Annotated in this window: 49 protein-coding genes and 3 pseudogenes (1 of these 52 running past the window's edge); 32 read left to right on the forward strand and 20 right to left on the reverse strand. The window is 72.0% G+C overall.

What is annotated here, in order from left to right; genetic code table 11:
• Positions 1-376: 376 nt before the first annotated feature.
• Entirely contained in the window at positions 377-1,138 is a 762-nt protein-coding gene (cobF, locus tag ACLJQZ_RS31840) for a precorrin-6A synthase (deacetylating) (protein WP_410623541.1), read from the reverse strand.
• Between the two features lie 77 nt (positions 1,139-1,215).
• Between cobF and ACLJQZ_RS31845 the strand changes: the two genes are divergently transcribed.
• The 3 genes from ACLJQZ_RS31845 (at position 1,216) to ACLJQZ_RS31855 (ending at position 3,908) form a co-directional block, all read left to right on the forward strand.
• The gene (locus ACLJQZ_RS31845) at positions 1,216-1,422 is read left to right on the forward strand and encodes a heavy-metal-associated domain-containing protein (RefSeq protein ID WP_410623542.1); all 207 of its coding nucleotides are present in this window, start codon (positions 1,216-1,218) and stop codon (positions 1,420-1,422) included.
• A 5-nt stretch (positions 1,423-1,427) separates the two neighbouring features.
• A complete protein-coding gene (locus ACLJQZ_RS31850) occupies positions 1,428-3,551 on the forward strand; it encodes a heavy metal translocating P-type ATPase (RefSeq protein WP_410623543.1) in 2,124 nt (707 codons plus the stop codon).
• A 75-nt stretch (positions 3,552-3,626) separates the two neighbouring features.
• Entirely contained in the window at positions 3,627-3,908 is a 282-nt protein-coding gene (locus ACLJQZ_RS31855) for a metal-sensitive transcriptional regulator (RefSeq protein WP_247055614.1), read from the forward strand.
• Between the two features lie 75 nt (positions 3,909-3,983).
• Here ACLJQZ_RS31855 and ACLJQZ_RS31860 read toward each other — a convergent pair whose 3' ends face one another.
• From ACLJQZ_RS31860 to ACLJQZ_RS31875, 4 genes and pseudogenes are all read right to left on the reverse strand, one after another.
• Positions 3,984-4,667, reverse strand: coding sequence for a CPBP family intramembrane glutamic endopeptidase (locus ACLJQZ_RS31860; RefSeq protein WP_410623544.1), 684 nt, complete (start codon positions 4,665-4,667; stop codon positions 3,984-3,986).
• A pseudogene (locus ACLJQZ_RS31865) lies at positions 4,664-5,430 on the reverse strand (ABC transporter substrate-binding protein); the annotation flags it as partial. The gene ACLJQZ_RS31860 and the pseudogene ACLJQZ_RS31865, both read right to left, overlap by 4 nt.
• 101 nt (positions 5,431-5,531) lie before the next feature.
• Entirely contained in the window at positions 5,532-6,461 is a 930-nt protein-coding gene (locus ACLJQZ_RS31870; protein ID WP_410623545.1) for a M protein, read from the reverse strand.
• A gap of 120 nt (positions 6,462-6,581) precedes the next feature.
• Positions 6,582-7,301, reverse strand: coding sequence for an MgtC/SapB family protein (locus ACLJQZ_RS31875; protein ID WP_410623546.1), 720 nt, complete (start codon positions 7,299-7,301; stop codon positions 6,582-6,584).
• A 111-nt stretch (positions 7,302-7,412) separates the two neighbouring features.
• On the opposite strand from ACLJQZ_RS31875, the gene ACLJQZ_RS31880 reads away from it, so the two are divergent.
• Positions 7,413-8,075: a maleylpyruvate isomerase N-terminal domain-containing protein gene (locus ACLJQZ_RS31880; protein WP_410623547.1), complete on the forward strand. Its 663-nt coding sequence runs from the start codon at positions 7,413-7,415 to the stop codon at positions 8,073-8,075.
• Between the two features lie 165 nt (positions 8,076-8,240).
• Here ACLJQZ_RS31880 and ACLJQZ_RS31885 read toward each other — a convergent pair whose 3' ends face one another.
• Complete coding sequence (locus ACLJQZ_RS31885; RefSeq protein ID WP_410623548.1) at positions 8,241-9,488, reverse strand: cytochrome P450 family protein; 1,248 nt, start codon at positions 9,486-9,488, stop codon at positions 8,241-8,243.
• A 178-nt stretch (positions 9,489-9,666) separates the two neighbouring features.
• Between ACLJQZ_RS31885 and ACLJQZ_RS31890 the strand changes: the two are divergent.
• A pseudogene (locus ACLJQZ_RS31890) lies at positions 9,667-9,999 on the forward strand (hypothetical protein); the annotation flags it as partial.
• Between the two features lie 453 nt (positions 10,000-10,452).
• Here the strand turns inward: ACLJQZ_RS31890 and ACLJQZ_RS31895 are convergent.
• The 3 genes from ACLJQZ_RS31895 to ACLJQZ_RS31905 form a co-directional block, all read right to left on the reverse strand.
• A complete protein-coding gene (locus ACLJQZ_RS31895) occupies positions 10,453-11,772 on the reverse strand; it encodes a copper resistance CopC/CopD family protein (RefSeq protein ID WP_410623549.1) in 1,320 nt (439 codons plus the stop codon).
• On the reverse strand, positions 11,769-12,344 hold the full coding sequence (locus tag ACLJQZ_RS31900) for a hypothetical protein (protein WP_410623550.1): 576 nt from the start codon (positions 12,342-12,344) through the stop codon (positions 11,769-11,771). Before ACLJQZ_RS31900 ends, ACLJQZ_RS31895 begins: the two co-directional genes overlap by 4 nt.
• 129 nt (positions 12,345-12,473) lie before the next feature.
• A complete protein-coding gene (locus tag ACLJQZ_RS31905) occupies positions 12,474-13,169 on the reverse strand; it encodes a winged helix-turn-helix transcriptional regulator (protein WP_410623551.1) in 696 nt (231 codons plus the stop codon).
• A 296-nt stretch (positions 13,170-13,465) separates the two neighbouring features.
• Between ACLJQZ_RS31905 and ACLJQZ_RS31910 the strand changes: the two genes are divergently transcribed.
• The 3 genes from ACLJQZ_RS31910 to ACLJQZ_RS31920 all read left to right on the forward strand — a co-directional run bounded on the left by ACLJQZ_RS31910 (position 13,466) and on the right by ACLJQZ_RS31920 (position 18,547).
• Complete coding sequence (locus tag ACLJQZ_RS31910; protein WP_410623552.1) at positions 13,466-15,787, forward strand: TOMM precursor leader peptide-binding protein; 2,322 nt, start codon at positions 13,466-13,468, stop codon at positions 15,785-15,787.
• Positions 15,788-15,835: 48 nt separating this feature from the next.
• Positions 15,836-17,281, forward strand: coding sequence for a SagB/ThcOx family dehydrogenase (locus ACLJQZ_RS31915; RefSeq protein ID WP_410623553.1), 1,446 nt, complete (start codon positions 15,836-15,838; stop codon positions 17,279-17,281).
• A 69-nt stretch (positions 17,282-17,350) separates the two neighbouring features.
• The gene (locus ACLJQZ_RS31920) at positions 17,351-18,547 is read left to right on the forward strand and encodes a sensor histidine kinase (protein WP_410623554.1); all 1,197 of its coding nucleotides are present in this window, start codon (positions 17,351-17,353) and stop codon (positions 18,545-18,547) included.
• Positions 18,548-18,578: 31 nt separating this feature from the next.
• Here the strand turns inward: ACLJQZ_RS31920 and ACLJQZ_RS31925 are convergent, their stop codons facing one another.
• Both ACLJQZ_RS31925 and ACLJQZ_RS31930 read right to left on the reverse strand, forming a co-directional pair.
• Positions 18,579-19,184 carry a DNA-binding response regulator gene (locus tag ACLJQZ_RS31925; RefSeq protein WP_410623555.1) on the reverse strand — a complete coding sequence of 202 codons (606 nt, stop codon included), beginning with the start codon at positions 19,182-19,184 and terminating at the stop codon, positions 18,579-18,581.
• 205 nt (positions 19,185-19,389) lie between these two features.
• Positions 19,390-20,139: a helix-turn-helix domain-containing protein gene (locus tag ACLJQZ_RS31930; RefSeq protein WP_410623556.1), complete on the reverse strand. Its 750-nt coding sequence runs from the start codon at positions 20,137-20,139 to the stop codon at positions 19,390-19,392.
• Positions 20,140-20,507: 368 nt separating this feature from the next.
• Here ACLJQZ_RS31930 and ACLJQZ_RS31935 point away from each other — a divergent pair, with 368 nt between their 5' ends.
• A complete protein-coding gene (locus ACLJQZ_RS31935; RefSeq protein WP_410623557.1) occupies positions 20,508-20,768 on the forward strand; it encodes a hypothetical protein in 261 nt (86 codons plus the stop codon).
• Between the two features lie 281 nt (positions 20,769-21,049).
• The gene (locus ACLJQZ_RS31940; RefSeq protein ID WP_410623558.1) at positions 21,050-21,655 is read left to right on the forward strand and encodes a DNA-binding response regulator; all 606 of its coding nucleotides are present in this window, start codon (positions 21,050-21,052) and stop codon (positions 21,653-21,655) included.
• 54 nt (positions 21,656-21,709) lie between these two features.
• Here ACLJQZ_RS31940 and ACLJQZ_RS31945 read toward each other — a convergent pair whose 3' ends face one another.
• Both ACLJQZ_RS31945 and ACLJQZ_RS31950 read right to left on the reverse strand, forming a co-directional pair.
• Positions 21,710-24,067, reverse strand: a complete 2,358-nt coding sequence (locus ACLJQZ_RS31945) for a sensor histidine kinase (RefSeq protein ID WP_410623559.1) — start codon at positions 24,065-24,067, stop codon at positions 21,710-21,712.
• 226 nt (positions 24,068-24,293) lie between these two features.
• A complete protein-coding gene (locus ACLJQZ_RS31950) occupies positions 24,294-24,800 on the reverse strand; it encodes a DUF899 family protein (RefSeq protein WP_410623560.1) in 507 nt (168 codons plus the stop codon).
• A 301-nt stretch (positions 24,801-25,101) separates the two neighbouring features.
• On the opposite strand from ACLJQZ_RS31950, the gene ACLJQZ_RS31955 reads away from it, so the two are divergent.
• Positions 25,102-25,722, forward strand: a complete 621-nt coding sequence (locus tag ACLJQZ_RS31955; protein ID WP_410623561.1) for an L-threonylcarbamoyladenylate synthase — start codon at positions 25,102-25,104, stop codon at positions 25,720-25,722.
• 39 nt (positions 25,723-25,761) lie between these two features.
• Here ACLJQZ_RS31955 and ACLJQZ_RS31960 read toward each other — a convergent pair whose 3' ends face one another.
• Positions 25,762-26,433, reverse strand: coding sequence for a maleylpyruvate isomerase family mycothiol-dependent enzyme (locus ACLJQZ_RS31960; RefSeq protein ID WP_410623562.1), 672 nt, complete (start codon positions 26,431-26,433; stop codon positions 25,762-25,764).
• Positions 26,434-26,599: 166 nt separating this feature from the next.
• On the opposite strand from ACLJQZ_RS31960, the gene ACLJQZ_RS31965 reads away from it, so the two are divergent.
• Positions 26,600-26,983: a YciI family protein gene (locus ACLJQZ_RS31965; protein ID WP_410623563.1), complete on the forward strand. Its 384-nt coding sequence runs from the start codon at positions 26,600-26,602 to the stop codon at positions 26,981-26,983.
• Positions 26,980-28,218 carry an RNA polymerase sigma factor gene (locus ACLJQZ_RS31970; protein WP_410623564.1) on the forward strand — a complete coding sequence of 413 codons (1,239 nt, stop codon included), beginning with the start codon at positions 26,980-26,982 and terminating at the stop codon, positions 28,216-28,218. Before ACLJQZ_RS31965 ends, ACLJQZ_RS31970 begins: the two co-directional genes overlap by 4 nt.
• Before the next feature lie 13 nt (positions 28,219-28,231).
• Here ACLJQZ_RS31970 and ACLJQZ_RS31975 read toward each other — a convergent pair whose 3' ends face one another.
• Both ACLJQZ_RS31975 and ACLJQZ_RS31980 read right to left on the reverse strand, forming a co-directional pair.
• Complete coding sequence (locus ACLJQZ_RS31975; protein ID WP_410623565.1) at positions 28,232-28,930, reverse strand: winged helix-turn-helix transcriptional regulator; 699 nt, start codon at positions 28,928-28,930, stop codon at positions 28,232-28,234.
• 64 nt (positions 28,931-28,994) lie between these two features.
• Positions 28,995-29,795, reverse strand: a complete 801-nt coding sequence (locus tag ACLJQZ_RS31980; protein ID WP_410623566.1) for an AfsR/SARP family transcriptional regulator — start codon at positions 29,793-29,795, stop codon at positions 28,995-28,997.
• Between the two features lie 564 nt (positions 29,796-30,359).
• Between ACLJQZ_RS31980 and ACLJQZ_RS31985 the strand changes: the two genes are divergently transcribed.
• From ACLJQZ_RS31985 to ACLJQZ_RS32040, 12 genes are all read left to right on the forward strand, one after another.
• Positions 30,360-31,187, forward strand: a complete 828-nt coding sequence (locus tag ACLJQZ_RS31985; RefSeq protein ID WP_410623567.1) for a helix-turn-helix transcriptional regulator — start codon at positions 30,360-30,362, stop codon at positions 31,185-31,187.
• Between the two features lie 29 nt (positions 31,188-31,216).
• A complete protein-coding gene (locus ACLJQZ_RS31990; protein ID WP_410623568.1) occupies positions 31,217-32,212 on the forward strand; it encodes a DUF1702 family protein in 996 nt (331 codons plus the stop codon).
• A gap of 82 nt (positions 32,213-32,294) precedes the next feature.
• A complete protein-coding gene (locus ACLJQZ_RS31995) occupies positions 32,295-33,305 on the forward strand; it encodes a DUF1702 family protein (protein WP_410623569.1) in 1,011 nt (336 codons plus the stop codon).
• Positions 33,302-35,275, forward strand: coding sequence for a CRTAC1 family protein (locus ACLJQZ_RS32000; RefSeq protein WP_410623570.1), 1,974 nt, complete (start codon positions 33,302-33,304; stop codon positions 35,273-35,275). Before ACLJQZ_RS31995 ends, ACLJQZ_RS32000 begins: the two co-directional genes overlap by 4 nt.
• 4 nt (positions 35,276-35,279) lie before the next feature.
• Positions 35,280-36,278, forward strand: a complete 999-nt coding sequence (locus ACLJQZ_RS32005; protein WP_410623571.1) for an enediyne biosynthesis protein — start codon at positions 35,280-35,282, stop codon at positions 36,276-36,278.
• A gap of 38 nt (positions 36,279-36,316) precedes the next feature.
• Positions 36,317-36,874 (forward strand): DUF5987 family protein, encoded by a 558-nt coding sequence (locus ACLJQZ_RS32010; protein ID WP_247055514.1) that lies wholly within the window; start codon positions 36,317-36,319, stop codon positions 36,872-36,874.
• Complete coding sequence (locus ACLJQZ_RS32015) at positions 36,871-38,523, forward strand: GMC family oxidoreductase N-terminal domain-containing protein (protein WP_410623572.1); 1,653 nt, start codon at positions 36,871-36,873, stop codon at positions 38,521-38,523. The genes ACLJQZ_RS32010 and ACLJQZ_RS32015 overlap by 4 nt, the downstream gene beginning before the upstream one ends.
• A gap of 25 nt (positions 38,524-38,548) precedes the next feature.
• Entirely contained in the window at positions 38,549-39,343 is a 795-nt protein-coding gene (locus ACLJQZ_RS32020; RefSeq protein WP_410623573.1) for a TIGR03084 family metal-binding protein, read from the forward strand.
• Positions 39,344-39,495: 152 nt separating this feature from the next.
• A complete protein-coding gene (locus ACLJQZ_RS32025; RefSeq protein ID WP_410623574.1) occupies positions 39,496-45,321 on the forward strand; it encodes an SDR family NAD(P)-dependent oxidoreductase in 5,826 nt (1,941 codons plus the stop codon).
• Positions 45,318-45,770: an acyl-CoA thioesterase gene (locus ACLJQZ_RS32030; protein ID WP_247055506.1), complete on the forward strand. Its 453-nt coding sequence runs from the start codon at positions 45,318-45,320 to the stop codon at positions 45,768-45,770. The genes ACLJQZ_RS32025 and ACLJQZ_RS32030 overlap by 4 nt, the downstream gene beginning before the upstream one ends.
• Positions 45,771-46,337 carry a flavin reductase family protein gene (locus ACLJQZ_RS32035; RefSeq protein WP_410623575.1) on the forward strand — a complete coding sequence of 189 codons (567 nt, stop codon included), beginning with the start codon at positions 45,771-45,773 and terminating at the stop codon, positions 46,335-46,337.
• Positions 46,338-46,389: 52 nt separating this feature from the next.
• Positions 46,390-46,572 (forward strand): DUF6222 family protein, encoded by a 183-nt coding sequence (locus ACLJQZ_RS32040; RefSeq protein WP_410623576.1) that lies wholly within the window; start codon positions 46,390-46,392, stop codon positions 46,570-46,572.
• A 447-nt stretch (positions 46,573-47,019) separates the two neighbouring features.
• On the opposite strand, the gene ACLJQZ_RS32045 is transcribed toward ACLJQZ_RS32040, so the two are convergent.
• The 4 genes from ACLJQZ_RS32045 to ACLJQZ_RS32060 are packed head-to-tail and all read right to left on the reverse strand — an operon-like array spanning position 47,020 to position 51,107.
• Positions 47,020-48,060, reverse strand: a complete 1,041-nt coding sequence (locus ACLJQZ_RS32045; protein WP_410623577.1) for a carboxymuconolactone decarboxylase family protein — start codon at positions 48,058-48,060, stop codon at positions 47,020-47,022.
• On the reverse strand, positions 48,057-49,259 hold the full coding sequence (locus ACLJQZ_RS32050) for a class I SAM-dependent methyltransferase (protein WP_410623578.1): 1,203 nt from the start codon (positions 49,257-49,259) through the stop codon (positions 48,057-48,059). Before ACLJQZ_RS32050 ends, ACLJQZ_RS32045 begins: the two co-directional genes overlap by 4 nt.
• A gap of 28 nt (positions 49,260-49,287) precedes the next feature.
• Positions 49,288-50,667, reverse strand: a complete 1,380-nt coding sequence (locus ACLJQZ_RS32055; protein WP_410623579.1) for a cytochrome P450 — start codon at positions 50,665-50,667, stop codon at positions 49,288-49,290.
• Positions 50,664-51,107: an SgcJ/EcaC family oxidoreductase gene (locus tag ACLJQZ_RS32060; RefSeq protein ID WP_326959218.1), complete on the reverse strand. Its 444-nt coding sequence runs from the start codon at positions 51,105-51,107 to the stop codon at positions 50,664-50,666. The genes ACLJQZ_RS32055 and ACLJQZ_RS32060 overlap by 4 nt, the downstream gene beginning before the upstream one ends.
• Before the next feature lie 285 nt (positions 51,108-51,392).
• Between ACLJQZ_RS32060 and ACLJQZ_RS32065 the strand changes: the two genes are divergently transcribed.
• The 7 genes and pseudogenes from ACLJQZ_RS32065 to ACLJQZ_RS32095 all read left to right on the forward strand — a co-directional run.
• Positions 51,393-51,725: a DUF6235 family protein gene (locus ACLJQZ_RS32065; RefSeq protein WP_410623580.1), complete on the forward strand. Its 333-nt coding sequence runs from the start codon at positions 51,393-51,395 to the stop codon at positions 51,723-51,725.
• A 219-nt stretch (positions 51,726-51,944) separates the two neighbouring features.
• The gene (locus ACLJQZ_RS32070; RefSeq protein ID WP_410623689.1) at positions 51,945-52,430 is read left to right on the forward strand and encodes a DUF6423 family protein; all 486 of its coding nucleotides are present in this window, start codon (positions 51,945-51,947) and stop codon (positions 52,428-52,430) included.
• A gap of 28 nt (positions 52,431-52,458) precedes the next feature.
• Positions 52,459-53,769, forward strand: coding sequence for an FAD-dependent oxidoreductase (locus ACLJQZ_RS32075; protein ID WP_410623581.1), 1,311 nt, complete (start codon positions 52,459-52,461; stop codon positions 53,767-53,769).
• Complete coding sequence (locus tag ACLJQZ_RS32080; protein ID WP_410623582.1) at positions 53,759-54,208, forward strand: DUF6187 family protein; 450 nt, start codon at positions 53,759-53,761, stop codon at positions 54,206-54,208. The genes ACLJQZ_RS32075 and ACLJQZ_RS32080 overlap by 11 nt, the downstream gene beginning before the upstream one ends.
• A complete protein-coding gene (locus ACLJQZ_RS32085; RefSeq protein WP_410623583.1) occupies positions 54,180-54,731 on the forward strand; it encodes a carboxymuconolactone decarboxylase family protein in 552 nt (183 codons plus the stop codon). Before ACLJQZ_RS32080 ends, ACLJQZ_RS32085 begins: the two co-directional genes overlap by 29 nt.
• Before the next feature lie 144 nt (positions 54,732-54,875).
• A complete protein-coding gene (gene aroF / locus ACLJQZ_RS32090) occupies positions 54,876-55,904 on the forward strand; it encodes a 3-deoxy-7-phosphoheptulonate synthase (protein ID WP_247055480.1) in 1,029 nt (342 codons plus the stop codon).
• A gap of 211 nt (positions 55,905-56,115) precedes the next feature.
• Positions 56,116-56,348, forward strand: a pseudogene (locus ACLJQZ_RS32095) (hypothetical protein) (its annotated part continues 91 nt past the right edge of the window); the annotation flags it as partial.

Raw genomic sequence — 56,348 nt, forward strand, 5'->3', positions numbered from 1 at the left:
CTCCCGCGCCGGCTTGGACTCACGCTTACGTGGACTCACAAGGTCCGATGTCATCACTCACAGTGCCCATCCCGCCGGACCTTGGCCCGGCGTGTCGGACCGGAAACACCGATCTTGGAACAGTCCCCGCACGGTGCGCGAGTTCCGGTCTCACGCGAGTCCCGGCCGGAATCACGCGAGATCCGGCCAGGATCACGCGGGATCCGTGCGCGATCACGTGAGTTGCGGCTCCGATCACCCCGAAACCCGAATCCTTTGCCAGTAAGCGTGATCCACGTGGTCGGACACGGTATTGACGTGATTGGCCGCGGAACTCCCGTGATCCGAGCCGGGACTTCCGTGATTGGAGGGGCGACTCGCGTACTGGGGCGGCGGGTTAGGGGGTGGGGCGGCGGAGGAGGTACGTGTCCATGATCCAGCCGTGGCGTTCTCGGGCCTTCGCGCGCGTCTCGCGGATTTCGGTTGCCAGGGCCGGCGTTAGGGGGCCTGAGATGAGGATTTCGTTTGGGGTGCCTACGTACGCGCCCCAATAGATCGTCAGGTCGAGTGATGTGTAGCGGTCGAATGTCGTGTGGGCGTCCAGGAGGACGAAGACGTCGTCGACGTCGGGTGGCCAGCCTGACGCCAAGAGGCGGCCTGTCGTGAGCTGGACCGCTCGGCCGATCTGGTTCATCGTCGTGCGGTGGCGGGCCACCAGCGCGGAGATGCTGCTGATGCCCGGGATCACCTCGTACTCGAACGTCACCCGGCCGCGGGCCAGCACCGTCTCGATCAGCGCGATCGTGCTGTCGTACAGCGACGGGTCGCCCCACACCAGGAAGGCGCCCGTCTGAGACGCGGCCAGTGAGGAGAGGATCACGCTCTCGTAGACCTCGGCGCGGGCCGCGTGCCAGTCGGCCACCGCCGCTCGGTAGTCCGCCGGCTTGCGGTCGCGGGGTGGGTCCGCGACCAGCACCACGCGGTACGGGCGCGTCACGTACCTGTCGAGGATCTGCTCGCGCAGCCGGACCAGGTCGGCCTTCTCCTCGCCCTTGTCCAGCACGAAGAACACGTCGACGCGGTTGAGGCGATCCACCGCCTGCACCGTCAGCTGCTCCGGGTCTCCGGCGCCGATCCCGATCGCGTAGATCTTCCGCATCCCGCGAGTCTGCCGGGGCCGGTGGAACACCCCTACCCCCGATGGGTATAAAGGAGGGAGAACGAAAGGAGCCGTCGATGACCGAAGCGACGTACACCGTCGAGGGCATGACCTGCGGACACTGCGCCACCTCCGTGCGCGAAGAGGTCTCCGAGCTCGCCGGGGTCAACGGCGTCGACGTCGACGCCGAGAGCGGGCGCGTCACCGTGACCAGCGACACCCCGCTGACGACCGACGCCGTCGCGGCCGCGGTCACCGAGGCCGGCTACCGCCTGGTGGCCTGAGCGCCATGACGACTGCGCAGTCCGAACGCGTCGAGCTCGCCATCGGCGGGATGACCTGCGCCTCCTGCGCGTCTCGCGTCGAGCGCAAGCTCAACAAGCTCGGCGGCGTAACGGCGACGGTCAACTACGCCACCGAGAAAGCCCAGGTCAGCTACCCCAGCGGCCTCTCGGTCGGCGAGCTCGTCGGGGTCGTCGAGGCCGCCGGGTACTCGGCCCGAGTACCGGAGGCCGACGCGGCCGACGACTCGACGCCGCTGCGCAAACGTTTGCTGCTCTCCGCCGCGCTCACCGTCCCGGTGCTCGCGCTCGCGATGGTGCCCGCCTGGCAGTTCGACTACTGGCAGTGGGTCTCACTGATCCTCGCCGCCCCGGTCGTGACGTGGGGCGCGTGGCCGTTCCACCGCGCCGCCGCGGTCAACCTGCGGCACGTCACCGCCACCATGGACACCCTGATCTCGCTCGGCGTGCTCGCGTCGGTGACCTGGTCGCTGTACGCGCTCCTGTTCGGCATGGCCGGCGAGATCGGCATGCGCCACGAGTTCACGCTGGTCAGCTCGGGCATGGCCGGCGACAACCTGTACTTCGAGGTGGCCGCCACGGTCACCACGTTCATCCTGGCCGGCCGCTACTTCGAAGCCCGGTCCAAGCGCCGCGCGGGCGCCGCCCTGCGCGCGCTGCTGGACCTCGGCGCGAAGGACGTCACCGTGCTCCGCGACGGCGAAGAGCACCTGCTCCCAGCCGTGGGCCTGCGCGTCGGGGACGTCTTCGTCGCGCGGCCCGGCGAGAAGATCGCCACCGACGGCGTTATCACCGAAGGCCGCTCCGCCGTCGACACCAGCATGCTCACCGGGGAGTCGACGCCGGTCGAGGCCGGTCCGGGGGACGCGGTCACCGGCGCGACCGTGAACGTCGGCGGGCGGCTGCTCGTCCGCGCGACGCGGGTCGGCGCGGACACCCGGCTCGCGCAGCTGGCCCGCTTGGTCGAGGCCGCGCAGACCGGCAAGGCCCAGGCCCAGCGCCTCGCCGACCGGGTGTCGGCGGTGTTCGTGCCGGTGGTCGTCCTCGCGGCGCTCGCCACGCTGGTCGTCTGGCTGGCGACGGGCGGCCGCGCGGATCAAGCGTTCACCGCGGCCGTCGCCGTGCTGATCATCGCCTGCCCGTGCGCGCTCGGCCTCGCGACGCCGACGGCGCTGCTCGTCGGCACCGGCCGAGGCGCGCAGCTGGGCATCGTGATCAAGGGCCCCGAGGTGCTCGAGTCCACCCGCCGCGTCGACACCGTCGTGCTCGACAAGACCGGCACCGTCACCACCGGCCGGATGACGCTGGTCGAGGGGGACGGCGAGGTCCTGCGGCTGGCCGGCGCGGTCGAAGCGGCGTCCGAGCACCCGGTCGCCCGCGCGATCGTGACGGCCGCCCGGGAGCGGTTCGGCCCGCTCCCCGCCGTGACGGGCTTCCGCAGCACCGCCGGGCTCGGCGTCACCGGCGTCGTCGAAGGCAAGCAGGTCAGCGTGGGCCGGGGTTCGTTCGTCGGGGCGGCCGGGACGTCCGGCGTGCACGTGGCCTGGGACGGCGAGGTCCGCGGGACGCTGGCCGTCGCCGACACGATCAAGCCGACGTCCGCCCAGGCCGTCGCCGAGCTGCGCGCGCTCGGGCTGAGGCCGGTGCTGCTGACCGGGGACGACGCCGGCGTGGCCCGGGCGATCGCGGCCGAGGCGGGGATCGACGAGGTCGTCGCCGAGGTGCTGCCCGAGGGCAAGGTCGACGTCGTGAAGCGGCTGCAGGCCGAAGGGCGCGTGGTGGCGATGGTCGGTGATGGCGTCAACGACGCGGCGGCGCTCGCCCAGGCGGACCTGGGGCTGGCCATGGGCACCGGCACCGACGCGGCCATCGAGGCCGGCGACCTGACGCTCGTGCGCGGCGACCTGCGCGCCGCCGGTGACGCGATCCGGCTGGCCCGCCGGACGCTGGCCATCATCAAGGGCAACCTGTTCTGGGCGTTCGCCTACAACGTCGCGGCACTGCCGCTGGCCGCGCTCGGCCTGCTCAACCCGATGATCGCGGGCGCGGCGATGGCGTGCTCCTCGGCCTTCGTGGTCAGCAACAGCCTCCGCCTGCGCCGGTTCCGCTGAGTCACCCCGCCCGATACGTGGGGTGGGTATACTCGGGCGCGGAGGAATGCCGACATACGCGGGGACGGGTGGGCCATGACGGGTTACGGCAACGAGCGAGAGGCCTACCTCAAGCGCCTGCGCCGCATCGAAGGACAGATCCGCGGGTTGCAGCGCATGGTCGAGCAGGACAAGTACTGCATCGACATCCTGACCCAGGTCTCCGCGGCGACGAAGGCCCTGCAGTCGTTCTCGCTGGAGCTGCTCGACGAGCACCTCGCGACCTGCGTGGTCCAGGCCGCCGCGGCCGGCGGCGAGGAAGCCGACCTGAAGGTGCGGGAAGCCTCGGACGCGATCGCGCGGCTCGTGCGCTCCTGACCCGGGCCAAGTGGGGGTCGTGAGTGGTTAGGGCGGTTCTAACCGCCCTGACCACTCACGACGAGCCGCGGCAGATCAGCGGACCAGCACGGCGAGGGTCAGGCCGCCCGCGTTGGTCGTGAAGTGGACGATCACCGACGCCAGTACTCCGTGACCCTTGTGGCGCCACCAGTGCAGGAAGATGCCGGCGACGCCGGCCGCGGCCATCGCCAGGATCTGGAGCACCACCACCGGCGTCGCGCCGAACACCGCGTGGACCGCCGCGTTGCGGCCGATCGCCAGGGCCGGCAGGTAGTGCCAGAGCCCGAACAGCGCCGCCGCGCCTACGATCGGCGGCCAGCGCCAGCGGTCGTCCCGCGCGCCGAGCAGGGCCGGCAGCACGCCGCGGAAGGCGATCTCCTCGATCAGCACCGTGCCGAAGAGGATCCGGCCGCACGTCAGCCAGATCAGCTGGCCGAAGTCGGGGGTGCCGACGCGGCCGTCCTGGTAGACCGTCCGCAGCGCCGGCACGGCCAGCGCGATGCCGAACACCACGGCGACCAGGCCGGCTCCGGCCAGGCCGACCAACACGGACCGCCGGAACGAGCGGAAGCCCAGGTCGGACCACGACAGCCCGGCCGCACGGGCCAGGGCCACCAGGATCACGGCCGCGACCAGCCCGCACACCGGGTACGCCCAGCCGGGCAGCACGCGGTTGGCCAGTGTGGTCGACGCGGCCAGCGTCACGACCGCCGCGACCAGGGCGAACGCTCGGATCAAGGGATGATGTCCCGCGAGACGAGCGCGTCGGTCAGCCGTTCGCGCAGCTCGGCCGCGGTGGCCCGCGGGTCGATCTCAGACGGCGGCGACAGCACCTTCGAGATCACCGTCGACAGGTTCTGGTACGCCGGGGTCAGCGGCCGGACGGCGGCGTCGGACAGCGCGGCCAGGATGTCCGGCGTCATCGGGAATCGGTCCGCCATCGTCGAGCCGGGGTCGGCCGGGTCGAGCGGCGCCGGGTCGACGTAGACCGAGCGGGTCGTCGGGGCCAGGCCGTCCTCGATCGCCTGGTACTTCTGGTTCGCCGGGCTGCGCAGGCACAGCGCCGCGTCGAACGCCTCCGCTTGGTGCGGCGAGTACGTGCTGATCGCCAGGTTGAAGCCGCCGATCGTGACGCGCCCCGGCACCACCAACGGGTACCTGGCCCACTTCACGTGCGCCAGGTCCTGCGGCTTCTCCTTCGCGTAGGACGCGTAGACGTACGGCCAGTTCAGCTCCAGCGCGCGGACGGCGCCGTCGTCCATCAGCACGGACTTGCCGTCGTCGGACAGGATGTTCGCCGGCTTCCCGCCGCCTTCAGGGCCTGGGCCTGCGTCATCATCTCGTCGAACGTCTTCGGCGGTGACGGCGTGAGCCGGTCGTCGTACCAGAGCAGCTGGACGTTCGTGTGCTTCGTCGCCGCGTACAGCTGGCCGTTCCAGCGCGCGGTCGAAAGCGGCCCGGGCAGGACGTCCCGCGTCGCCTCGGCCTCGGCGTCCGCGCTGCGGGGGAGCCAGCGTGATCGTCGTCGAGCGCATGGGCGTCCCCTCACCTCGGCCGGGCGATCACCCGATCATGGGTGCTGCCCGGCCGGGGGACAAGGGGTCACCCGACCGCGTCCGAAAGATCGTCGGCCGGTGAGCGTCGCTGGACGGGCACCCGCTTGGCCATCGGCAAGGTGGCTTCAGGGTCGGATGGCCCCTCGTCGAGGGCGACGGCCGCTTCGGCCAGCAGGTCCCGGCAGCCGAGGAGGCTCGCGTGGAGCTTGTCGCGGACGTCGGTGAGGGCCGCGACCTCGCGTTCCGCGGCCGTGACCAGAGTTTCACCCTTTCGGGTGGCGTCGGTGATCAGCTGCTCGGCCGTGGCCCGGGCCGTGGCGAGCTCGGATTCGCCCGTGGTGACCAGGGTTTCCTTGCGCTGGGTGGCTTCGGCGATCAGCTCGGCGGCCTTCGCCCGGGCCGCGGCGTCCTGCTCGGCCAGCTCGCGCGTGGCTTCGGTGCGGCGGGCCGTGATCGCTCGCGTGTGGTCCTCTTCCTGGCGGGCCCGGCGGTGGGCCGCGGCTTCGTCGAGCTCGCGGCGGCGCTGCTCGGTCGCCCGCAGGAGTTCCTCGTGCTCGACGCGTTGCCGCGCCCGCTCGGCTTCGGCCAAGGCGAGGACTTCGTGTTCCTTCTCGGTGAGCCGGACGGCCTCGAGCTCCGCGTCACGGCGGATCCGTTCGGCGTTTTCCCTTGCCCGTCCGGTGATTTCGGTCGCTTCTTCGCGGGTGAGCTCGATCATCCGGCGTGAGCGCTCCTGCAGCGCGTCCGGCGCGATCGGGGTCCGGCTGATCCGGTCGATCTTGACCCGGAGCTCACGGTTCTCGTCGGCGAACGCGGCCGCGCGCCGGGCCGCGGCGTCGCGTTCGTCGGTGAGTCTGCGGATCTCGGCCTCGGCCCACTCGACGTATTCGACGACCTGCGCGCGGTGAAAACCGCGCCACGCCTGGTCGAATCCGGGCTGCGTGCGCGCCACGTCCTCGCCACCGCCGGGGGCCATGCCTCACCTCCGAATTGGATGGTTTCTCCTCGGCCGCACGTTTTCCTTGTGGTGCCGGGGATTTCCGTGTGCACCCCAGTGTGCCGCAAACCGGCCCCCGCGCGCTGCCCGGGCGGGCGATCATTCGTCGAGCGGTTCCCCGGCGCCGGTGGACGTGCTCCGGACGCCGGGTAATTCGGCCAGTTCGGCGGCGAGGTCGTAAAGATCACCCCGGCCGTCGAGGCGCAGGGTGACGACCGCGATCCGTTGCCCCTCTTCGGAAGTAGACTCGTGGTCGACCTCGACGTGGTGCACGGACCAGCCTCGCCCGGTGCACGTGGCCAGGGCCGCGCGCAGCACACCCTGGCCGTCGACGTAGCTCAAGCGCACCACCGGCGGCTCCTTGCGGTGGCGGGCGACGAACCGCTGCAGCGGAGGCAACCCGCGCGTCACCACGAAGTGCCCGATCGTCGTGCCGACCGCGAGCACCGGCAGCCCGGCGCCGCACGCCGTGCCGACCGCGGCGGTGAGCCAGATCGTCGCGGCCGTGGTCAGCCCGCGGACCGCGTCGCGCCGCACGAAGATCAGCCCGGCGCCGAGGAAGCCGATGCCGGACACGATCTGCGCGGCGATCCGCGACGGGTCGAGCGCGATGCCGCTCGTCGTGAGCAGGTCGGCGAAGCCGTACTTCGACACCAGCATGAACACGGCCGAGCCGACGCCGACCAGGCTGTGCGTCCGCAGGCCGGCGGCCTTCATGCCGGCTTCGCGTTCGAGGCCGACGGCGACGCTGAGCAGCAGCGCGAGCACCACCGGCGGCAGCAGCTGCCACTGCGCCGACGTGGACCACAGAGTGGTCAAGATCACTACCTCCCGAGGTCTTCGGTGCCGGCACGCGGGGAGAACCGCCGGGGCCGTCACCAGGGGATACTGGGTCGAGAGCACCGATCGTGCCAGGGCGGGGTGGAGCGCGTGACAGGGAGTCGGCCGGTTCCGGCCCCGGACTTCATGGGCTACCCGGAGGTGCGGCGCAGCGTCCGCGCGCTGCTGGAGGCGCGGCCCGGCACGCACCTGCGCCCGGTGCCCGCGTGCCGGGAATGGACCGTCACGGACCTGGTCGCCCACGTCGTGGAGATCGCCGAGCGGGTCCTCGGCCAGGGCGGCACCCCGCCGCCCGCGCCGGCCGTCCCGGCCCTGCTCGACCGCTGGGACGACGTCGGCGAGCAGCTCGACCGCCGGCTCGCGGCGGCGGACGGGCGCAGCGGCGAGATCATGGTGATGGACGCGTACACCCACGAGCTGGACCTGCGCGCGGCGCTGGACGTGCCGCCGCCGGCGGAGCACCTGGCGTGGGCGCCGAGCTTCGAGGTGCTGGTCAGGGGCTTTTCCGGCGCGGTGGCGGCCCGTGGCCTCCCGGCGCTGCGGCTGCGCACGACCTGCGGCTCGGAGTGGACGGCCGGGCGGGGCCGGGTGGCCGGGACGCTGACGGCGCCGGCGCACGACCTCTACCGCGCGCTGGCCGGCCGGCGGTCGCCCGCGCAGCTGGCGGCGTTCGAGTGGGCCGGTGACCCGGCGCGGTGGCTCCCGGCTTTCACCTGGGGCCCGTTCGTGCCGCCCGCGTACCCCGGGGTGTAGCCGAACCCGCTGGTCAAAGCGGTTGCCGGCGGGGGGGGGGGCGATGCGCTGTACGAACCTTGAATCTGCCGGTCAGCGGCTCGTCGTTCGCCACGCCGTCGCGTGAGCGGACCGAAAAGACCGCGCACCCGGGGAGGGGCCCGGGTGCGCGGTCTTCGGCTCGGTTCAGGCGGCTTCGGCGGCGGCGCTCGCGACCGCGGTCAGGCGGACCGGGAGGGTGCGGTGGCCGTTCATGATGAACGTCGGCAGCGGGGGCAGCTCCTCGGCGGGGACGGCGAGGGTCAGCGCCGGGAAGCGGTCGAACAGCGCGGACAGGCCGACCTTGGCCACCATCCGGGCGATGCCCGCGCCCAGGCAGTAGTGCGGGCCGTAGCCGAAGGACAGGTGCTCCTTGTCCTCGCGGGCGATGTCGAACGTGCAGCGCGACTCGCCGTGCAGCTCCGGGTCGCGGCCGATCGCGGCGTAGTTGACCAGGATCGGGTCACCCTTCGGGATGACCACGTCGCCCAGGTCGATGTCCTCGACGGCGTAGCGCAGCGGGAGGTTCGCGATGGGCGACTCCAGCCGCAGCACCTCGTCGATGACGGCGTCCCAGTCGGCCTCGCCGGACTTGACCAGCTCGAGCTGCTCGGGGTGGCTGAGCAGCAGGGTGATCGCCTTGTCGAAGAAGTTGATCGTGGTCTCCGAGCCGGCGCCGAGGATGGCGAAGATCGTGTCGGCGAGCTCCTGCTCGGACAGCCGGGAGCCGTCCTCGTCGCGGGCGGCGATCAGGTCGCTGGTGATGTCCGCGCCCGGCTCGATGCGCTTGAGCGCGACCAGGTCGGCGATCGCGGTGCGCCAGCCCACCAGGACCCCCTGCGCCTGCTCCGGGGTGATCGTGGTGTCCAGCATGACGTCGAGGACCTTCGCGGCCGCGACTCGGGCCTCCTCGGACATCCCGATCAGGTCGGCGACCAGCATGCCGGGCAGCGGGTAGGCGAACCGCTCCTTGAGGTCCACCACCTCGCCGGCGGGCGCCGCGGCCAGCGCGTCCAGCAGCACGGTCGCCAGGTTCTCCACGTGCGGGCGGATCTCTTCGGTCCGCCGGGAGGTGAACGCCTTGCCGATCAGCCGGCGCAGCCGGTGGTGGTCGCGGCCGTAGGTGGTGGAGACGTTGTCCATCGCCACCCAGCTGATCAGTTCCCAGTCCGGGCGGAGCTCCCCGTTGGTGAACGCCGGCCAGTGGTTGCGGGCGCTCTTGGTGACGTTCGGGTCGGTCAGCAGCTTCTTGATGACGTCGTGGCTGTTGACCGACCAGACGAGCACGTCGCCGGGCAGCTTCACCTGGACGGCGGAGCCCTGCGTGCGCAACTCGTCGGCCTGGCCGTGGATGTCACGGCCGCTCGGATCCAAGGCGGGACAACGGTTTTCCATGGGTGACTCCCGAATCTGTGCGGACACGACGATGCCGGCGGCGAGCCACTGCCCGCCGATGTCTTACTCCGATCCTGCCGAGGCGAGCCCGGGAGCTCGTCTTCACGGTTGCGGATTCCGTTGTGGCACAAGGCAGTGGCCTGCTCTTTCGGCGCAAACGCCCTTCGCAAGGCGGGAGATGCGGCGTGCGGCGGCGGCATCGGTTTCGCCACCGCGGAAACTGGTCGACGTCGGCGCGAACGTGTCCCGGCAGGACGACCTCGACGAGCCGGCCGGCCGGCATCTTCGCCAACGCCGGCGGCTCGGTCGTGGTCGACGGCACCGTCCTCGTGCGGCACGGCATGGGCCTGGCGACGGCCCGCTCCACGACGAAGGCCGCCGTGACCAACCTGGCCCGCGCGCTCGCCGCCGACCTGGGCCGCGGGCCAGGTCCCGATCGGCAGGCACCCGGCTCGCGGAGAAGTTCGAGTTCCTCGCCGGCCTGCTGGCCAAGGCGCTGGAGATCACCGGCGTCGCCGACTTCCGCGGCGTGCAGGCCCGTCTCGGCGAGGTGCTCACCTGGCGCAACCTACGCCGGCAGCCACGAGAACACCCGGCTGGAGCTGCTGAACGGGCAGATGGCCGACGACCAGCTGGACGGCTACAAGGCCCTCGTCGACCAGTGCCTGTCCGAGTACGACCTGGACGGGTGGCAGGTGCCCGACCTCGCCTCGTTCGACGAGCTGGGCAAGGCGGGCCCCGGGTCATCGGCATGCCCGCGACCGGTGGACGACGTCGGACGGCCCGGCGTGCTTCCGCCGGTCGGGTTCGGTGCGCCGGAGCGAGTGAGCCCCGCGGCGAACGCGCAGAGAGCAGTCCGTTAAGGACGTTCGACGATCCCGGCGACTCGATCACGCACGCTGCGGAGCGGGCGCGACGAGTTTGGGTGTGGCTCGGCATCAGGTCGCAAGACGGAGAAGCCGGGTCAGCCGCCGGGCGGGGTGACCGTCAGGAACGCCGCCAGGGCGAGGACGACCACGCTGAGCAGGACCTCCGTCGTCACCGCCAGGCGGAGGCGGCGCAGGTCCGTGGTGAGCGTCGCCGTGCCGCCCGGCGCGGGGGTCGCCATCCGGTGGACCACGAGGCGGGACCGGCTCGCCACGGCCAGCAGCGCCGCGAAGCCCGCGATCTTCAGCAGCACCAGCACCCCGAACGGGGTGGTCCACAACGACGTCAGCGACGGCATGATCCGCAGCGCCAGCACCGCGCCGCTGAGCGCGATCGCCGTCACCGCGCCCGCCGCCAGGCCGGAGAACCGGGCCGCCACGCGGGCGACGTCCTCGTCATCGGCCGGGTGGTACAGGCACAGCGCCAGCTGGACCAGGCCGCCCGCCCAGATCGCGATCGCGCCGAAGTGCACCAGGTCCGCGGTCACCGAGACGTACATGATCGGGTCGGTCACCGGGTGGCCGGTCGCCGAGAACGTCAGCAGGATGACGAAGCCGGCCACCATCGCCAGGTTCTCGAACCGCGGCCGCAGGCGGTCCGACGGCCCCAGCAGCCGGGCCGTGCACACCGCCAGTGCGCCCACCGCGGCCAGGCGCAGCAGCAGGAGCTTCCCGTACGCGACGCGCAGTGTGTCGGCCAGCAGCGCCGGGTCGAGCACCGCCGCCAGGTCGCGGCCGGCCGCGTACGGGCCCTGCAGCACGAACGCCGCGGCCGCCGTCACGCCGACCAGGCCCGCACCCCAGCGGAGCAGCGCCCGTGCGCGGGCGTCGGTGCGGGCCGCCGGGCGGCAGAGCAGCACGAACGCCAGCCCGCCGAGCAGGACGACGCCCAGGTAGGCCAGCCAGCGGACGAAGGTCGAGACGGTGTCGACCGCCGGGTCCGTGCCGGTGGCCGCCGAGACCGCGCCGGCCGAGGTCACCAGCGGCCCGGTGCCCACGACGAACGCGAACGTGCCGCGCACCGGGTGCGAGTCGGCCGAGACGAACGCGTACTCCACCAGGTAGCTGCCGCCGGGCAGGTCCGGCTTCAACCGCACGGCCATCTGCTCGGCGACGTCGCCGGGCTGGAACACCGGGCCGGTGTCCGCCTGGTTCCCGGACAGGTCCACGACCTTGATCGAACCGGGCTGGATGCCGATGTTCTCCGACAGCGTCACCGAAACCAGGGATGGCGCCGCGCTCAGGCGGGCGCCGTCCCCGGGGGTGGACGAGACGATCTCGACGTGGGCCGAAGCGGGCACGGCGCCGACCACCAGCAGGCCGAGGACCAGGGCCAGCAGGGCCAGCGCGCGTTTCACGACGTGGCGGGCGCGGCGTGCCGCGGCAGGCCGCAGGTGCAGCCGGTCAGCTCGTGCTCCGCGGCCGAAGCCCGCCGGTGCAGCACGATCGCGACGATCATCGGGATGGTGACGATCGTGTTGTAGAACAGGTGCAGCTCCACCCGCGGCACCAGCAGCTGGATGATGCTGGTGGGCACCTTCTGCCCGGCCAGCCGCCAGCCGGACTGGGCCTGGATGAACAGCAGCAGGTGCTCGATGTGGTGCCAGAACTGGATGCCCAGGGCCAGGTTCCACCACTGCCGCGAGCGGCCGGCGAAGCCGTGGCGCAGGACCCACAGGAACACCAGCATCACCAGCGCGTAGCCGTAGTGCAGCCACTCCTGCGAGATCAGCCACGGGAACGGCATGCCCAGCACGCCGCGGGCGCGCGAGGTCGGCCAGCCGAAGCCGTAGATCTGCACGGCCTGCACGATGTGCTCGGCCCAGTGCCCGATGACGATCACCATGAAGACCGCGAGCGCGCGGTTGTGGTAACGGCTGTTGATCGCGGCGAGGAACCCGGCCGGGCGGGTGATTTCGGACGTCGACATGCAGACCCCAGTATCCCGAAGATGACGTTGCGCACGGATCTTAGCTTTCGCCGGAGGGTTATCCGTTCCTCCGGATTGCCCATCTCGTGGCGAAAAGTGCGGCGGTGTGGCGGATTGCGCGGAAGCGCGTCAGTGGACGGCCAGGCCGGTCGAGCGCTCGGGAGCCGGCGGGATGTGGAACAGCCGGGTGAACAGCTCCAGGTGCGCCGGGTCGCCCTCGACGCGGACCTGGCCGCCGGAGAGCGCGTCCTGCGCGGACAGGCTGCCGTTGAGCAGGTCGAGGATCGCCACGCCCTGCGGCTCGATCACCAGGTCGGGGCTGGGCAGCGAGCCGGCGGAGACCTTGAGGGTGCCGTCGTCGACCAGCGCGTGCACGATCATCTCGCCGCCCATGTGGCGCAGCTCGTAGTTGACGTGCACGCCCGCGGCCGCCTCCTCGCGGAAGGTCGTGTAGAGCGAAAGGATCGCGGTGTCCATGCTGAACGCGTCGTCCGGCTTCGGGTAGCCGAGCGAGCGGGCACCCCACAGGCCGAGGTCGAGCACGATGTGGTCGAGCTCGCAGCCGTATTCGGTGAGCTCGTAGACGACGCCGGCGTCCAGCTGCGAGAGCACCCGGCGGCGGATCACACCCGCCTCCTCGAGCTCGTTGAGCCGGGAGGTGAGGATGCTCACCGGGATGCGCGGCAGGGTCTGCTGCAGGTCGGTGAACCGCTTCGGGCCGAGCACGAGGTCACGGACGACGAGCAGCGACCATCGTTCGCCGATGATCTCGAGCGCCCGGGCCAGGCCGCAGAACTGTCCGTAGGTGCGAGCAGAGGTGGGCATACTCGGTTCCTCACTTTTTCGGGTGCCTGGCCGGAGGCCGTCCGATTCGCGCGATGCCGCGGGGTCGGGTTACGGTTCCGGCGACGTGCCGTGCCGCCACGGGTGTCGCTGTCCACGGTGACGGTCCGCGCCGCCCGCGGCCAGTGAGCCACACACCGGCGCCCCCTGTGTTTCCCAGGCCGGGACATGCGTTTTGCACGACTTCTCCATGCATTTCCGCACTGGCCGGGCCCCGGCCTGCAGGAGCAGGATTCGGGTCCTCGTTCAATCCTCCCGACTGCCGGCAGGAGAGCCCCATGCGCACAACAGCGGTGGACGTGCGGGTACCGGACGACGGCGCGCCCGCCGCGGCCACGCCCGCTCCTGCCCCGACCCCGGCGTTCCGGCGGCACCTGCGGGCGGAGGTCCGGGCGGGCAAGGGCGCCTACCTGTTCTCCGAGCGGGGCGTCATCGCGATGCACGGCGCCAAGATCGAATCGCTGGCGGCCCTGCTGGACGGCACGCACGACCTCGACCGGCTGCTGCGCGGCCGGCCGGGTGGCATGGCCCCGGAGGAGGTCGCCGCGCTGCTGACCCAGCTGGTCGACGCCGGCCTGGTGACGTTGCGCAAGGGGACCGGGGGCACCCGGCCGGGCGACGAGCGCGCGCTGGCCTACTGGGACGCCTGCGGCATCGACGCCGACGTCGTCGCCGCGCGGCCGGGCACCGTCGCGTTGATCGCGGTGGGCGACAGCGCCGCCGGCACCGACCCCGGTGCCGTCGAGCGGGCGCTGGCCGACGCCGGGATCGAAGTGCTGCCCGCGGACGCCGGCGTCGCCGACCTGTCCATCGTGCTGTGCGCCGACTACCTCGACCCGCGCCTGGCCGAGATCGACGTCGAACACCGCCGGATCGGGCGGCCCTGGCTGCTCACGCGCCCGTCCGGGGCCCAGGTGTGGATCGGCCCGGTGCTCCAGCCGGGGGAGGCGTGCTGGCACTGCCTGACCCACCGGCTGTGGGGGCACCGGCACGCCGAGGCGTGCGTGCAGGAGGAGCTCGGCCACGACGGCCCGGCGCACCGCCCGGTGTCGGCCCTGCCGTCGCTGACCGCGGCCGCGGCGCACCTGGTCGCGCTGGAGGCGTCCAAGTGGCTGGCCGGCTACCGCCATCCCGGCCAGCAGTGCGTGTGGACGCTGGACACGCTCGACCTGCAGGGCCGGCTGCACGAGCTGCGCCGCCGCCCGCAGTGCCCGGACTGCGGCGACCCGTCGCTGGTGGCCGCGCGCACGGACCGCCCGGTGGTGCTGCAGCCGGCGAAGAAGGCGACCACCGGCGGTGGCGGGCACCGGACGACCACCCCGGCGGAGATGCTGAGCCGGCACCGCCACCTGGTCAGCCCGGTCACCGGGATCATCAAGGAGATCCGGCCGGACCCGGCCGCGCCGTCGTTCGCCAACGCCTACCGCTCCGGGCCCAACGTCGCCCGCGGGGTCACCGGGATGGCCGCGTTGCGCGCCGGGTTGCGCTGCGAGAACGGTGGCAAGGGCGTCAGCCCGCTCGACGCCGAGGTCAGCGCCCTCTGCGAGGCGGCGGAGCGGTTCTCCGGCAACTTCCAGGGCGACGAGCTCCGCATCCGCGGCTCCTACGCGCAGCTGGGCGCGGAAGCCGTACACCCCAACGAATGCATGCTCTTCGACGACCGGCAGTACCGCGACCGCGCGGCCTGGAACCGCGCCCACGCGGAGTTCCAGGGGGTCCCCGCACCGTTCGACCCGGCGGCCGAGGTCGACTGGACGCCGGTGTGGTCGCTCACCGGGCAGCGCCGCCTGCTGCCGACGTCCTACCTGTACTACGGCCTCCCGCGGGAGCACGCGACGCCCGGGGTGCGCGCGGACTCGAACGGCGCCGCGGCGGGCAGCAGCCTGGAGGACGCGATCCTGCAGGGCGCGCTGGAGCTCGTCGAACGCGACGCGGTGGCGCTGTGGTGGTACAACCGCACGCCGGTGCCGGGCGTCGACCTCGCGTCCTTCGGCGACCCGTGGCTGGAGGAGATGTCGGCCGGCTACGCGACGCTCGGCCGGGAGCTGTGGGTCCTCGACGTGACGTCCGATCTCGGGATCCCGGTGGCCGTCGCGCTTTCGCGGCGGACCGACGGCCCGCACGAGGACATCATGATGGGCTTCGGCGCCCACCTCGACCCGCGGATCGCGGTGCGCCGGGCGGTGACCGAGCTCAACCAGATGCTGCCCGTCGTGCAGGCCGCGGGCCACGACGTCGACGACCCGGACGCGCGGCGCTGGCTCGCGTACGCCACCGTCGCGAACCAGCCCTACCTGCGGCCCGCGGCCGGGCAGCGGATGCGGACCGCGGCCGACTTCCCGTACGTCAACCGGTCCGACGTCCGCGACGACGTCGAGGCGCTGGCCCGGCTGCTCGGTCAAGCGGGTCTCGAGCTGCTCGTGCTCGATCAGACCCGGCCGGACGTCGGGATCCCGGTGGTCAAGGTGCTCGTCCCGGGCCTGCGCCCGTTCTGGGCCCGGTTCGCGCCCGGCCGGCTCTTCGACGTCCCGGTCCGGCTCGGCCGGCTCGACGCGCCGACGCCGTACGAGGGCCTCAACCCGTTCCCGATGTTTCTCTAAGAGCCCCGCGGGAGGCTCTGTGCTCGTTGTTCCGCCCGAGGAGATACCTTGCTTGCAGACGGCCTGGAGGGCAGTCCGGAGACCGTCCGGCTGTGGTCCCTGAGCGAAGACACCCTGCTGGAAGCGGGGGAGGACGACACGCTCGTCGCGATCACGTGGTGGGGCGAGTACGAGCTGGCGAGCATTCCCGAGGCGGTCCGCGAGTCGCTGAGCCGGCTGCTGCTCGGCCCGGTGTCGATGGCCAACCTGGCTTCCTCGGCGCGCGGTGGTGCCGAAACCTGGGCCGGCACGCTGCGCCGGGTGCTCAACCGGCTGGCCGGCTCGGTCGTGCACTCGCTCGCGCTCAACGACGGCCGCGGTCCGCTGTTGTCGGCCATCCCGGTCACCCAGTTCCCGGTCTTCCAGGCCGAGCCGGTGCCGCCCGGCCGGCTGGTCAAGCTCTCCCGGTTCTCGGCGATGCGCCCGGACGGCGGCGGGCTGCTGCTCGAGTCCCCCCGCGCCCGGTACCGGGTCGCGTTACTGCGGCCGCCGGCGATGCTCGTGGTCTCGTCGCTGGCCGGTCCGGTCACCGTCGCGCAGGTCGCGGAGACCACCGGGCTGGCCGAGCCGGTCGTGGCCGACATCGTGGCGTTCCTGGTGGCCGCGGGGGTGGCGCTGCTGGCCGACGACTGGGCGCGGTTCACCGAGGACACCGACGGTGACCTGGCCGTCTGGTCGCCCGGCGACCTGCTGTTCCACGCCCGGAGCCGGACCTGGCAGAAGGGCGGCCCGACGGACCCGGGGGCGCACCGCGAAGGCGCCGAGCCGCCGGTGGTCAAGCAGACCGCGGCCGGCTCGACCTTCCCGCTGCACCGCCCCAGCCCGGCGATGCTCCAGGCCAACGACCCGACCCTGAGCGCGCTGCTGGAAGACGACCACACCTGCCCCGAGATGACCGAGCGCTCGTTGTCCGCCGAGCAGATCGGGGAGCTCCTCTTCCGCGCTGCGCGGGTGCGCTCGGTCGGCCCGGCGTACCTGCCCGGCGGCCCGGCCCACGAGGCCTCCCAGCGGCCCTACTTCAGCGTCGCCTGCCTGTACGAGCTCGAGATCTACGTCGCGGTCAACCGCTGCGTGGGCCTGGCGCGGGGGATCTACCACTACGACCCGCTGTGGCACACCCTGACGTTGACCAACGACGACGCCGGCGGCCTGGACGGCCTGCTCGACCTGGCCATGGTCGGGGCCGGCAGCCACCGCCGGCCGCCGGTGCTGCTGACGATGACCGCGCGGATGTCGCGGATCGCCTGGGTGCTGGGCAACGCCGCGTACGCGACGACGCTGCTGCACGTCGGTGCCCTGCAGCAGGTCCTCTACCTGACCGCGAAGGCGATGGGGCTGGCCGCGCACGCCGTGCCGGTCGACGCCGGGGACCGGGTCGACCGCGCGCTGAAGCTGGAGTGGCCGGCCGAGGTGAGCGTCGGCGAGTGCGTCCTGGATTTCCCGCCGTCGCGGTGACCTCCCGTTTTCCCGGACTTCCCTGTTACCTTGGAGTCTCCGGGATCCAGGGGGTATCTGGGAGGGCTCGTGGTTCGGCCGGTACTGATTCGCGGGACGCCGCTCCAGGGGCCGGCCGCCGAGCAGCCTCCCGCGTTCGAGGACGAGCGGTCCGAGACCCGGACACTCGTGTTCGCCGCACAGGTGGCGGCCGCGATCGGGGTGGCGTCGCTGGCGTCCCTTCCTGTGCTGACCGGCACCCAGCCCGGTCTCGTCCGGCTGGCCGCGCCGGTCTGCGCCGCGGTGCTGGCGGTGGGGTACCTGGTCGGTTTCGGCCGCGGCCGGGTCCGGCGGCCGGTCCTGGTGCTGCTCCTGCAGGCGGTGGTCGGCTTGATGCCGTTCGGTGCGTCGTGGAGCGTGGCCGGCGGGTTCTTCGCCGGGAGCGTGCTGCTGACGTTCCGGCCGGTCCTCGCGGTGCCCGGCGCGTTGCTGGCGTGCGCCGGGGCGGCGGTGGTCCCGGCGTTGCCGGGTGGTTCGGTCGCCGCCGGCCTGGCGGGCGCGGCGGCCGCCGGGGTCGCCACGCTCGCCCTGTTCGGGCTGGGCACGGCCGCGCGGCTGGTGGCCGAACGGGGCGAGCAGGTGCGCGAGCTGAAGCGCCAGGCCATCGCCGAGGAACGCAAGCGGTTCTCCCGCGACCTGCACGACCTGCTCGGGATGAGCCTTTCGGCGATCACCCTCAAGGGTGAACTTGTCGATCGGCTAGTGCTCGGCAGGCCGGGTCAGGCCAAGGAGGAGCTCGGCGAGCTGCTGGTGATGTCGCGGCGCGCGCTGGCCGACGTTCGCACGATCGCCGCGGGTTACCGCGACCTGTCGATCGAGGACGAGTGCCGGGCGGCGGCGGCGGTGCTGAGCGCGGCCGGCACCCGCGTGACCATGGCCCGCTCCGGGATCGGCGACCTGCCGCCGCAGGTCGCCACCGTGCTGGCGATGGTGCTGCGCGAAGGGGTGACGAACGTGCTGCGCCACAGCAGCGCGAGCTGGTGCGCGTTCTCCGTCAGCACCGAAGACGGGACGGCCTGGCTGGAGATCGTCAACGACGGCGCGGCCGACGCCGCCTGCGGCAGCCTGGACTCCGGTGCCGGGCTGCGCAACCTCCGCGACCGCGTGCAGGCGCTCGACGGCGCGCTGACGACGGAAACGGGCGCGGACGGCACCCACCGGCTGCTCGCCGCGATCCCGGTGCGCTCCGGCCCGCAGCAGCTCGCTCGTCGTCGACGGGCCAGCTGAGGGCCGCGCGGCCCTGGTGACGCGGGACGGGTCAGAGCCACTCGGCTTCGGTCGCGATGCGGATGGCGTGCACCCGGTTGCGGGCGTTGAGCTTGGTCACCACGGCGGCGAGGTAGTTGCGCACCGTGCCCGCCGAGAGATACAGCTCGGCGGCGATGTCGGCGACCGTGCGGCCCTTCGCGGCGAGGGACAGGATCTCGAGCTCGCGCGGGGTGAGCGGGCAGTCGTCGGTCTCCCAGGCCGCCAGCGCGAGCTCGCTGTCGATGAACCGGCGTCCTATCGCGACCGAACGGACGGCGTTGGCCAGCTTGTCCGACGGGGCGTCCTTCAGGAGGAAGCCGTTCACCTTGGCGTCCAGCGCCCGGCGCACCGTGCCGGGCCGGCCGAGGCTGGTGAGGATCAGCGTGTGGCAGTCGGGCAGGCTCTCGTGGATTTCGATCGCCGCGGACAACCCGTCCTTGCCCGGCAGGTCGATGTCGATCACCGCGACGTCGGGCAATGCCGCTTTCGCGGCGGGCAGGATCTGGTCGCCCGAGGACACCTCGGCCACCACTTCGATGTCGGACTCCAGGTTCAGAAGGGCGACCAGGGCGCCGCGAACCATGTGCATGTCCTCGGCCAGCAACACCTTGATCACGCCGGTACCTCGCCCCCCAGTTCAGCGACTCCGTGTGGTGATTGTACGTCATTCGTCCTCGGTGCCGGTGTTTCGCGGACGCCCGCTCGAGCGTCCGGGTGAGAACGTCCGGAATTCCGTGGTTTCCGCCGGAGCGGACCCGCGACGCGCGAGACCCGCCGTCCGCTGAGTACGGACGGCGGGTTCACGGCCGGAAAGCGCGCGTTCAGCTCGCGATCGGGCGGGACATCGCGGGCTGGCGCAGGTCCGGCAGCGCCAGCAGCACGGGCGGGTCGAAACCGTCCCGCGGCCGCAGCCGGACGTCCCCCAGGCTCGCGGTGACGCCGCGGTGGATGGTCAGCGGTCCGGTCAGCCCGGTGAACGGCCGCAGCGCGGTGTCGTCGGGCGCTGTCGTGCCGTAGGCGTGGGACAGCACGAACCACGAGCCCAGCGGCACGTTCGTCAGTGCATACGGCCCGGGTCGCGGCAGGATGACGTGCCGGGCCGGCGCGCCTTCGGTGATCCGGGCGGCGAAGAGCCCGATGAACACCGGCCCCACCGCCGCCGGCGAGGGCACCCGCAGCTGGCCCCGGATGGTCGCCTCCGAGCCGGGCTGGGCCTGCCGGTCGGACAGCCGCGGCGCCGTGCCGTGCAGCTGGCGGTAGCCGGACGGCGAGACGCCCACGCTGCCGCTGAACCGCGCGCTGAACGTGCCGACGCTGTTGTAGCCGACCTGGTGGCTGATGTCCGCCACCGAGGTGTCGGTGGTCGCGAGCAGCCGTTTCGCCTCGGCCAGCCGCAAGGCGGACAGGAAGCGGCCCGGCGAGAGCCCGGTGACCCGGAGGAACACCCGGGTGAAATGGAATTTGCTGAATACGGCCGCACGGGCCAGGTCGTCTATCGTGAGCCGTTCGTCCAAGTGGTTGCGCATGGTCACGATGGCGCGAGCCACAGCTTGCCGGACGATCTCATCCATCGCGGGCCGTCCTTCCGACGTGGGAGTCGCCCTCCGGGCCTTCCAGACGAAGGCATCCGCTGCGGGCACTTGATTCGACCAAAACTGTAGATCTGCGGCCGTCTACTTCTTAAGTGCTCTGTGCACCGGTGCGCATGGGTTTCGCCGGTGGTCGACATGCGTTTCGCACATCCGGGTCCGGCGGCCGCCGAACCGGGTAGTCCGACCATGACGAGATGTGCGTTCTGCACGCTCCGTAGCGGCGGGCCGTGACCGGCCGGACGCGGATGGTGACGAAAGGCCCCGGATCGCTCCCGCGTCGATGGTTTGTTAGCCCATTCGGAGTCCCTCCCGAGCCGCGCGGAGCATGTGTAAGCCACAACGGCCCGGTGACACCGGCACTGGTTGTCGACGCATCCCTGAGCGACGATTTGTGGCACGTGGAGAATTCATCTTCGTCACTGGGGAGAACAACAATGACTGCACATGTTTCCGCCGACGTTCGCGCGCTTTTCTCGGATATGGGCATCGAGTTCGACAAGACGGCCACCGACCTGGTGATCGAACAGTTCGGACAGTGGCAGGAGGCCACCTCGGGCGGCCCGGCTCGCACCTGTTTCTGCCGGGCGGACGTCCTGGAAGCCGCCTGAGCTTCGTTTCCGCAGTTCCGCACCCGGCCCGTCGCTTGTGGACCGTCGCACAGTCCACAAGCGGGGCAAGCCGGAAAATTTCCCACCAGGCTCGTTCGAGCCTCCGGCACCGGTCACCACAGGTAGCTGTCCGGTTGCGGATAGATCTTCTCCTCGAGTCGTCCCGGTGGGTGCCCGGACATTTCGCGATGCCGGCGCCAGTGGTGCCCGAATGGTGCAACCGATTCCCCGGGCAGAATGTTTAACTGGGGTTCTGGGGAATCGTGAGTGCGGAGGCATCCGTGATCAGAGTGCTCGTCGCAGAGGACATGCACATCGTGCGTGGGGCGCTGGTCGCCCTGCTGCAGCTGGAGCCCGACATCGACGTGGTCGCGGAGGTCGCGTCGGGGCTCGACATCGTGCCCATGGCCCGTGCGAAAGAGGCGCAGGTGGCGGTCATCGACATCGACCTGCCGGGCATGGACGGGCTCACCGCCGCCGGTGAGCTGCACGAACAGGTCCCGGACTGCCGGACGGTCATCCTCACCAGCCTCGGCAGACCCGGGACGCTGCGCCGGGCGCTGGACGCCAAGGTGGGGGGCTTCCTGCTCAAGGACGCGCCCCCGGACAAGCTGGCCAACGCCGTGCGGGGGGTCCTCGCCGGCCGGCGCATGGTCGACGGCGACCTGGCGCTGGCGGCCTGGGACTCGGTGGACTGCCCGCTCACCGCCCGGGAGCTGGACGTCCTGCGGATGACCGCGCAGGGCTTCGGGACGGTCGAGGTGGCCGCCCGGCTGTACTTGTCCGCCGGGACCGTCCGCAACTACCTCACGACGGTCGTCGCGAAGCTCAACGCCCGCAACCGCGTGGACGCGATCCGCATCGCCGAGGAGTCCGGCTGGCTGTGACCGCGGAAAGGTCTGGACCGGTTGGTTCGGACCGCATGGTCCAGACCGGGTGGTTCAGACCGGGACGACGGCCCGCAGCCGGAACCGGCCGTCCGGCTCGATCCCGGCGGTGAGCTTGCCGCCGAGGTCGGCGACCCGGTGGGAGAGGTTGCCGATCCCGCTGCCCGGGGACGCGTCGGCGGGCACGGCGACCGTGCCCGCGAGCCGCGGTGCGGGCACCTCGGCCGCCGCCGGCTCTTCCGGGCGGGTGGCGGGGACGCGGGCGGCGTCCCGCTGGACGCCGTCGTTGACAATGTCGAGGCAGATCCCGTTGCCAGTGCGGCGCATCGCGATCTCGCAGCTTTCCACCTTGCTGTGGCGCAGCACGTTCGTGATGCCTTCGCGCAGGACGACGGCCAGTACCGTGCGCACCGGCGTGGGCAATTCGTCTTCGAGCATCTCCATGCGCACCTTGACGTCCGCGGCCACCAGTACGGACTTCGCGGTGCGGGATTCACTGTCGAGGGACAGCTCGCGGTACCCGCTGGCCACCGACCGGACGTCGGAGAGCGCCTGGCGGGTCAGGCCGAGGACTTCCGTCAGCTCCTCTTCGGCCCGGCCGCGATCCAGCGGCAGCACCCGGGCGGTCAGCTCGCTCTTCAGCGCGATCGCGGACAGGCTCATGCCGAGCAGGTCGTGCAGGTCGCGGGCGAAGCGCAGGCGTTCCTCGGCGAGGGCCATCTCGGCCAGGCGCCGCCGGGTGCTGTCCAGCTCGGTGACCAGCCGGACCAGCCACAGCAGCCCGAACACGGCCAGCCCGGTCATCACGGTCGCGGCGGTGTAGAACACCGTGGAGGTGATGTCGGCGCCCGAGATCCGCTGGATCTCCGCGTAAGCGGCGATGTTCAGCGCGAAGAACGCCCAGCCCAGCACCGGCGGCAGGACCAGCAGCGCGCTGCCGATCAGCAGCCCGGGCAGGCTGACCCAGTCCTGCCCCAGCGGCAGCAGCGGGAGGTAGATCAGGCAGGCCTGGACGAAGAGCATCCCGTAGCTCTGCGCCGAGCGCAGCTGGGTCGTCGGGCGGTTGAAGTAGGAGAACTGCAGGGCGAGCAGCGCCGCGATCGAGCCGACGACCAGGGCCAGGTCCCACGGCCGGTCGGTCAGCTGGAGCTCGTGCACGGTCGCGCCGAAGGCCATCATCGCCATGGTGAGCGGCAGCAGCGCGCGGATCCGCTTCGACTCGATCCGCGCCCGCTGCTCGGCCTCGTGCTCGGCGGGGGCGCCCTGGCGGCCGGGCACGGGCAGCTCGACGCGCAGCCGGAACCGGCCGTCCGCGTCGATCTTCGCGCTCGCCGTGCCGCCGAGCGCGGCGAACTCCGCGGGCAGGTTGGTCAGCCTGCTGTCCGGGGCGAGCGCCGGGGCGTCCGCCGTCATGCCGTCGTTGACGATCTCCAGGGTGACTTTGCCGTCCTGGTGCCGGACGTCGATCTCGCAGTGTTCGACATCGCTGTAGCGCAGGACGTTCGTGACCCCTTCGCGGAGCACCTTGGCCAGCAGCGTGCGCGTCTGCACCGGCAGGTCGCCCTGGTCGAGGTGGATCCGGACGGCGATCTCGGAGCCCGACAGCAGCGATTCGGCCGTCCGGGACTCCTTTTCCAGCGACAGCTCGCGATAGCCGTGGGAGATCGCGCGGACGTCGGACAGGGTGCGCTGGGCGGTGGCGGTGATATCGGCGAGCTCGGTCTTCGCGCGGTCCACCGACTTCCGCATCAGCCGGTGCGCGAGCTCGCCCTTGAGCGCGATCGCCGACAGGCTCATGCCGAGCAGGTCGTGCAGGTCGCGGGCGAAGGCCAGCCGCTGCTCCGCGACCGCGCGCTGGGCCAGTTCGGTGCGGGCCTCGTGGAGGTTGTGCACCATGCGCGCGAGCCGGGTCAGCAAGTAGAAGACCAGGCTGTAGAACACCGAGCCGGCTGCGTTGTACACGATGCTCAGCGGCGAGGCGTCGAAGAACCAGTAGATCCCGACGACGCTGAAGAACACCGCGGTCAGTGCCGGCCCGGCGTACCGCGCCGGCAGGGCGAGCAGCACCGCCCCGCCGACGAAGACGGGCATGTCGGCCCACAGCAGCCCGAAGGTCAGGAGGGGGACGTAGGCCAGCACGACCATCACGGCGACCAGGATCAGGCTGGTGGCGGAGTCGTGCCGGACGGCCGGGCGGCTGAACCAGAGCAGCTGGATGGCCAGCAGCCCGCCGATGCCCAGCAGCGCGTAGGCGCCGCGCAGGAAGCCGACCGGCCCCGGCAGCAGCAGCAGGTTGACCAACCCGATCACGCTGAAACCGGCGACGACGGCGACGACGATGGCCGAGGCCAGGTAGGCGGCCAGCCGGGGCCGCCGGTCCGCCGCGGTCGTACCGCGGGGCTCGGCGGTCACCGAAAGTTCGGCGGCAGACTCGGGTGCGGTGACCGGAGACAATCAGGTGCCCCCTCCGGGATCGGCGCGGCGTCGAGCCGGCCGGGACGCCCGGTCTGGGCGCTGCGTGCATGTCTACGGCGGATCTTATCCCAAGCGGGAACACCGCAAGCGAAGAGAAGCGCGGAGCCCCGTCCTCGCTGCGGAATCGGCCGAATGGGTGCAGCGGAACGGGGGAAACGGCGGCTCAGCGGCCGCCGGGCGCCGACCGGAAGCCGCCCCGGTCCGCGAGCAGGCCCAGGAACCCCAGGTGCGGCACGGTGACCGACCCCATGTGCAGCACGCGCCCGCCGGTCAGCCGGAAGAAGCTCAGCCCGGACTCGTCGTCCCACGACTCACCGCCCGCTCCGGGCACGTGCCGGGTGGCCGGGAAGTCGTCGGTGAACGTGCCCGCGGCCGAGTACGCGGGCACGCCCCAGCCGAGGTGGCGCAGGTACTGCTCGACCTTCGCGTAGGGCGCGTGGGACACGAGTACCAGCTGCAGCCCCCGCTCGTGCAGGGCGGTGGCGATGTCGGCGACCGGCACGACGTCGGCCGGCCCGCTGTGGTCGGCCATCGGGTGGTGCACGGCCAGGGTGTCGTGGCGGCCGAACAGCCCGCCGAGGGAGACGAGCCCGCGCGGGCCCTCGAACAGGTAATCCGCCCCGGCCACGGCCCGGGGCCGGTCCAGCTCCAGCACGGTCGGCTCCGTCATGACTCGTCCTCCCTGGCTGTGGTCCCTCTGCGAATTGTGAGCGCGCTCACCGGGCGGGCCCAGCGTTCGCCGCCGGAACCGCAAGCTGGGAGACGCGCTCCGCCGTCGTGCCGGTCCGGCGAAGCAGGTTCGAGCGCTCGTCACCCACCCCCGGGAGCGGCCAGCTCACCGCCCGGAACGGCCACCACGACGACGGGACGGGCGGTGTGCCGGCCGGTCGCGTCCTCGCCGGGCTCGGTCGGGTGACGGGCTTCGCCGGCCGTCGTGCCGGGGTTCCGCGTGGCCCCTAGGCTCTGCGGTCATGGCACGCTATTTCGACCTGCACCCGGAGAACCCGCAGCGCCGGGCGCTCGGCCAGGTCGTCGAGATCCTCCGGCACGACGGGCTGATCGCCTACCCGACCGACTCCTGCTTCGCGCTCGGGTGCCGGCCGGGCAACCGCGCCGGGCTCGACCGCATCCGCACCATCCGCAAGCTGGACCACCGGCACCACTTCACCCTGGTGTGCCAGGACTTCGCGCAGCTGGGCCAGTACGTCCACGTGGACAACGCGGTGTTCCGCGCGATCAAGGCGGCCACCCCGGGCAGCTACACGTTCATCCTGCCCGCCACCAAGGAGGTGCCGCGGCGGCTGATGCACGAGAAGAAGAAGACGGTCGGTGTGCGCATCCCGAACCACCGCGTCACCCAGGCGCTGCTGGCCGAGCTCGGCGAGCCGCTGCTCTCGAGCACGCTGCTGCTGCCCGGCTCGGGCGAGCCGATGACGCAGGGCTGGGAGATCAAGGAAGAGCTGGACCACCAGCTGGAAGCGGTGCTCGACTCCGGCGACTGCGGGGTCGAGCCGACCACCGTGGTCGACTTCTCCTCCGGGGAGCCGGAAATCCTGCGGGTCGGCGCGGGCGACCCGGCGCTGTTCGAGTGAGGCTTCGGGTGAGGCGTCGGGTGAGGCGTCGGGTGAGGCTCAGCCTTCCAGCAGTTCCAGCCACTCGGCGGTGCGGCCGCCGGTGAAGGTCAGCGCGAGGTCCTCGGCGAAGCGGCGGCCGGTCACCAGGAGGCAGAAGTCCTCGGCCGGCCCGGCGACGCGGTCGGTGGCGTCCTCCGGCCCGAAGTCCCACCGCGCGCCGGACGGGGCCCGCAGCTCGAACCGGAACTGCTCGGCGGGCGGCGTCGCCTGCCGGCGCAGGTAGGCGCGGTCCCTGGTGCGGACGCCGTAGTAGGCGACGTGGCCGATGGAGTCGTCCCGCCGGGGCCGGACCCCGAACGCGTCGGCGATGTCCTGGCCGGCGGCGAACACCTCGGTCAGCACGGCCGCGGCGAGCACGGACGGGCGCAACGGGCCGTCGCTCCACGGCAGCTGCTGCTCCGTCGGGGCGGCGGCGAGCAGGGCGGTGGCCTTCCGCTGCTCGAGCAGCCACGTCAGGATCGCCTCGTCGAGCGAGTCGTAGGAGATCTGCGGGGTCACGCCGAACACGCCCGGGTTCTCGACGCTGAGCCGGACCAGCCGCGCGGTCGACGTCAGCCGGGCGAAGTACCCGGTGATGTCGGGTCCCGGACCGGGGCCGCGCCCGTGGCGCTCGGCCAGCTCGGCCAGCGCCTCGGTCTCGGCCCGCAGTTCCGTGAACACGTCGGCCATCGGTGCCACCTCCTGGTGCCGGGAAACCGCGACTACCCCCGTTCAGGCTGGCAGGCGCGACCGCGGTGACTCCACTTCCCGCTTGCGGCGTGGCATCACGGGCTCCGGGCGCCTCGGCTAGGGTCGGGCGGCGGACCAGGTGCGGGTGGCCGAAGGGAGCCGGGACGTGAAGTACCTGCTGGCGATGTACCTGAACCCCGACGTGATGGCGAAGCTGTCCGAACAGGACATGAACGCGATCGCGACCGGGCACGGGGAGTTCATCCGCAAGATCCGGGAATCCGGCGAGATGATCAGCACGCAGGCGCTCGGCCCGGCCGGTGAGACCACCGTCGTGCGCGGGCGCTCGGGCCTGCCGGCGGTCACCGACGGCCCGTTCCTGGAGACGAAGGAGTTCCTGGCCGGGTACTACCTCGTGGAGTGCGCGAGCAGGGAACGCGCGGTCGAGCTCGCGGCGATGATCCCGGACGCCGCCGTCGACGGCCTCGGCGTCGAGGTGCGCGAGGTCGTCTTCTTCGCCGACGCCGAAGCCGAAGTCCCCATGGCGTGACCGCCGTCGCCGAGGTCCTGCGCCCGCTGGTGCCCTCGGTGCTGGGGGCGCTGGTGCGCCGCTACGGCCGGTTCGACGCGTGCGAGGACGCCGTCCAGGAGGCCCTGCTCGCGGCGAGCGAGCAGTGGCCGGCCGAAGGCGTCCCGGACAACCCGCGCGGCTGGCTGGTCACCGTCGCGTCCCGGCGGCTCACCGACCAGTGGCGCAGCGAGAGCGCGCGGCGCCGGCGCGAGGAGTCGGCCGCTCTGCGCGAACCGGCGGCCTCGGTGCCCGGGCCCGGCGAGGAGCAGCCACCGGACTCCGACGACACGCTGACCCTGCTGTTCCTGTGCTGCCACGCCGCGGTGTCGCAGCCTTCGCAGGTCGCGCTCACGCTGCGGGCGGTCGGCGGGCTCACCACGGCGCAGATCGCGAAGGCGTTCCTGGTGCCGGAGGCGACCATGACGCGGCGCATCACCCGGGCGAAGGAGCGCATCGCCGCCGCGGGCTCGACGTTCAGCGCCCCTTCGGCGGACGACTTCCCGGAGCGGCTGCGCGTCGTCCTCCAGGTGCTCTACCTGATCTTCAACGAGGGCTACACGGCGACGTCGGGGGAGGACCTGCTGCGCGTCGAGCTGACCGCGGAGGCGATCCGGCTGACCCGCGCCGTGCACGCCCTGCGCCCGGACGAGGGCGAGGTGACGGGCCTGCTGGCGCTGATGCTGCTGACCCACGCGCGGCGGGCGGTGCGCACCGGCCCGGACGGCGAGCTCGTGCCGCTGCCCGAGCAGGACCGCGGCCGGTGGGACGCGGCGATGATCGCCGAGGGCGCCGGGCTGGTCCGGTCCGCGCTCGGGCGCGGACCGGTCGGGCCGTACCAGGTGCAGGCGGCGATCGCGGCGCTGCACGACGAAGCGCCCAGCACCGAGGAGACCGACTGGCCGCAGATCGTCGAGCTCTACGGCGTGCTGGGCGAGCTGATGCCGAGCCCGGTGGTGACCGTGAACCTCGCGGTCGCCCTCGCCCAGGTGCTGGGGCCCGACGCCGGCCTGGCCGTGCTGGACGAGCTCGACGGCACGCTCGACCTCGGGGCCCGGGCCGACGCCGTGCGGGCGCACCTGCTCGAACGTGCCGGCCGCCCGTCCGCCGCGCGCGAGCACTACCTCCGGGCCGCGGAACGGACCGAAAGCGGACCGGAACGCCGGTACCTGCGGGCCCGGGCGGACCGGGCCGGCCGGCCGGAGCCCCGGTCCTGACCCGGCCGCCGGGTCAGCGGACGACGAGGCCGGTCGCCGGCTCCGGCGCCGCGGGGACGTGGAACAGCCGCGCGAACAGCTCGAGATCCGCGACGTCGCCCTCGATGCCGAGCTTGCCGGAGCGGACCACGTCGGCGGCGGTCACCCGGCCGCTCATCAGGTCCAGCAGCGCGGTGCCGGCCGCCGCCTCGACGACCAGATCGGCGCCGGGGAAGCCGCCTTCGCCGACCTTGACCGCGCCGTCTTCGACCAGCGCGTGCACGGTCATCTGGTCGTTGTAGCGGATCTCGAAGTTGATCTGCACGTTCTCCGCGGCGTCGGAGCGGAACGTGGTGTAGAGCGACAGGATCGCCGCGTCCAGGGTGAAGACCTCGTCGGCCTTCGGGGCGTCCATCGAGCGGGCACCCCAGAGCCCGAGGTCGAGCAGGATGTGGTCGAGCTCGCTGCCGTACTGGGTCAGCTCGTAGACCAGGCCGGCGTCGAGCTCGGCGCGGACACGGCGGCGGAGCACGCCCGCGGCCTCGAGGTCGTTGAGCCGGGCGGAAAGGATCGACGACGGGATCTTCGGCAGGCCGGCCTGCAGCTCGTCGTAGCGCTTCGCTCCGAGCACGAGGTCGCGGACGATCAGCAGCGACCAGCGTTCACCGACGAGCTCGAGCGCGCGGGCGATGCCGCAGAACTGTCCATAGGTACGAGTGTGCGGAGCAGACATCGGACTTCCTCACTTCGTTCTCGGGCGATGCGAAGGACACGGCCGGAGCCGGGAAAGCGGTGGGTCAGCGGTGATCCCCTTCGGAGATCAGCTCGCGGTGCAGCACCTGAAGGTCGTCACACGGTTCGACGCCCAGCTCGCCGGCCAGCCGCGACCGCAGCCGGCGGTAGACGGTCATCGCGTCGGAGCGGCGGCCGCTGCGGCCGAGCACGCGCATCAGCTGGCCGTGCAGTGCTTCGTCCAGCGGGCTGCCGGTGGCCAGCGACCGCAGCTCGCCGATCAGCTCGCGGTGCTTGCCGCTGATGATCTCCGCTTCGATCCGCAGGTGCAGCACGCTGCGCCGCTGTTCCAGCAGTTCCGTGCGGTAAGCCGACAGCACCGGTCCACAGTGGACGTTCGCCAGCGGCGGCCCGGACCAGAGGTCGAGCGCCGCCCGGTAGGCGTCGGCCGCCGCGGCGTGCCGGCCGGCGTCCTGGTGCTCGTGGCCGAGCTGCTGCAGCCGGATGAACCGGTGGGTGTCCACCCGGGCCGGGTCGATGTAGAAGGTGTAGCCGGACTGCTTGGTGGCCAGCATCTTCTCGCCGTCGGCGGCCAGCCTGTTCTGGTCGATGCACCGGCGGAGGTGGTAGATGTAGGTGTGCAAGGTCGTCCGCACCGTTCGCGGCGGGTTGTCCGACCAGAGCTCCCGGATCAGGGTGTCGATGTGTACCATCCTGCCCGGGCGCAGCACGAGCACGGCGAGCAGCTGGAGCACCTTGGGCGTGGTCGGCGCGTAGTCGACCCCGCCACGCAGCACTTCCAGCGGCCCCAGGACGGTGAACGTCACCCCGGTGTCGTCCGGCGGTGGCGGCGATTCGGAGTACATGACTGGCCTCCAGCGTATTCTGTGCGCCCCCGCACTCCCCAGTGGTGCGGCTCGTGTCGCGGGACGGCCGACACCGAGCTTCTCCCTGAATGTGACAGAGAGCCGGACCGGCGGCCAGTGAGGCACCCACCAGAGTCGAGGTGCGTTTGTCGGGTGCTCACGTGCGTCACGCAGGTTCGCCGTATGCGTTTCGCACGGTCCGCCATTCGGCCCACCCTGGTCGTCCGCGTCCGGGGTGGTCGCCGGAACAGACCAGGCACGGGCGCGCCGGGACCGCCCACTCCACGCGTGCGGGCGTTCCGCACCCCGGCGCCGTGCGTTCCACACAGTCCGGTCGATGTGGATTCCCCGTGGCCGCCCCGGACGCCGTCCGGCCGAGTGCGTTTCGCCTGGTAGGCCTCGACCGCCCGTCAATCGAACTGCAAGCAGCGGCGTCTTCCCTGGGCATCAGGAGAACTGCCATCAGGGGAATTCGAGGTTGGACGCATGATGTTGCGGTCTATAGCTGCTGTCGGATACGAGAGCGAATTCGACGATGAGCCCCGGGCACCGGCCATCGAGCGCGTGGAGAAGTCGGTCCGGCCCGCGGTGCTGCAGGCGATTTCCATGATCCAGGAGCGCTACTACGAGCCCATCACGCTCGGGGACCTGGCCTCCGAGGTGTTCGTCAGCCGGTTCCACTTCTCCCGGATGTTCGCCCACGCCACCGGGGTGACGCCGGGCCGGTTCCTGACCGCCGTGCGCCTGTTCGAGGCGAAGCGGCTGCTGCTGACGACGTCGCTGAACGTCTCCGACATCGTGTGCAGCGTCGGCTACAGCAGCGTCGGCACGTTCACCAGCCGGTTCTCGCGGGCGGTCGGGCTGACGCCGACGCAGTACCGCGAGCCGCAGGTGGCCGAGCTGCTCGTGGCGATTTCGCCGACGCTGCAACGGCTTCCGCCACTGCAGACGCTGCGCGCGGCCGGGCGCAGCTGCGCTTCGCTGCAGTCGGGCACGGGCGTGCTGTCGATACGGCTGGACATGCCCCGCGACTCCGCGCCCGCGGACACCCTCATCGGGCTCTTCGCCGACCCGGTGCCCCAGTGCGGTCCGGTCGCCTTCGGCGGCTCGGCCGGCATGAGCACGGGCGACCTGACCATCCACGGCGTGCCCGCCGGGCGGTGGACGGCGATCGCCGTCGCGAAGCACCAGCCGGGCCTGGGCGGACCGCGCTTCTCGATCGGCTACGCGGCCGTGACCGTGACGGCGGAGGGCCTGTCCACCGGCCGGGTGGGGCTGCGCGCGCCGGCCGCGACCGACGCGCCGATCGCGATCACCCTGGCGTCGAAGCAGTCGCCGTTCACCCAGCGCATGCGCGCCGCCCAGCACCCGCACCTGCGCGCCGTCGCCTGATCCGCCGAAGAGAAGAGGACAACCACGTCATGTCCACCGTAATCGGAGTCCTTCGGAAGCGGTTCCTGGCTCCTTCACTGGCTTCGGTCGGGTTCGCCGAACGCGGCTTCCCGGTCACCCACACCGACGCGACGGCCCGGCTGGAGGCGGTGCCGCAGGCGGTCGTGTGCGGGTTCGAATGGGCCATCGAAGGTGCGCCGCTGTGGGAGATCGAGCGCCGGCTGGCGCTGGTCGAGCCCGAACAGCGCGGCTTCGCCTACGAAGGCGCGACGATGGGCTACACGATCCTCGACGCGATGCCGGGCGGCGGCCGCGACCGCACCCGCGCGCTGCTGGAGGGGCCGGGGCGCCCGCACATCTTCCTGACCTACATCGGGATCGGCTTCGCCATGGCGCGGCTGCCGCGGCCACTGTGGAAGAACATCCTGCCCGAGCTGACCGGGGTGGCCTACCACCCGGTGATGAGCTGGCTCGCCGTCGACGGCTACGGCTTCGACCGCGCCTACTTCGACACCGAAAAGTGGGTGGGCGAGCAGGCGGACCCGGTGCCCTACCCGTGGGCGGGCCGTCCGGAGTACTTCGGCCGGGCGTTCGACCAGGGGGTCGGCCGCGCGCTGTGGTTCATCAACGGCGGGAACCCCGGCGCCGTGGCCGACGCGGTCGGGCGGTTCGCCGAGGCCCGCCGGGCGGACCTGTGGAGCGGGGTCGGGCTGGCCGCGACGTTCGCCGGCGGCAGCGACCAGGCCGGGCTGACCCGGCTGCGCCAGGCCGCGGGGGAGCACTACGACCAGCTCGCGCTCGGTGTCGTGTTCGCGGTGAAGGCCCGCACGTACGCCGGGTACGTGCCCGCGCACACCCACCTCGCCGCCGGCGTGCTCACCGATCTCCCGGTCGGGCAGCTGCAGGCCATCTCCGACCGGACGGAGGCGGTCGGCGACGAGGACGGGCCGCTCCCGCGGTACGAGCTCTGGCGGGCCGCGATCCGGGCGGAATTCCGGCCGGACGCGCAACGAGCGGCGAGCTGAATCCGCCCCCGCCAATCCGGCGGCAAGGGTGGAGTAGACCGAACCGAGCGAAATCTGTGACAGTTGATTTAAGTATCGGAAGATGTTCGTAGCCCGAAAGGGGAATGCGTTGGGCGACGGTTGGCGCGCATTGAGGCGCCGGATCCTGACACCGGACGACTCGGAGACCTCGCTGGACAAGCGTGGTTTCCACAAGAAGAGCCCGCAGGCTCAGGAGCTGCTGGAAACGGTGGGGAAGAAATTCCTGCTCGGCTACGCGCACGCCGTCGAGTCCCGCAACCCCGCGCAGTGCGAGGAATGGCTGGAACGCATTCCGGTGCAGTTCCGCGGATTCGCCTACGAGGGCGCGGGAATGGGTTACGCGATGCTCGACGGGCTGCCTTTCGGCGGCCGGCGGCACGTCGACGACTTCATCGCCGGTCCGGGCGGAGCGCGGCAGCACTACATCATCCTGGTCGGCGCGGGCTGGGCGATGGCGCGGCTGCCGCGCTTCGCCTGGCCGAAGGCCGACCGGTTCGACCCGCTGCTGCGGTGGCTGGTGCTCGACGGTTACGGCTTCCACCAGGCGTACTTCAAGACCGAGAAGTACGTCCGGCAGCAGTACCAGGAGCCGGGCTTTCCCTGGCCGGCCAAGGAGTACAGCGGTTACGCGCTGCGGGCCATCGACCAGGGCATCGGCCGGGCCCTGTGGTTCATCTGCGGCACGGACGTCGACCTGGTGACGAAGACCATCGCCGGGTTCGACCCGGCTCGCCACGGTGACCTCTACGCCGGGGTCGGCCTCGCGTCGACCTACGCGTGCGGCGTCAACGAAGACGAGCTGACCGAGCTGGCCCGCCGTGCGGGCAAGCACCGCGGGCAGCTCGCCCAGGGGAGTGCGTTCGCGGCCGACGCGCGGGTGACCGCGGGTCTGCTGCTCCCGGAGACCGAGGTCGCCACCCGGGCGATCTGCGGCCTGCCCGCCGAGCGCGCCGCGGCGATCACCCGGGAGGTGTGGCCGGCGACTGTCGTCGACGGCGAGCTCCCGGCGTTCGAGACCTGGCGGCAGCGGATCGCCGATGAAGTGCTGACTCACGGAGGAGTGAACAAATGACCGCGACCTCGCGCTGGCTGCGCCGGCAGCTGGCGGGCATCGTGGCGATCGCGCTGGTGCTGACGATGTTCTTCGTCGCGCGCCTGCCGAGCGTCTCGGCCGCCGAGCAGGACCAGCTCGCAGCCCAATTCCACTTCACACCGATGACGATCGCGCTGCCGGCGGCGGCGAAGTCGCAGAACGTCCGGACGCTGAACAAGCAGTACGAGCACATTTCGGCCTGGATGTCCTCGACCGGCGCCGGCATCGCGATGAACGACCTCGACGGTGACGGCCTGGCCAACGACATCTGCCTGGTCGACCCGCGCAGTGACCAGGTCGTGGTCACGCCGGTGCCGGGGCAGGGCCAGGACCGCTACGCGCCGTTCGCGCTCGACCCGGCGCCGCTGCCGACGTGGGACTACATGGCCCCGATGGGCTGCGTTCCCGGCGACTTCAACGAAGACGGCCGGATGGACGTCATGGCCTACTACTGGGGGCGCACGCCGGTCGTGTTCCTGCAGAAGGCCGGCGCCACCAAGCTTTCCCCCGCGGCGTTCCAGCCGACCGAGCTGGTGCCGGGCAACCTGCGCGGTCCCGACGGGAAGTACAACGGCCCGCTGTGGAACACCAACGCGGCCACCATCGGCGACTTCGACGGCGACGGGCACGTGGACGTCTTCATCGGCAACTACTTCCCGGACAGCAAGGTCCTGGACCCGAACGCCGACGGCGGCATCACGATGAACCAGTCGATGTCGCACGCGAACAACGGCGGCGGCAAGTTCATCTACCGCTGGACCGGGGCCACCGCGGGGACGAACCCGTCGGTGTCCTTCGTGGACTCTTCGACGGCCATCCCGGCGAACGCCCGCTCCGGCTGGTCGCTGGGCGCGAGCGCCACCGACATCGACGCCGACGGCCTGCCGGAGCTCTACATCGCCAACGACTTCGGGCACGACCACCTGCTCTACAACAAGTCCAAGCCGGGCAGCATCGAGTTCGGCGAGGTCACCGGTGTCCGCGGGTTCACCGACCCGAAGTCGAAGGTGCTCGGGAACGACTCGTTCAAGGGCATGGGCGTCGACTTCGGCGACTTCAACCACGACGGGCTGTACGACATCTTCGTCAGCAACATCACCACCTCGTGGGGTGTCGAAGAGTCGAACTACCAGTTCGTGAACACCGCCAAGGACCTCACGGACCTGCGCAGCCAGCTGCAGCAGGGCGTGGCCCCGTTCCACGACGAGAGCGGCGAGACGCGCACGGCGTGGTCCGGCTGGGGCTGGGACCCGAAGATCGAGGACTTCAACAACAGCGGTGACGTCCAGATCGCCCAGGCCACCGGCTTCATCAAGGGCCAGGTCAACCGCTGGCCGCAGCTGCAGGAGCTGGCGGTGGCCAACGACGGCGTGACGTCGAACCCGTTCTGGTGGCCGAACGCCCGTCCCGGTGACGACCTCGCCGGCGATCAGACGCTGCACTTCTTCGTGAAGCGCGCGGACGGCACCTACGTCGACCTCGCGCCGAAGCTGGGCCTGGCCGTCCCGGTGCCCACCCGCGGCATCGGCGTCGGCGACGCGGACGGCGACGGCCTGCCCGACTTCGCCGTCGCGCGGCAGTGGGAGCAGCCGATCTACTACCACAACGACAGCCCGAAGACCGGCAAGTTCCTGCAGCTGAAGCTGACCACCGACGCCCCCGTGGCGCCCGGGCCCCTGCCGTCGGCCGGTTCGCCGGCGATCGGCGCCGAGGCCACCGTGACCACGGCGGACGGCAAGAAGTACGTGGGCCGCGTCGACGGCAGCAGCGGGCACTCCGGCCGCCGCAGCTTCGACGTCCAGATCGGGCTCGGCGCTGACGTCACCGGTCCGCTCGCGGTGCACCTGCAGTGGCGGGACCGCACCGGGCAGCTGCGCACACAGGACCTGAAGCTCGCACCGGGCTGCCACATGTACCAGCTCGGTACCCAGGCGAAGGAAGAGATGTGACGTCATGGCGACGCCCATAACGACCAAAGTGGACACTGCACCGCCGAAGCGGACCAACAAGGTCATCACGGCCCTGCGCCGCTTCGCCATCTCGATCTCGATCTTCAACATCCTCGGCTACACCGTGCTCGGGTTCGAGCAGCCGTGGCTCTACCCGCTCGTCGCCCTGGCGGTCTCCTACACCACGGAGATCGTGCTGGAGACCATCAACGCCCGGGTGACGAACCGGCCCGTCCGCTACCGCGGCGGCGGCTTCAAGGGCCTGGTGGAGTTCCTGTTCCCGGCGCACATCACCGCGCTGGCGCTGAACATGCTGACCTACGTCAACGACCACATCTGGGCGATGATCTTCGGTGTCATCGTCGCGGTCGGCACCAAGTGGGTGCTGCAGGCGCCGGTGTTCGGCCGGATGCGGCACTACATGAACCCGTCGAACTTCGGCATCACCGTGATGCTGCTGGTGTTCCCGTGGGTCAACATGACGCCGCCGTACCACTTCTCGGAGAAGGTCGACACCTGGATCGGCTGGCTGATCGTGGCGGTCATCCTGATCTCGGGCACGGTGCTCAACTCGCTGCTGACCGGCCGGATGTGGCTGATCGGGGGCTGGCTGTCGTTCTTCGTCATCCAGGCCGTCCTGCGCGGGGTGCTCTTCGGCACGGCCATCCCGGGCGCGCTGGCGATGGGCACCGGGATCGCTTTTGTGCTCTACACGAACTACATGGTGACCGACCCGGGCACCACGCCGTCGAAGCCGGCTTCACAGTTCGCCTTCGGCGCCGGCGTCGCGATGATGTACGGCTTCTTCACCGCCTCGCACATCGCCTACGGGTTGTTCTTCGCCACCGCGTCGGTGTGCCTGATCCGCGGGCTCTTCCTGTGGGGCCTGCACTTCTCGAACAAGTCGCGGATCAAGTTCGAGGCCGAGCAGGCCGAGCAGAAGGCGAAGCTCACCGCGGCACCGCCCGTCCCGGCCGGTGACGAGAAGCCGCTCGCGGCGTGATCCCAACACTCCGCTTCGGACAGTGAGGAGGCAGGCCGGTGGCCAGCGAAGAAGAAGTCCAGGTGCTGACCCTGGAAGCGTACGCCGACACGATCGTGCCGGGGGAGAAGCGCTCCCCGGACGACCACGCGGTGGCCGGGGTGTCCCCGGGGGCCGGCGCGGTCGAGGCGGGCGCGCTGGAGCTGCTGAACTACGACGCCACCGGCATCACCGCCGGCCTGCCGTACCTCGCGCAGTCGCTCAACGACCACGCGAAGACCTACGCGGGTGAGGTCGAGCTGGAGCTCGACTCCGACCTGCCGCCGTTCGTCGCGCTGCCGTACGAGCACCGGCGCGCCCTGGTGACCCGGCTGACGAAGCCGGGTCACCCGGAGAAGGAGGGCTGGGTCAGCCTGGCCCTGTTCTGCAACATGGCCTACGACACCGCCCCGCACCGGCACACCGCCGAGGCGCTGGCGGCCGGGCACCCCGGCCTGCTCGCGCTGGGCTACCGGCTGCCGGACGCCGACGGCCTGTGGCGGTTCCCGAAGTTCTCCTACGGCCGCAAGCTGGCCGAGCCGCATCCCGACACCACACCTTCGGGGAGTCCCGCATGAGCGCGATCGAGAAGACCGACGTCGTCATCGTCGGCAGCGGCTTCGGGGGGTCGATCCCGGCCTACCACCTCGCCGCGGGCGGAGCCAAGGTCGTGGTGCTCGAGCGCGGGCCGTGGCTGGCCGCGGACGATTTCGAGCACGACTACATGCTCGGGTCGAGCTACACCCGGGTGTTCGACTTCGTCGCCGGCGACGGGATGAGCGTGCTCGGCGGCAACTGCGTCGGCGGCGGGAGCGTGGTGTACTTCGCCGCGATGCCGCGGGCGCCGAAGTTCGTCTTCGACCGCCAGGGCAGCATCGGCCGCCGCATGTGGCCGGCGGAGATCAGCCGCGACTCGCTCGAGCCGTGGTACGACCGGGTCGACGAGTCGATCCCGGTGTCGCGCCAGGACTGGAACGACGTCAGCTACGCGGGTGGGCTGTGGGCCGCGGCCTGCAACCACTCGGGCCGTACGGCGAACCCGGCCCCGGTGGCGGTGGACACCGGCCGCTGCACCAACTGCAACTTCCAGATGGCGGGCTGCCGGTTCGACGCGAAGCGCTCGATGCTGACGAACTACCTGCCCGCCGCGCTGGCGCACGGCGCGCAGATCCGGCCGCTGCACGAGGTGGAGCGGCTGGAGCGGACCGAAGACGGCGGCTACCGCGTCCACTACGACCTGATCGACGAAGAGGACTACCGCATCCACAACGGTTCCGGCGTGATCGAGGCGAAGGTCGTCATCATCGCCGCCGGTGCGGGGGCGACGCCGGTGATCCTGCAGCGGTCCGAGGCGTCGCTGGGCCGGATGCCGCACGGGGTCGGCCGGTACTTCTCCGGCAACGGGGAGCGGCTCAACACCGCCATCATCGACGAGGACCGCGTGCGCGAGGTGCTCGGACTGTCCCGTGAGGACGGTGCCGCCTACGCCGCGAACCACATCGGCAAGGGCCCGACCGTGGCGAACTGGGACAAGCTCGACGGCTCGCTGCCCGAGTACGAGCGGTACTCGCTGGAGCAGCTGTACTTCCCGCCCGGGCTCGGCACGATCCTCGCGCAGGCGCCCGGTGGCGAGGAGCCGCGCTGGTTCGGTGCGGAGAAGAAGGAAATCCTCAAGCAGTGGTCGAGCTGGCTGACCATCTTCCTGATGACCGAGGACGACAACGAAGGCGTCTTCGGCACCCCGCCGCCGACCGGGAACGCGTACCGGATCTCGCAGCAGATGCTCGGCCGCGGGCCGTTGCGCTACGACCCGACGCCGAACACCCTGCGCGGCTGGGCCCTGGCCGACGCCGACTGCAAGGCCATCATCGAGAAGGACGGCCTGGCGAAGGTCGCGCCGTGGACCAACGACGTCGTGGGCGCCTACACCGTGCACCCCCTGTCGTCCTGCCGCATCGGTGACGACGCGGCGACGTCCGCGCTGCACCCGAACCACGAGCTGCGCGATCACGCGGGCATCTTCGTCACCGACAGCGCTTCGGTTCCCGGCGCGCTGACGGTGAACCCCGCCATGACGATCGCCGCCCTCGCCGAGCGGTCCGTGCCCGGCATCGTCCGCGCCCTGAACGAGCGCGGCGTCGACGTCAAGTACGGCGCGCCCGCTCCCGACGGCTCCATCACCGGCCGGCGTGCGGTGTCCAAACTGGACCTCGTGGCCGGCAGCTGAACCCCGAACGAGAGGACGGAACAACGTGACTGACACGACGGCTGTGCTCGCCGACCTGACCGCCGAGGCCGCCGAGGTCGACGCGCTCGTGGCCGGCCTCACCGAGACCGGGTGGGAGACCCCGTCGCCCGCGCCGGGCTGGCGGGTCCGGGAGCAGATCGCCCACCTCACCTTCATCCTGCGCATCGCCGGCTTCGCCTCGGCGCAGCCGGAAGCGTTCGTCGCCATGACGAAGTCGCTCACCGGCGGCCTCGACGCGGCGGTCGAGGCCGCGCTGAAGGAGTTCGAAACCGACCCGGGCGAAGTGCTGCTGGCCAAGTGGCGCGGCGAGCGGGACACCGCGATCAAGGCACTCGCCGCGGTGCCGGGCGACCAGCTCGTGCCGTGGCTGGTGAACCCGCTGCCGCCGTACGTCCTCGCGTGCGCCGGGATGATGGAGCTGTTCGGGCACGGGCAGGACATCGCCGACGCGCTCGGCGTGGCGCCGGTGCGCACCGACCGGCTGCGGCACCTGGTCGGGTTCGCCGTCCGCGTCTGGGACTTCGGTTACCAGGCCCGGAACCTGACGCCGCCGGAGACCGAGTTCCGGTTCGAGATCACCGGGCCCTCGGGCGCGGTGTGGACGTTCGGGCCGGAGGACTCGCCGGAGCGGATCACCGGCTCGGCCGAAGACTTCTGCCTGCTGGTCACCCGCCGCCGGCACCGCGACGACCTCGACGTGCGCGCCGAGGGAGCGCTGGCCGACGGCTGGCTCGACATCGCGCAGGCGTACCGCGGACCGGCCGGCGAAGGCCGGGCGCCGGGCCAGTTCGACCGCTGAGCGGTACCGGTTCAGGTGAATTCGAGGATGCGTGTCGCCGGGTGCTGTCCCGGTGACCGCGGGCATGCAGAAAGAAGACACGACCGGAACACCGGGTCATGCTGAACCGGGCCGGTAATCGGGGCACGAGTAGCCAGTGGGAGTGCGGTGGCATGAGCGGTGAGCGGATTTCGATCGTGGGTATCGGTCTCCGGTACCCGGACGCGGGTTCACCGGAGGAGCTCTGGGAGAACGTACTGGCCGGTCGCCGGGCGTTCCGCAGGCTGCCCGACGAACGGATGAATCGGGCAGACTACTATTCGCCAGACCCCAAGGCACCGGACCGGTTTTACGCACAGAAGGCCGCGGTGCTGCGGGACTACGAGTTCGACCGGGTGGCCCACAAGGTCGCCGGGAGCACGTTCCGGGCCACCGACACGACCCACTGGCTCGCTCTCGACGTCGCTGCGCAAGCGCTGGCGGACGCCGGGTTCCCCGAAGGCGAAGGCACGTCGAAGCCCGCCACCGGCGTGGTCATCGGCAACAGCCTCACCGGTGAGTTCTCCCGCGCCAACGTGATGCGCTTGCGCTGGCCCTACGTCCGGCGCACGGTCGCCGCGGCGCTGGCCGGGCGGGGCTGGGGCGACGAGGAGACCGGTGATTTCCTGCGCCAGCTGGAAATCCAGTACAAGGCGCCGTTCCCGGAGATCAACGAGGACACCCTCGCCGGCGGCCTGGCGAACACCATCGCCGGGCGGGTCTGCAACCACTTCGACTTCGGCGGCGGCGGGTACACCGTCGACGGCGCCTGCTCCTCCTCACTGCTTTCCGTGGTGAGCGCGGCGAACGCGCTGGCGCAGGGCGACCTGGACGTCGCCGTCGCCGGCGGCGTCGACCTGTCGATCGACCCGTTCGAGGTGATCGGCTTCGCGAAGACCGGCGCGCTGGCCAAGCGCGACATGAAGGTCTACGACGCCGACTCCAACGGCTTCTGGCCCGGCGAAGGCTCGGGCATGCTCGTGCTGATGCGCGAAAGCGACGCGATCGAGCAGGGCAAGCGGATCTACGCCTCGGTCACCGGGTGGGGCGTGTCCTCCGACGGCAAGGGCGGCATCACGCGGCCGGAGGCCGCCGGGCACCGGCTCGCGCTGACGCGCGCCTACAACCGGGCCGGCTACGGCGTCGAAACCGTGTCCTACTTCGAAGGCCACGGCACCGGCACCGCGCTGGGCGACGCCACCGAGATCGAGGCGCTGTCCACCGCCCGCCGGGACGCCGACCCGCTGGCCAAGCCGGCGGCGCTGTCCACGATCAAGGGCAACATCGGGCACACGAAGGCCGCGGCCGGCGTGGCCGGGCTGATCAAGGCCACCCTGGCCGTCTACCACCAGGTCATCCCGCCGGGCACCGGGCACTTCGACCCGCACGAGTCGCTGACCGGCGACGCGGCGCGGATGTACGTGCCGAGCGAGGCCGAGCTGTGGCCGGCCGACCGCCCGGTGCGCGCCGGCGTGTCCGCGATGGGGTTCGGCGGGATCAACTCGCACGTCACCGTGGCCGAGGGGCCGCACGCCCCCCGCCGCGACGAGCTCGACGAGCGTTCCCGCACCCTGGTCGCCGGCCGGCAGGACGCCGAGCTGCTGCTGTTCGACGCCGACGACGTCGCCACCCTGCGCGGGCGGCTCGCCGCCCTGCTCGAAGTGGTGCCGAAGCTGTCCTTCGCCGAGCTGACCGACCTGGCCGGCGGTCTCGCCGGCGAGCTGTCGGGCAAGCCGGTCCGGGCCGCGGTCGTCGCCGCGAACCCCGAGCAGGCCGAGCGCAAGCTGACCCGGCTGCTCGAACTGCTCGAAGCCGGTGACTCGGTGTTCGAGAGCACCGACGGCATCTTCGCGAGCTCGCGCCCGACCGCGCCGCGGATCGGGTTCCTGTTCCCCGGCCAGGGTTCCGGCCGTGGCGGGGACAGCGCGGTGCGCCGCCGGTTCGACGTCGCCCGTGAGCTCTACGACGCGGTGGCCCTGCCGGTCGCCGCCGACCCGGCCTCCACCGAGGTGGCGCAGCCGCGGATCGTCACCGGCTCCCTCGCCGGGCTGCGGGTGCTGCGCGCCTTCGGCGTCGAAGCGAGCTCCGCGACCGGGCACAGCCTCGGCGAGCTGACCGCCCTGCACTGGGCCGGCGCGGTCGGCGAGCGCGAGGTGGCCGAGCTCGCCAAGATCCGCGGCCGGGTGATGGCGACCGAGGTCGGCCCCGGCACCGGCGCGATGGCGGGCATCGCCGCGTCGCCGTCCCGGACCGAGGAGCTCGGGCTGGGTGCCGACGTCGTCATCGCCGGCTACAACGGCCCGCATCAGACGGTGATCTCGGGACCGATCGCGGCCGTCGACCGGGTGGTCGCCAAGGCCAAGGCCGAGGGCGTCGGCGCGACCCGGATCAAGGTGTCGCACGCGTTCCACTCCCCGGCGGTCGAACCCGCCGCCACCGCGATGATCGAGCGGCTCGGCGAGTTCACCTTCGAGCGGCTCCAGCGGCCGGTCGTCTCCACGGTGAGCGGCGACGTCCTGCACGCGGCGGAGAACCTGCCGGAGCTGCTGCGCGAGCAGATCGTGCAGCCGGTCCGGTTCCGCGAAGCCGCGGTGAAGGTCGCCGAGCGCAGCGACCTGGTGATCGAGGTCGGTCCCGGCCGGGTGCTCACCGGGCTCTTCGAGGAGATCGCGCCGCAGACGCCGGTGCTGGCCTTCGACACCGACAGCGCCTCCCTCGGCGCCGCCCTGCGGGTGCTGGGCGCGGCGTTCGCGCTGGGCGCCCCGGTCACCCCGGAGCGGCTGTTCGCCGGCCGTGTGGTCCGGGAACTGCCGGCCGACGGGGTCTTCCGGTTCCTGGCCAGCCCCTGCGAGGCGGCACCGGCGATCGACGCCGAGCTCGCCGCGGAGCAGGCGGCCGCCGGGGCCCGGCCCGCCGAGGCGGAAACCGCCGACACCGAGAGCACCACGCTCGACCTGCTGCGCAAGCTCGCCGCCGAGCGCGTCGAGCTGCCGCTGGAGACGGTCACCGCGGACACCCACCCGCTCGACGACCTGCACCTGTCGTCGATCACGGTGGGGCAGCTGGTCAACGACGTCACGCGGGCTCTGGGCCGGCCGGCGCTCGAGGGCATGCCGAACTTCGCGACCGTCTGCCTCGGCGACCTCGCCGAGATGATCGACGAGCTGGCGCAGACGGCGAAGCCGGCCGACGCCGCCGGCAAGGGCGAGGCACCGGGCATCGGCCCGTGGGTGCGGCCGTTCGCGGTCGAGTACCTGCCCGCGGGCCTGCCGGCCGCGAACCTGCCCTCGGGCACCGTGTCCGCGCAGTGGCAGGTCTTCGCCACCCCGGGCAACCCGCTCGCCGAGCCGCTGCGGACGGCACTCGCCCGCAGCGGTGCGGGTGAGGGCGTGCTGCTCTGCCTGCCCACCGACTGCGACGCCGGGCACGTCGGGCTGTTCCTCGAAGCCGGCCGGGCGCTCATGGCCGCCCCCAACGGCACGCGGTTCGTCGTGGTGCACCACGGCTACGGCGCTTCCGGCCTGGCGAAGACGCTGCGGCTGGAGGACCCGTCGGCGAAGACCACGATCGTCGACCTGGCCGACCCGACCCCGGCGGAGCCGGCGGCGATCGACCGGGCGGTGACGACGGTGGTCGCCGAAGTGGCCGCGACGACGGACTTCGTCGAGGCCCGCTACGGCGCCGACGGCGGCCGCACGGTCCCGCGGCTGGTCGGCTTGCCTGCCGCGCCGGCCGGGCCCATCCCGGAGACCCTCGACCACACCGACGTCATGCTGGTGACCGGGGGCGGCAAGGGCATCACGGCGGAGAGCGCGCTGGCACTGGCGAAGGACTCCGGCGCGAAGCTCGCGCTCCTCGGGCGCAGCGACCCGGAAACGGACCCCGAGCTGCTGGAGAACCTCGACCGCATGGAGGCGGCGGGCATCCGTTACGTCTACGAGCGGGCCGACGTCACCGACGCCGCGCAGATCGCCGGCGTCGTCGCCCGCGTGGAGGCCGAGCTGGGCCCGGTCACCGCCGTCATGCACGGCGCGGGCCGCAACGAGCCGGCCGCGTTGTTCAGCCTGACCGAGGACGCCTTCCGCAAGACCATCGCGCCGAAGGTCGACGGTCTCAACGCCGTGCTCGACGCGGTCGACCAGGACCGCATCAAGCTGCTGGTGACCTTCGGCAGCATCATCGGCCGCGCCGGTCTCCGCGGTGAGGCGCACTACTCCACGGCCAACGACTGGATGACCGAGGCGACCCTGCGCTTCGGCCGGGAACACCCCCGGGCGCGGGCCATCGCGCTCGAGTGGTCGGTCTGGTCCGGCACCGGCATGGGCGAGAAGCTCGGCGTGGTCAGCGCCCTGATGCGCGACGGCATCACGCCGATCCCGCTCGACGAGGGCATCACCATCCTGCGCCGGCTGCTTTCGGACCCGGCCACGCCGCCGGTGCTCGTCATCTGCGGCCGCATGAACGGGCTGCCGACCCTGCCGATCCAGCGGCGCGAGCTGCCGCTGACCCGGTTCATCGACCGGACGGTCGTGCACTACCCCGGGGTCGAGCTGATCACCGAGGCCGAGCTGTCCGCGGGCAGCGACCCGTACCTGACCGACCACCTGCTCGACGGCCAGCTGCTCTTCCCGGCCGTGCTCGGCATGGAGGCGATGACCCAGGTCGCGTCGGCCACCGTCGGGCGCACCGGTACGCCGGTGCTCGAGGACGTCGAGTTCCTGCGCCCGATCATCGTCTCGCCGGGCAAGTCGACCACCATCCGGCTGGCCGCGCTCGCCCGGGACGCCGACACCGTCGACGTCGTGATCCGCAGCGACGAAACGGGCTTCAGCGCCGATCACTTCCGGGGGCGGCTCAACTTCGCCCGTCCGGAGTCGCTCGGTGAGACCACCCTGCGGGACGTCGCGCTGCCCGCGGTCCCGGTCGACCCGATCCGCGAGCTGTACGGCTCGGTCCTGTTCCAGGGCAAGCGCTTCCAGCGCGTGCTCGGGTACCGGCGGGCCAGCGCGCGGCACGCCGTCGCCGAGATCTCGACGTCGGCGAACGTGGCGTGGTTCGCGCCGTTCCTGCCGCAGGACAAGCTGCTGGCCGACCCGGGCACCCGGGACGCGATGATGCACGCGATCCAGTGCTGCATCCCGGACGCGACGCTGCTGCCGCAGAGCATCGAGAAGCTCTACCTGGCCGCACCGGGCGAGCAGCACGACGAGTACGTCCTGCTCGACGCGCGCGAACGGTCCCAGGACGGGGACAGCTACGTCTACGACCTGGACGTCCGCAACCCGGACGGCACGCTGGTCGAACGCTGGGAAGGGCTGATGCTCCGCGCGGTGCGCAAGCGCGACGGAGCGGGACCGTGGGTTCCGTCGATGCTCGGGGCCTACCTCGAGCGGGCGTGCGAGCGGCTGCTCGGCGGCCAGCGGGCGGTCGTGCTGGAGCCGGACCCCGCGGACCGCGTGTGCGAAGGCATCGCCGAGCGGCGCGTCCAGACCGCGCTGGCGGCGAGCCGCAGCCTCGACCGGCCGGTCGAGGTGCGCTACCGACCCGACGGCAAGCCGGAGATCGACGGGTTCGAGGTGACCGCGTCGCACACCGCGCAGCTGACGCTGGCGGTCACCGGCTCCGGGCAGCTCACGTGTGACATCGAGAGTGCGATCGAGCGGACCGACGAGGACTGGACCGGACTGCTGGGCGAAGAGCTCGTCGCCGTCGGCCGGCTGCTGGCCGCGGACACCGGCGAACCGGTCACGGTGGCCAACACCCGGGTCTGGAGCGCGCTGGAGTGCGTGCGCAAGACCGGCGGGATGACCCAGGCCCTCACGGTCCGCCGGGTCGAGGCCGACGGGTGGGCGCTGCTCGCCTGCGGCGACGCCCTGATCGCGACCTGGTCGACGACGGTCGACGACCGGCCGGCCCCGGTGGTCTTCGCCGTCCTCCACGCAGAGGGGAACCGAGAATGACCGGCTACTACGAGCTCCGCCACACGGTCGGCTTCGAAGAGACCAACATGGTGGGCAACGTCTACTACGTCAACTACGTCCGGTGGCAGGGCCGGTGCCGCGAGATGTTCCTCGTCGAGCGGGCTCCGGCGGTGCTGGCGGACATCCGCGGGGACCTCAAGCTCTACACGCTCAAGGTGGAGTGCGAGTTCTTCGCCGAGATCACCGGCTTCGACGAGCTGTCCATCCGGATGCGCCTCGAGGAGCTGACGCAGACGCAGCTGCAGTTCACCTTCGACTACGTCCACCTGCACCCGGACGGCGAGCGGTTGGTGGCGCGCGGACGGCAGCGGATCGCCTGCATGCGGGGCCCGAACTCGGCGACCGTGCCGGTCCGGGTGCCCGAGGCGCTGCTGGAGGCGTTGGCGCCCTACACGACGGCTACGGCGCGTAACGGCAAGGGAGTCTAAATGGGCCACCCAGGAGCAGGCCCCACCGAGCGGACACCGCTGCGGGTGCCGACGTCGCCGTCCCGCCGCGGGCTCAGCCCGCAACCGGCACTGCGCCAGGTGATGGCGCAGTTCGCGACGGGCGTCACGGTGCTCACGGCCGGCGGTGCGGACCCGCACGGGATGACGGCGAACGCCTTCTCGTCGGTGTCGCTGGATCCGCCGCTCGTGCTGTGCTGCGTCGCCAAGGCGGCCCGGATGCACAGCTCGATCGTCGCCGCGGGCTCGTTCGCGGTGAACATCCTGGCTTCGGACCAGCAGGCCGTGTCGAAGTACTTCGCCGACTGGAAGCGGCCCGACGGGCTGGCCCAGTTCGACGCGGTCAGCTGGACGCCGGGCGGGAAGACCGGGGCGCCGCTGTTCACCGGCGCCCTGGCCTGGCTGGAGTGCGAGCTCGCCCAGGTCGTCGAGGGCGGTGACCATTCGGTCTTCCTCGGCCGCGTGGTCGCCACCGGCCGAGGCGCCGGCGAGGACGCGCTCATCTTTTACAGCGGCGGCTACCACGACGTGGAAGGCCGGGCCGCGTGACCGGACACCGGCCCGCAGCGGTACCGGGGCCGAACGAAGGAGAGGGAAAGTCATGACTGCCAACAACACGGGTCGCACGGACGCTGCCGCGGCGCGGTCCGTCGAGCCGGTGGAAGCGCCGATCGACCTCACCGTGCGGCCGATGCCGCGGCTCGGCCGGGGCATCGTCTGGTCGGACGTCGTCGCCGAGATGAAGCGTGACCTCGAGGAGCAGCAGCGGGGGGAGGCCGCGTAAGCGGTTCCCACCGCGGCGGCAGCCGCACCACGAACCCGGGCCCGGCCATCGGCGGGCGCCGGGTTTCGTGGTGTCCGGCGACAACCCGGACGGCCAGGGCGGGATCTCCCGCCGTAGCCGCCCGGGTTTCCGGCGTGGGGCTACCCGGGTCAGCGTGTACCGCAGGCCCGGCCATGCCGTTCGCACTTGCACAGATTCGCGTCACTTTCATAGGGAAAGATGCGTCCAGGGGGCCTCCGGACGCATCTTTCCCTATGAAAGTGACGGGTGCTCGCAGTGCGCACCCGGCCCGGCCGCGCTGGCGCCGACGCCCCGTCTCGGGCCGCACCAAGCCGGACGAGACCCCCGTGCGCGTCACCGCGACCGAGCGGAAATAGCGTGGGTTTCCGGGCACGACGAAGGCCTCCCCTCCCTTTCGGGTGGGGAGGCCTTCGGTCTACCGCCGGTTCACGCGTGGTCGGCGACGGCCCCGGCGAGCAGGCTGCTGACCCGGCGGGCCGCGGCCATCCCGGCCCACGCGGTCAGCTCGATCAGGGTGTCGTCGCCGGGTGCGGTGCGGCGGAACGCGTCGACGAGCCCGTCGTCGACCTGGTAGGACGCCAGCGCCGTGGCCAGGGCCAGCCGGCCGGCGGGCCGGTCGGGCTCGGCGAGCCCGGCGACCGCCTCGTCGAGCCAGGCCCGGCTGAGTCCCGGTGCCTGCCCGTCCCAGGCGGCCAGCCGGTCCCGCACCAGCGTGCGGACGCCGTCGGGAACCGACCGGGCACCCGCCGCTTCGGCCGCGGCGTAGGCGCGGGCGAACGCGTCGGCGATGACCGGGTTCCCTTGCGCCCAGCCCAGGTCCGCCGGCGCCGGAGCGGCCGGGAGCAGCTCCAGTGACGCTCCCGGCCGCGGTCCCGACGTCGCCGGGGGCCGCAGCACGCCGCCGAGCACCCGCCGCGCCTGCGGCTTGGCGGACTCGGGGACGTGCGCGGGGAACGGCGAATCCCGGAGGTACACGTTCACCATGCGGTTGTAGTACTGGAACGCCACGGCGACGCCGATCAGCTCGGGCGCGTGCGCGGGCGGGAACGGCGGCGCGGGCGCCGTCGTCGTCGCGGACGCGCGCGCCCACGCTTCGAGCGCCTCCCGGCCGGAGCCGCCGGACTCGCCGGGGCCGTCCGGGATCGCGGCGAGCGTCATGCCGTGCACGTCCACGCAGTACGGGCAGCTGTTGGCCGCCGACACCCCGGTGGCCACCGCCTCCTTGGCCGCCCGCCCGGCCGGGCCGGGCACCAGCAGCGTCTCCCGCAGGATCAGCCAGGCCGCGGCCATCGACTCCGGCGCCGCGGAGTGCAGCGCCGTCGGCGGGGCGAGCATCCCGAAGTCCCGCTCCACCTGCTGGTAGACCGTGGCGACCAGGCCGCGAGCCCGGCGCCGGGGCACCACTTCGACGTACCGGGTGTCGCGCAGGGACTTGCGCACGGCGAAGCGGACCAGGGCGCCGATCACCGGGTGCTCGCTCGGGCGATCACGGCGCCGACCACGAAGTCCGGGTACTGCTCGGCGATGGTGTCCACGTCGGGCAGGACCGTCACGTCACCGAGCCCGGCCGCCTCGAACGTGGCCCGCCAGGCGGCCGGGGTCAGGAAGCCGTGTGTCGGGCGCTTCACCGGGTCGGTGATGACGTCGGTGAAGCTGTCGAGGAAGTCGAAGATGATCTCGGCGTGGATGGGGCGGGCGAGCTTCGTCGGCCGCACGCATTCGGACACCACGACCGCGCCGCCCGGCTTCAGCGCCTTCGCCGCCTCGGCGACGACGAAGTCGAGGTCGGGCGCCACGTGGAAGCAGTTGACCGCGTACACGGCGTCGAACGTGCCGGGCTCGACCCCTTGCGCCGCCCAGGGCAGCGTCATGTCGATGCGGGCCGACTCGACCGTCGTCGTCGGCGAAGCGGCCGCCGCGGCTGCCTTCTCGCCGTGCCGGGCGAACGTCTCGGCGACCTCGGTGAACCGGTAGCGCGTGACGTCGGAGCCGAGCGTGCGGAGCACCTGCTCGGCGCCGCTGCCGCAGCCGCCGCCGATCTCGAGGATCTCGAACGGGCCGCCCGCCGCCGGCACGAGGCGGCTCAGCGCCTCCGCGCCGACCTTGTTGTTGATGGAGTACAGCAGGTTGTCGTTCGAGAAGTACTTCAGCCACAACGGAAGCTGAGCGGGGGCGAAGAGGATCTCGTCGCCGGTCGCTTCGCCGGCGAAGAACGTCTTCGCCTCGTCGATGAGCGTCCGCAGGATCTCGACGGCGACGGCGGCACCCGGCTCGCGCGCGGCGAGCTCGGCGGCGACGTCGTCGAACGACGGGACGGGCACCGTGCCGGGCACGTACCGGCCGCCTTCCCGGGCGAAGATCCCCGAGTCCGACAGCTTCTCGTACAGGAAGTGCAACGGGATCGTCCGGCGCCACGGGATCGACAGCTCCTGCTTGGCCTGCGGGACCGAGGTTCCGGAGGCGGTCGGCAGGGCGCCGATCGCGGAGAGGATCCGGTGGGCGGTCGCGTCGACGAGGCGGGCGAACGTCTCGTTGGCCGCCAGGAAGCGGAACGGGAAGTGCTCCCGGACGCCCTCGTCGGCGATGGCGGCTCGCAGCTTCGCGAACTCCGCCGCCTTCGGGTGGTCTTCGGGCCGGCCGTAGCCGTTCTCCGCCTGCTCAGTCATGTTCACTCACTTTCGCGATGTCCGGCGGTCAGGCCGCGGCACGGCCGCGGTCCGGGAACGAGTGGACGGTCAGGGGCAGCCCGCCGCCGAGGCGCAGCGACATCATCGGCTCCGGCTTGACCGCGAACCCGGGCACGGTGTCGAACCGCAGGTCGCGCATCAGCGTGGAGATGATGAAGGTGGCCTCCATCATCCCCAGGTGGTTGCCGACGCAGAACCGGGGACCGGCGCCGAACGGGATGTGCGCGTAGCGCGGGCGATCCGACGTCACGTCCGGGTCGAACCGCTCCGGGAGGAACCGGTCCGGCTCCGGCCAGTACCGCGGGTGCCGGTGCAGGATGTACGGGCAGATCAGCACTTCCGAGCCCGCGGGCACGTGGTACCCGCCGACCTCGTCGTCGGCCAGCGCCCGGCGCGGCAGGATCCACACCGGCGGGAACAGCCGCATGGCCTCCTGCAGCACCATGTGCGTGTAGCGCAGCCGGGTCAGGTCCTCGTAGGCCGGGCGACGGTCGCCGTAGACCGCCACCGCCTCCTCGTGCAGCCGCTCCCGGACCTCCGGGTGCCTGCTCACCAGGTCCAGCGTCCAGCCGACGGTGCTGGCCGTCGTCTCGTGCCCGGCCAGCAGCAGCGTCACCAGCTCGTCGCGCATGCGGCGGTCGGCGACCCGTTTGTCGGTTTCCTTGGCGGTGGAGGCGATGAGCCGGGTCAGCACGTCGTCGCCGGTCGCGGATGGCTGGGCCTTCCGCTGCTCCACGAGGAGCCCGACGACGTGCTGGAGGTGGTCGCGGCCCGCGCGGAACGCCCGCTGTCCCTTGAGCGGGAGCCACCGCGGCACCATGCCCAGGGTCTCCATCTCGAACATGGCCTGGTCCTGCACGGCCTCGAAGGAGTGCTCGACGGCGTCGAACGCGCCGAGGTCGGTGTCGAGCAGGGTGCTGCCGAGCACGCCCAGGGTGAGCGCGGTGACCTCGGTCAGCACGTCCACCGGCGCGCCGGAGTCCCGGTGGGCGGTGAGGCGCTCGACCAGGCTGAGGGCCTCGTCGATGATCACGTCGGCCTGCGCGGCGATCCGCTTGTGCTGGAACACCGGCTGGATGGTGCGCCGCTGTTCCTTCCACAGCGCGCCTTCCGACGTCAGCAGCCCGTCGCCCAGCGCCCGCTTGGCCTCGGTGTAGCCGATGCCCTTGTGGTAGTTGGCCGCGTTGTCCGCGAGCACGTGCTTGGCGTGGTCGGGGTGGTTGAAGATGTAGAGCGTCTTCGGGCCGATCGACACCCGCACCGCGTCGCCGTATTCGCGGACGGCCTCGCTCATCAGGCCGATCCGGTCCGAGCGGAGCTTGCGCAGGATGCCGGGGGCGGCCCGGCGCGGTGGTCCCGGGGGGACGCGGCGGGGGCCGGCGGTCATGCCGTCGGAGTGGTCGAGCCGGGCGTGGGCAGGCCCTGCTTCGAGGTGCTGTTCTGGTAGGCCGCGAGCCGCCACTGGCCCTCGGTCCGCACGGCCAGCCAGGAGGAGCGGATCGCCTGCGCGGCCGACACCTCGGTCTCACCGGCGGCGAGCACACCGCCGGACGACAGCAGCAGCGCGACGTCGGGGCCGAGGAAGCGCAGGCCGATCGGCTTGCCGACGACCTGGGTGCCGGCGTACGGGCCCTCGAAGGCCTCGGCGAAGTACTCCTTGATGTCCTGGCGGCCCTGGCGGAAGACGCCGGGCAGGATCAGCGTGCCGTCCTCGGTGAACAGGTCGGCGATCGACGCGGCGTCCTGGTGCGCCCAGGCCGCGAGGAGCCGCTGGGGGATCACTCCGATGGCCGCCTGGTCGGCGGCCGGCACCTCGGTGGTCGTCATGGCGCTTCCTTTCGGGCGAACGGCGGGACGGCGGCGGGCACGGGAAACCGGCCGGACGGCGCGGCTTCCCGGTCACTCGTCCACGTTCGCACCGATCGCCGCCCGCCCACGTCTTCCGCAGTGCGGGCCGCCCGGGCGCCGCAGCGCAAGATCGGAGATGTGCCCGGCGCGTGTCCCGGGGGAGACTGGAAGCTGTTTGGGCCGAAGTGTCACCAGGGCCCGCCACGGGCCGGGGCCCGCGACCCGTCTCGGGTACCCCGCGGACGTTGGTTGGGAGGCCGGCGGATGGCGATGCGCCTCCAGCTCATCGAGGGAATCGAACTGCTCGACAAATGGGCCGAATCGGCGACGCAGGCTCGTCGAAATGTCATGTACGAAGCTTTGTTCGCGATCAGTGACGGTTCCGCATTCCTCATTTACGATATTTTCGGCGACCCCGCGGATCGGGGGATTTTCGTCGTCGTGGTGAAACCCGATCTGGTGCTGAAGGTCCTGTTGCAGCGCGCGGACTCCTCGTTCGCGATTCGCTACGTCGGCCTGCCGGACGGCGAAGCCGCAGGTCTCGGCAGCGAGGTCGGGCCGCCGCTGGAGGAGCCCAGTAGCCCGGACGGCGCCTAGGCCGAATGGCCTAGTGCCGGGCGCCGTCCGGTGGGCGGTCGGCACGCATTGCGGGTGTATTCCTCACCTTGACAGCGTCTCTCGGCGTGTGAAAGCCTTTTCGTGTTTGCGGTCGGTCCGCATTCTGGGGATCCTTGGTAAAAAGGAGGACGGACCATGTCGTCACCCGAGTTGCCCGGACTGGACGTGCACGGCCGAGTGCGGGCCCGTGACATCCAGATGACCGGTACGGCCGATCTCGGCCGCCGCGTCCTGATGATCACCGGTGCCATCGACACGACCGACCACGACGTCTCGATCAGCGTCACCCTCCCGGAGCCGGGCCGCTGGCAGGTGATCAAGGCCGAGACGAACCTGACCGACCGCACCTGGGTGGCCATGCAGGCGGTGCTCGACGAGGACTCGACGTTCGTCGAGGACGCCGGCGCCGCGGTGATGTCCCCGCAGTTCGCGAAGAGCTTCATGACGCCGGACCAGCGGCGGCTCACCTTCTACGACGGTGAGGTCCGCCCGGGCGAAGCGGTGCTCAAGATGTACTCGATGGAGACGAGCGGTCGCAAGCCGGGCTACTTCTACTCGCGGTACAGCCCGATCGCCACCGACAGCGCCGAGCAGTCGGAGACGGCGCTGAACCAGCTGGTCAGCGACGGGATGCAGCAGCGTCCGGTGATCGAGCTGATCGTGCCGATCACCGTCGTCGGTTGAGCTCGGCCGCGGCCGCGGTGGGTGCGTCGTGATCAAGTTCGTGCCGGAGCCGCACCTGCTCGAGTCGCCACGCGGGCGGGACTGGCCGCGGCTGCCGCGGCCGTCCGCCCGCGACCGCGTCGGGGGGCCGGCGAACTCCGCCGAAGTCGTCATCGTCGGCGCGGGCCCGGCCGGGCTCGCGGTCGCTTCCGCGCTGTGGCACCACGGCGTGCGCGACGTCGTGCTCGTCGACCGGGACGGCCGTCCGTGCGGCCGGTTCTTCGACCGGATCGACCGGCTCGGCCAGCGGGTGCTCCGCTCGCCGTACGAGCACCACCCCGGCGTCGAGGGGTACCGCGACTGCGAGCTGCTGGACTTCGCGCGGCTGCACTGGGCGCGGCTGACGGCCACCGAGCGCCGCGAAATCCGGATGGCCCAGGCGGGGCACCGCTCGGTCGTGCCGGTGGACGTCTTCGAGGCCTACTGCGAGCACCTGGCCACGAGCCATCACGTCGCGGAGAACACCTGGCCGGGGTCGGTGCGCGAAGTGCTGCCGACCGATGAGGCGGTGACCGTGCGCGCGAACCGGTTCACCGTGACCGCCCGCCACGCCGTGCTCTGCCTCGGCGAGGAACGACGCCCGGCGCCCGACGCCTGGTGGGGTGGCGGCCGCCCGCCGGCCGGAGTCTCCTACTGGGACGAACCGGCGGCACCGGGCGGACAGAGCCAGGTCGTGGTCGGCGCCGGGCTCACCGCGGCGCACCTGATCGCCGGTGCGCTCGAAGCGGGCCGGCAGGTGCACTGGGTGGTCCGGGAGGCCGGCGAGCACTACCAGTGCGCCGACGTCAACTCGTCGTTCTTCCGCCCGGAGGGCCGGGCGCGCTTCGACGGCGTCGACCGGGACGGGCGGCTGGACCTGATGCGCCGGTTCCGGCGGGCCTCCATCATGTTCGAGTTCCGGCCCCTGCTCCAGCAGGCCGAAGCCGACGGGCAGCTGGTCGTGCACCGCGGCGAATCGGTCAAGGAAGTCGACGAAGGCGTGGTGTTCCGGCTGGAGAGCGGGCGGACGGTCAAGGCCGACACCGCCGTGCTGGCGCTGGGTACGACCCCGTCGATCGGCAGCGGTCTGCTGCCGTCCGAGGTCGTGGGCGAGCGCGACGGCTGGCCGGACCTGGACGAGCGGACGCTCCGCTACACCCGCGCCTCGCGCGTGTCGGTGGTGGGCGCGGCGGCCGGCCTGGTGTTCGGCCCGGCCGCGCGCAACATCGACGGCCACCGGGTGGCGACCGCGCGGGTGGCCGCGTCGATCGCGCACAGCCTGCGCCACGGCCGCGTCCCGGTGGTGGCCGGTGTCCGATGACCTCCGGTTCGCGCTGCCCTCGATCGACGACCCGGACGCCACCGAGGTGGGCGTCATCCTGCTCGGCCTCGACGCGGAGCGGCTGCTGGCCGGCGTCGGGTTCGCCCGGCTCGCCGACGACCCGGCCCTGGTCACCCAGGCGGTCGACCAGGCCCGGCACGAGGTGGCCGCGCCCGGTTACGCCGGCCTGATCGCCGCCGGGCGGGACCGCTGGCGCGCGGTCCGGGTGGCCATCGGGAGCCTGCCCGTCGCGGTGAACCCGGCTTCCCCGCGGCGCGCCTGGGCCGAAACCGCCGCACACGTCGCCGCCGCCGTCCCCGACGCCGGACCGGCCTCCATCAGCTACCTGACCGCCTGCACGCTGCGCCGCCGGGAGGTCGACCGGCTCGCCGACGAACGAGGAGAACCCGATGTCCTACTTGAGGGCCCTGCCGGCTGAGACCGCGCTGCTGGACGTGTTCCGGGCCTACCCCGGCCCCGCCGGTCCGCTGCTGGACCTGCACGAGCAGGTGATGCGGGCCGAGTCCCCCTTCACCCCGGGGGAGCGGGAGCTGATCGCGGCGTACGTCTCGGGCCTCAACGGCTGCGACTACTGCCACGGCATCCACACGGTCACCGCGGAGGCGTTCGGCGTCCCCGAAGGGCTGCTCGCCGCCGCGGTGCGGGACCTCGAGTCCGCGCCCGTGGACGACAAGATGAAGCCGGTGCTCGCCTACGCCCGCAAGCTGACCCGCACGCCGGCCAAGGTCACCGAGGCCGACGCCGAAGCCGTGTTCGCCGCCGGCTGGGACGAGCGCGCGCTGCACGACGCGGTGCTGGTGTGCGCGCTGTTCAACTTCATGAACCGGATGGTCGAGGGCGTGGGGCTGCGCGCCGACGCGGCCTACGCCGAGGTGTCGGGCCGGCGGCTGCACGAAGTCGGCTACGCGGGCTTGGGGAAGGTGCTCGCCGCGGAGAGCTGAGCCGCGTGCCGCCGGAATCGAGCACGACGGCGGGTGCGCAACCGTGGAGACGCAGCTAGCGGCCGCCCTGCCGGATGCTCGGTTCCTCGGGCCACCGACACGGTGGTCGCGGCCGGCGGAAGGTGCGGAATCATGGTTGTCGTGATGGCTGCCGATGCCACGGAAAATGACGTCGAGGAAATCGTCGACCGGGTGGCGGCCGCGGGCGGCGAAGCCTTCGTCAGCCGCGGCGTGAGCCGGGTGGTCGTCGGGCTCGTCGGCGACGTCCACCGCTTCGAAACGCTCAACATCGGCGCGATGCCGGGCGTCCACAGCGTCACCCGCATCTCCGCCAAGTTCAAGCTGGTGAGCCTGGAGCACCACCCGCAACGGTCCACAGTGTACGTCCGCGGCGTGCCGATCGGGCCGGACACGGTGACCCTGATCGCCGGGCCGTGCGCGGTGGAGACCCCGGAGCAGACGCTCGAGGCGGCGCGGATGGCGCAGGCCGCGGGCGCGACCTTGTTGCGCGGCGGGGCGTTCAAGCCGCGCACGTCGCCCTACGCCTTCCAGGGCCTCGGCGAGCTGGGGTTGAAGATCCTGGCCGACGTGCGGGCCGAGACCGGTCTCCCGGTGGTCACCGAGGTGGTCTCCGCGCACGACGTCCCGATGGTCGCCCGGTACGCGGACATGCTGCAGATCGGCACCCGGAACATGCAGAACTTCGGGCTGCTGCAGGCGGTCGGCGAGGCCGGCAAGCCGGTGCTGCTCAAGCGCGGCATGAGCGCGAGCATCGAGGAATGGCTGATGGCCGCCGAATACATCGCCCAGCGCGGCAACCTCGACATCGTGCTGTGCGAGCGGGGGATCCGCACGTTCGAGACCGCGACCCGCAACACCCTCGACATCTCCGCCGTGCCCGTGGTCCAGCGGCTTTCGCACTTGCCGGTGATGGTCGACCCGTCGCACTCCGGCGGGCGGCGCGACCTCGTGCTGCCCCTTTCGCGCGCGGCGGTCGCGGTCGGCGCGGACGGCGTGCTCGTCGACTGCCACCCCCACCCGGAGCAGGCACTCTGCGACGGCCCGCAGGCCCTCGTCGCCGAAGACCTGCGGATCCTGCAGAGCTCCCTGGAAGACCTCGCCGCCGTGCTGGGCCGGCAGTCGCCGGCGTGGCGGACCCGCAGCGCCGGCTGAGCCGTGACGGTGGGACGTGCGCGTCTCCGGCGTTGCGAGTGCGCGGCAGCCGCGGAGATGTGCCGGTGCGCCACCGGTTCCGGTCGTCGCCGACGACTTCGTCCCCGAGGTGCTGTGGGCGGGGCTCGCCGCCGTCTCGTGCGGCCCCGCGGCGGACTTCGCCGGGTTCGCGACCGACGGCCTGCCCGCACGGCGCTACGGCAACGGACGGGTGTTCGGCCGCAACGCCGCGGGAAACCTGCCGGGCCTGCTGTCCATTGTGGACTCATGGCGGCCGGACCTGGTGCCGAGCGAGCGGGCGGAAGCGGCCGGCCCGGTGGCCGCCGCGGCGTTCGGCGTGCCGCTGGTGGAACTGCAGTGGGGTATCCCGCTGTTGCGCGAGTGCCGCCTCGCGGCGGCGGATGAGCTCGGCCCGCACCTGGCCCGCCTGAGCGTGTCCGCCGC

The sequence above is a fragment of the Amycolatopsis sp. cmx-8-4 genome, from assembly GCF_046548675.1.
Lineage (GTDB): Bacteria > Actinomycetota > Actinomycetes > Mycobacteriales > Pseudonocardiaceae > Amycolatopsis.

What these genes read in the sequence shown, in the direction of transcription:
- cobF (WP_410623541.1), bottom strand. Translation starts at nt 1,138, where the DNA reads ATGCGGAAGATCTACGCGATCGGGATCGGCGCCGGAGACCCGGAGCAG.
- ACLJQZ_RS31845 (WP_410623542.1), top strand. Translation starts at nt 1,216, where the DNA reads ATGACCGAAGCGACGTACACCGTCGAGGGCATGACCTGCGGACACTGC.
- ACLJQZ_RS31850 (WP_410623543.1), top strand. Translation starts at nt 1,428, where the DNA reads ATGACGACTGCGCAGTCCGAACGCGTCGAGCTCGCCATCGGCGGGATG.
- ACLJQZ_RS31855 (WP_247055614.1), top strand. Translation starts at nt 3,627, where the DNA reads ATGACGGGTTACGGCAACGAGCGAGAGGCCTACCTCAAGCGCCTGCGC.
- ACLJQZ_RS31870 (WP_410623545.1), bottom strand. Translation starts at nt 6,461, where the DNA reads ATGGCCCCCGGCGGTGGCGAGGACGTGGCGCGCACGCAGCCCGGATTC.
- ACLJQZ_RS31885 (WP_410623548.1), bottom strand. Translation starts at nt 9,488, where the DNA reads ATGGAAAACCGTTGTCCCGCCTTGGATCCGAGCGGCCGTGACATCCAC.
- ACLJQZ_RS31900 (WP_410623550.1), bottom strand. Translation starts at nt 12,344, where the DNA reads ATGTCGACGTCCGAAATCACCCGCCCGGCCGGGTTCCTCGCCGCGATC.
- ACLJQZ_RS31905 (WP_410623551.1), bottom strand. Translation starts at nt 13,169, where the DNA reads ATGCCCACCTCTGCTCGCACCTACGGACAGTTCTGCGGCCTGGCCCGG.
- ACLJQZ_RS31910 (WP_410623552.1), top strand. Translation starts at nt 13,466, where the DNA reads ATGCGCACAACAGCGGTGGACGTGCGGGTACCGGACGACGGCGCGCCC.
- ACLJQZ_RS31930 (WP_410623556.1), bottom strand. Translation starts at nt 20,139, where the DNA reads ATGGATGAGATCGTCCGGCAAGCTGTGGCTCGCGCCATCGTGACCATG.
- ACLJQZ_RS31950 (WP_410623560.1), bottom strand. Translation starts at nt 24,800, where the DNA reads ATGACGGAGCCGACCGTGCTGGAGCTGGACCGGCCCCGGGCCGTGGCC.
- ACLJQZ_RS31955 (WP_410623561.1), top strand. Translation starts at nt 25,102, where the DNA reads ATGGCACGCTATTTCGACCTGCACCCGGAGAACCCGCAGCGCCGGGCG.
- ACLJQZ_RS31960 (WP_410623562.1), bottom strand. Translation starts at nt 26,433, where the DNA reads ATGGCCGACGTGTTCACGGAACTGCGGGCCGAGACCGAGGCGCTGGCC.
- ACLJQZ_RS31975 (WP_410623565.1), bottom strand. Translation starts at nt 28,930, where the DNA reads ATGTCTGCTCCGCACACTCGTACCTATGGACAGTTCTGCGGCATCGCC.
- ACLJQZ_RS31980 (WP_410623566.1), bottom strand. Translation starts at nt 29,795, where the DNA reads ATGTACTCCGAATCGCCGCCACCGCCGGACGACACCGGGGTGACGTTC.
- ACLJQZ_RS31990 (WP_410623568.1), top strand. Translation starts at nt 31,217, where the DNA reads ATGTCCACCGTAATCGGAGTCCTTCGGAAGCGGTTCCTGGCTCCTTCA.
- ACLJQZ_RS31995 (WP_410623569.1), top strand. Translation starts at nt 32,295, where the DNA reads ATGTTCGTAGCCCGAAAGGGGAATGCGTTGGGCGACGGTTGGCGCGCA.
- ACLJQZ_RS32000 (WP_410623570.1), top strand. Translation starts at nt 33,302, where the DNA reads ATGACCGCGACCTCGCGCTGGCTGCGCCGGCAGCTGGCGGGCATCGTG.
- ACLJQZ_RS32005 (WP_410623571.1), top strand. Translation starts at nt 35,280, where the DNA reads ATGGCGACGCCCATAACGACCAAAGTGGACACTGCACCGCCGAAGCGG.
- ACLJQZ_RS32015 (WP_410623572.1), top strand. Translation starts at nt 36,871, where the DNA reads ATGAGCGCGATCGAGAAGACCGACGTCGTCATCGTCGGCAGCGGCTTC.
- ACLJQZ_RS32025 (WP_410623574.1), top strand. Translation starts at nt 39,496, where the DNA reads ATGAGCGGTGAGCGGATTTCGATCGTGGGTATCGGTCTCCGGTACCCG.
- ACLJQZ_RS32030 (WP_247055506.1), top strand. Translation starts at nt 45,318, where the DNA reads ATGACCGGCTACTACGAGCTCCGCCACACGGTCGGCTTCGAAGAGACC.
- ACLJQZ_RS32035 (WP_410623575.1), top strand. Translation starts at nt 45,771, where the DNA reads ATGGGCCACCCAGGAGCAGGCCCCACCGAGCGGACACCGCTGCGGGTG.
- ACLJQZ_RS32040 (WP_410623576.1), top strand. Translation starts at nt 46,390, where the DNA reads ATGACTGCCAACAACACGGGTCGCACGGACGCTGCCGCGGCGCGGTCC.
- ACLJQZ_RS32050 (WP_410623578.1), bottom strand. Translation starts at nt 49,259, where the DNA reads ATGACTGAGCAGGCGGAGAACGGCTACGGCCGGCCCGAAGACCACCCG.
- ACLJQZ_RS32055 (WP_410623579.1), bottom strand. Translation starts at nt 50,667, where the DNA reads ATGACCGCCGGCCCCCGCCGCGTCCCCCCGGGACCACCGCGCCGGGCC.
- ACLJQZ_RS32060 (WP_326959218.1), bottom strand. Translation starts at nt 51,107, where the DNA reads ATGACGACCACCGAGGTGCCGGCCGCCGACCAGGCGGCCATCGGAGTG.
- ACLJQZ_RS32065 (WP_410623580.1), top strand. Translation starts at nt 51,393, where the DNA reads ATGGCGATGCGCCTCCAGCTCATCGAGGGAATCGAACTGCTCGACAAA.
- ACLJQZ_RS32070 (WP_410623689.1), top strand. Translation starts at nt 51,945, where the DNA reads ATGACCGGTACGGCCGATCTCGGCCGCCGCGTCCTGATGATCACCGGT.
- ACLJQZ_RS32085 (WP_410623583.1), top strand. Translation starts at nt 54,180, where the DNA reads ATGTCCTACTTGAGGGCCCTGCCGGCTGAGACCGCGCTGCTGGACGTG.
- aroF (WP_247055480.1), top strand. Translation starts at nt 54,876, where the DNA reads ATGGCTGCCGATGCCACGGAAAATGACGTCGAGGAAATCGTCGACCGG.